At 68.2% G+C, this 45,148-nt stretch carries 43 protein-coding genes (1 of these 43 running past the window's edge); 20 read left to right on the top strand and 23 right to left on the bottom strand.

Annotation, left to right across the window (positions count from 1 at the left end; genetic code table 11):
* Positions 1–42: 42 nt before the first annotated feature.
* The 11 genes from ltrA to HWX55_RS17625 form a co-directional block, all read right to left on the bottom strand.
* Complete coding sequence (ltrA, locus tag HWX55_RS17675; protein ID WP_244140593.1) at positions 43–1,290, bottom strand: group II intron reverse transcriptase/maturase; 1,248 nt, start codon at positions 1,288–1,290, stop codon at positions 43–45.
* Positions 1,291–2,394: 1,104 nt separating this feature from the next.
* On the bottom strand, positions 2,395–3,540 hold the full coding sequence (locus HWX55_RS17670; RefSeq protein ID WP_175976646.1) for a TraB/GumN family protein: 1,146 nt from the start codon (positions 3,538–3,540) through the stop codon (positions 2,395–2,397).
* Entirely contained in the window at positions 3,533–4,546 is a 1,014-nt protein-coding gene (locus HWX55_RS17665) for a peptide ABC transporter ATP-binding protein (protein WP_175976645.1), read from the bottom strand. Before HWX55_RS17665 ends, HWX55_RS17670 begins: the two co-directional genes overlap by 8 nt.
* Positions 4,543–5,541: an ABC transporter ATP-binding protein gene (locus tag HWX55_RS17660; protein ID WP_175976644.1), complete on the bottom strand. Its 999-nt coding sequence runs from the start codon at positions 5,539–5,541 to the stop codon at positions 4,543–4,545. The genes HWX55_RS17665 and HWX55_RS17660 overlap by 4 nt, the downstream gene beginning before the upstream one ends.
* Position 5,542: 1 nt before the next feature.
* The gene (locus tag HWX55_RS17655) at positions 5,543–6,460 is read right to left on the bottom strand and encodes an ABC transporter permease subunit (protein WP_175976643.1); all 918 of its coding nucleotides are present in this window, start codon (positions 6,458–6,460) and stop codon (positions 5,543–5,545) included.
* Positions 6,461–6,464: 4 nt separating this feature from the next.
* Positions 6,465–7,475 carry an ABC transporter permease subunit gene (locus HWX55_RS17650; protein ID WP_175976642.1) on the bottom strand — a complete coding sequence of 337 codons (1,011 nt, stop codon included), beginning with the start codon at positions 7,473–7,475 and terminating at the stop codon, positions 6,465–6,467.
* Between the two features lie 118 nt (positions 7,476–7,593).
* Positions 7,594–9,222: an ABC transporter substrate-binding protein gene (locus HWX55_RS17645; RefSeq protein WP_175976641.1), complete on the bottom strand. Its 1,629-nt coding sequence runs from the start codon at positions 9,220–9,222 to the stop codon at positions 7,594–7,596.
* Between the two features lie 320 nt (positions 9,223–9,542).
* The gene (locus tag HWX55_RS17640) at positions 9,543–10,850 is read right to left on the bottom strand and encodes an MFS transporter (RefSeq protein ID WP_175976640.1); all 1,308 of its coding nucleotides are present in this window, start codon (positions 10,848–10,850) and stop codon (positions 9,543–9,545) included.
* A gap of 190 nt (positions 10,851–11,040) precedes the next feature.
* Positions 11,041–11,352 (bottom strand): high-potential iron-sulfur protein, encoded by a 312-nt coding sequence (locus tag HWX55_RS17635; RefSeq protein WP_021163765.1) that lies wholly within the window; start codon positions 11,350–11,352, stop codon positions 11,041–11,043.
* A gap of 168 nt (positions 11,353–11,520) precedes the next feature.
* Positions 11,521–12,636: an NAD(P)/FAD-dependent oxidoreductase gene (locus tag HWX55_RS17630; RefSeq protein WP_175976639.1), complete on the bottom strand. Its 1,116-nt coding sequence runs from the start codon at positions 12,634–12,636 to the stop codon at positions 11,521–11,523.
* 191 nt (positions 12,637–12,827) lie between these two features.
* Complete coding sequence (locus tag HWX55_RS17625; protein ID WP_069620983.1) at positions 12,828–13,808, bottom strand: AAA family ATPase; 981 nt, start codon at positions 13,806–13,808, stop codon at positions 12,828–12,830.
* A gap of 253 nt (positions 13,809–14,061) precedes the next feature.
* Here HWX55_RS17625 and HWX55_RS17620 point away from each other — a divergent pair, with 253 nt between their 5' ends.
* The 8 genes from HWX55_RS17620 (at position 14,062) to HWX55_RS17585 (ending at position 22,141) form a co-directional block, all read left to right on the top strand.
* Complete coding sequence (locus HWX55_RS17620; protein WP_050014339.1) at positions 14,062–14,790, top strand: nitroreductase; 729 nt, start codon at positions 14,062–14,064, stop codon at positions 14,788–14,790.
* A 146-nt stretch (positions 14,791–14,936) separates the two neighbouring features.
* Complete coding sequence (locus HWX55_RS17615; protein WP_175976638.1) at positions 14,937–15,425, top strand: hypothetical protein; 489 nt, start codon at positions 14,937–14,939, stop codon at positions 15,423–15,425.
* A 5-nt stretch (positions 15,426–15,430) separates the two neighbouring features.
* A complete protein-coding gene (locus HWX55_RS17610; protein WP_175976637.1) occupies positions 15,431–16,246 on the top strand; it encodes an endonuclease/exonuclease/phosphatase family protein in 816 nt (271 codons plus the stop codon).
* Between the two features lie 306 nt (positions 16,247–16,552).
* A complete protein-coding gene (locus HWX55_RS17605; protein ID WP_050014236.1) occupies positions 16,553–17,323 on the top strand; it encodes a ferredoxin--NADP reductase in 771 nt (256 codons plus the stop codon).
* A gap of 415 nt (positions 17,324–17,738) precedes the next feature.
* Positions 17,739–18,554, top strand: a complete 816-nt coding sequence (rqpS, locus tag HWX55_RS17600) for a quorum system sensor histidine kinase RqpS (protein WP_175976636.1) — start codon at positions 17,739–17,741, stop codon at positions 18,552–18,554.
* Positions 18,555–18,561: 7 nt separating this feature from the next.
* Positions 18,562–19,218 carry a response regulator transcription factor RqpR gene (rqpR, locus tag HWX55_RS17595; protein ID WP_175976635.1) on the top strand — a complete coding sequence of 219 codons (657 nt, stop codon included), beginning with the start codon at positions 18,562–18,564 and terminating at the stop codon, positions 19,216–19,218.
* A 236-nt stretch (positions 19,219–19,454) separates the two neighbouring features.
* Positions 19,455–20,861 carry an amino acid permease gene (locus HWX55_RS17590; RefSeq protein ID WP_175976634.1) on the top strand — a complete coding sequence of 469 codons (1,407 nt, stop codon included), beginning with the start codon at positions 19,455–19,457 and terminating at the stop codon, positions 20,859–20,861.
* Between the two features lie 254 nt (positions 20,862–21,115).
* Positions 21,116–22,141, top strand: coding sequence for an XdhC family protein (locus HWX55_RS17585; RefSeq protein ID WP_175976633.1), 1,026 nt, complete (start codon positions 21,116–21,118; stop codon positions 22,139–22,141).
* A 61-nt stretch (positions 22,142–22,202) separates the two neighbouring features.
* Here HWX55_RS17585 and HWX55_RS17580 read toward each other — a convergent pair whose 3' ends face one another.
* The 6 genes from HWX55_RS17580 to fliE form a co-directional block, all read right to left on the bottom strand.
* Positions 22,203–22,937, bottom strand: a complete 735-nt coding sequence (locus tag HWX55_RS17580; RefSeq protein ID WP_175976632.1) for a PepSY-associated TM helix domain-containing protein — start codon at positions 22,935–22,937, stop codon at positions 22,203–22,205.
* A gap of 269 nt (positions 22,938–23,206) precedes the next feature.
* Positions 23,207–23,524, bottom strand: coding sequence for an EscU/YscU/HrcU family type III secretion system export apparatus switch protein (locus HWX55_RS17575; RefSeq protein WP_047899277.1), 318 nt, complete (start codon positions 23,522–23,524; stop codon positions 23,207–23,209).
* Complete coding sequence (locus HWX55_RS17570) at positions 23,521–24,867, bottom strand: flagellar hook-length control protein FliK (RefSeq protein ID WP_175976631.1); 1,347 nt, start codon at positions 24,865–24,867, stop codon at positions 23,521–23,523. The genes HWX55_RS17575 and HWX55_RS17570 overlap by 4 nt, the downstream gene beginning before the upstream one ends.
* Before the next feature lie 133 nt (positions 24,868–25,000).
* Entirely contained in the window at positions 25,001–25,333 is a 333-nt protein-coding gene (locus tag HWX55_RS17565; protein ID WP_050014227.1) for a flagellar protein FliT, read from the bottom strand.
* Positions 25,330–25,764, bottom strand: a complete 435-nt coding sequence (fliS, locus tag HWX55_RS17560) for a flagellar export chaperone FliS (protein ID WP_175976630.1) — start codon at positions 25,762–25,764, stop codon at positions 25,330–25,332. Before fliS ends, HWX55_RS17565 begins: the two co-directional genes overlap by 4 nt.
* Positions 25,765–25,994: 230 nt before the next feature.
* Positions 25,995–26,339 (bottom strand): flagellar hook-basal body complex protein FliE, encoded by a 345-nt coding sequence (fliE, locus tag HWX55_RS17555; RefSeq protein ID WP_050014225.1) that lies wholly within the window; start codon positions 26,337–26,339, stop codon positions 25,995–25,997.
* A gap of 248 nt (positions 26,340–26,587) precedes the next feature.
* Here fliE and fliF point away from each other — a divergent pair, with 248 nt between their 5' ends.
* The 6 genes from fliF to HWX55_RS17525 are packed head-to-tail and all read left to right on the top strand — an operon-like array spanning position 26,588 to position 33,422.
* The gene (gene fliF / locus HWX55_RS17550) at positions 26,588–28,351 is read left to right on the top strand and encodes a flagellar basal-body MS-ring/collar protein FliF (protein ID WP_175976629.1); all 1,764 of its coding nucleotides are present in this window, start codon (positions 26,588–26,590) and stop codon (positions 28,349–28,351) included.
* Positions 28,341–29,336, top strand: coding sequence for a flagellar motor switch protein FliG (gene fliG, locus HWX55_RS17545; protein WP_050014223.1), 996 nt, complete (start codon positions 28,341–28,343; stop codon positions 29,334–29,336). The genes fliF and fliG overlap by 11 nt, the downstream gene beginning before the upstream one ends.
* A complete protein-coding gene (gene fliH, locus HWX55_RS17540; RefSeq protein ID WP_050014222.1) occupies positions 29,329–30,012 on the top strand; it encodes a flagellar assembly protein FliH in 684 nt (227 codons plus the stop codon). Before fliG ends, fliH begins: the two co-directional genes overlap by 8 nt.
* Positions 30,006–31,547 carry a flagellar protein export ATPase FliI gene (fliI, locus tag HWX55_RS17535; RefSeq protein ID WP_175976628.1) on the top strand — a complete coding sequence of 514 codons (1,542 nt, stop codon included), beginning with the start codon at positions 30,006–30,008 and terminating at the stop codon, positions 31,545–31,547. Before fliH ends, fliI begins: the two co-directional genes overlap by 7 nt.
* 5 nt (positions 31,548–31,552) lie before the next feature.
* Positions 31,553–32,011, top strand: coding sequence for a flagellar export protein FliJ (gene fliJ, locus HWX55_RS17530; RefSeq protein WP_050014220.1), 459 nt, complete (start codon positions 31,553–31,555; stop codon positions 32,009–32,011).
* Between the two features lie 31 nt (positions 32,012–32,042).
* Positions 32,043–33,422 (top strand): flagellar hook-length control protein FliK, encoded by a 1,380-nt coding sequence (locus HWX55_RS17525; RefSeq protein ID WP_175976627.1) that lies wholly within the window; start codon positions 32,043–32,045, stop codon positions 33,420–33,422.
* 33 nt (positions 33,423–33,455) lie between these two features.
* On the opposite strand, the gene HWX55_RS17520 is transcribed toward HWX55_RS17525, so the two are convergent.
* Positions 33,456–35,096, bottom strand: coding sequence for a GMC family oxidoreductase N-terminal domain-containing protein (locus tag HWX55_RS17520; protein WP_175976626.1), 1,641 nt, complete (start codon positions 35,094–35,096; stop codon positions 33,456–33,458).
* Between the two features lie 222 nt (positions 35,097–35,318).
* Here HWX55_RS17520 and HWX55_RS17515 point away from each other — a divergent pair, with 222 nt between their 5' ends.
* Together HWX55_RS17515 and HWX55_RS17510 are read left to right on the top strand one after the other, a co-directional pair.
* A complete protein-coding gene (locus HWX55_RS17515; RefSeq protein ID WP_175976625.1) occupies positions 35,319–35,825 on the top strand; it encodes a hypothetical protein in 507 nt (168 codons plus the stop codon).
* A complete protein-coding gene (locus tag HWX55_RS17510; protein ID WP_175976624.1) occupies positions 35,822–37,264 on the top strand; it encodes a coniferyl aldehyde dehydrogenase in 1,443 nt (480 codons plus the stop codon). The genes HWX55_RS17515 and HWX55_RS17510 overlap by 4 nt, the downstream gene beginning before the upstream one ends.
* 76 nt (positions 37,265–37,340) lie before the next feature.
* Here HWX55_RS17510 and HWX55_RS17505 read toward each other — a convergent pair whose 3' ends face one another.
* A complete protein-coding gene (locus tag HWX55_RS17505) occupies positions 37,341–38,363 on the bottom strand; it encodes a serine/threonine protein kinase (RefSeq protein WP_175976623.1) in 1,023 nt (340 codons plus the stop codon).
* Positions 38,364–38,402: 39 nt separating this feature from the next.
* On the bottom strand, positions 38,403–38,615 hold the full coding sequence (locus HWX55_RS17500) for a hypothetical protein (RefSeq protein ID WP_006477514.1): 213 nt from the start codon (positions 38,613–38,615) through the stop codon (positions 38,403–38,405).
* Positions 38,616–39,419: 804 nt separating this feature from the next.
* Here HWX55_RS17500 and HWX55_RS17495 point away from each other — a divergent pair.
* Together HWX55_RS17495 and HWX55_RS17490 are read left to right on the top strand one after the other, a co-directional pair.
* The gene (locus HWX55_RS17495; RefSeq protein WP_175976622.1) at positions 39,420–40,307 is read left to right on the top strand and encodes a DMT family transporter; all 888 of its coding nucleotides are present in this window, start codon (positions 39,420–39,422) and stop codon (positions 40,305–40,307) included.
* A gap of 353 nt (positions 40,308–40,660) precedes the next feature.
* On the top strand, positions 40,661–40,846 hold the full coding sequence (locus HWX55_RS17490) for a hypothetical protein (RefSeq protein WP_006482800.1): 186 nt from the start codon (positions 40,661–40,663) through the stop codon (positions 40,844–40,846).
* Positions 40,847–40,953: 107 nt separating this feature from the next.
* Here the strand turns inward: HWX55_RS17490 and mgrA are convergent, their stop codons facing one another.
* A complete protein-coding gene (gene mgrA / locus HWX55_RS17485) occupies positions 40,954–41,997 on the bottom strand; it encodes an L-glyceraldehyde 3-phosphate reductase (RefSeq protein ID WP_175976621.1) in 1,044 nt (347 codons plus the stop codon).
* A gap of 193 nt (positions 41,998–42,190) precedes the next feature.
* Between mgrA and HWX55_RS17480 the strand changes: the two genes are divergently transcribed.
* Entirely contained in the window at positions 42,191–42,397 is a 207-nt protein-coding gene (locus HWX55_RS17480; protein ID WP_175976620.1) for a DUF3185 family protein, read from the top strand.
* Positions 42,398–42,591: 194 nt separating this feature from the next.
* Here the strand turns inward: HWX55_RS17480 and HWX55_RS17475 are convergent, their stop codons facing one another.
* Positions 42,592–43,365 carry a phytanoyl-CoA dioxygenase family protein gene (locus HWX55_RS17475; protein ID WP_175976619.1) on the bottom strand — a complete coding sequence of 258 codons (774 nt, stop codon included), beginning with the start codon at positions 43,363–43,365 and terminating at the stop codon, positions 42,592–42,594.
* Positions 43,366–43,716: 351 nt separating this feature from the next.
* Here HWX55_RS17475 and HWX55_RS17470 point away from each other — a divergent pair, with 351 nt between their 5' ends.
* Positions 43,717–44,058, top strand: coding sequence for a hypothetical protein (locus HWX55_RS17470; protein ID WP_124593520.1), 342 nt, complete (start codon positions 43,717–43,719; stop codon positions 44,056–44,058).
* Between the two features lie 111 nt (positions 44,059–44,169).
* On the opposite strand, the gene metK is transcribed toward HWX55_RS17470, so the two are convergent.
* Positions 44,170–45,148: the 3' portion of a methionine adenosyltransferase gene (gene metK / locus HWX55_RS17465; protein ID WP_175976618.1), read on the bottom strand. 209 nt of this gene lie beyond the right edge of the window; only the last 979 of its 1,188 coding nucleotides appear in the window; the start codon falls outside the window, past its right edge — the gene reads right to left on this strand; it ends in the stop codon at positions 44,170–44,172.

The raw sequence follows: 45,148 nt of genomic DNA, 5'->3' as shown, positions 1-45,148 counted from the left end.
GCCCTCTCACACCACCGTACGTGCGGGTCCGCATACGGCGGTTCAGTTAATGCTCTGGAGGCGATCCACCGTGCGGCGGATCGAGATCAGTCCCCGTGCATCGAAGTAGGCATTAGGTAACGCCTGCTTCAGATGGTGAGATCCGGCGTTCCACCAAGGCCCTCGGCCGTTCACGCTCGATTTCCATGCCCGCTCCGGATGTAGGCCCAGTGCGATCATGTTGCGTTCTCGGGTTCGGGGACGCTTCCACTGCCGCCAGATCAGGCAGCGCAAGCGCCTTCGCAACCATCCGTCCAGCCCCTCCAGCCGCTTGTGCTGCTGACTGAGCCGGAAGTAGTTTGCCCAGCCCCGTAGTACCGGGTTGAGCTTCTGGATCGTCTGCTCAAGGGACCAGCTTCTCCCCTTCACCGTCAGTTCCCGCACCCGCGTCACCAATCGCTTGATGCTCTCCGGTGCGATCCGGATATGCGCTTGACCCAGTCTCACCGCCACCCGGTATCCCAGGAATTTCCGCGTGCTCGGCCGGGCCACCGCACTCTTGGTTTCGTTCACGCGCAGTTTCAAGACCTTCTCGAGATAGGCCCTGATTCCCGCCATGACGCGCTGTCCTGCTTGTTTGCTGCCCACGTAGATGTTGCAGTCGTCAGCGTATCGGCAGAACGCCAGCCCTCGGCTCTCCAGCCTCCGATCCAGGTCACTTAGCAATATATTCGACAGAAGCGGGGACAGCGGGCCGCCTTGCGGCGTGCCCTCCGTTCTCGCCTGCGTCACGCCGGCCGCCATCATCCCCGCTTCGAGGAAGCGACGAATCAGCTTCAGCGTCACCTTGTCTTGTACATGCCGCGCGACCCGGGCCATCAGCACGTCGTGATTGACCCGATCGAAGAACTTCTCCAGATCGATGTCGACCACCCAATGCCGACCACCCTGGACATAAGCTTGCGCCTGACGCACCGCGTCCAGCGCACTCTTGCCCGGTCGAAATCCGTAACTACTCGCCGAGAACGTCGGCTCCAAGATCGGTTGCAATACTTGGTGCAGCGCTTGCTGAATCAGTCGATCCACCACGGTCGGTACGCCCAGCGTCCTCACCCCGCCTTGCGGCTTCGGTATGTCCACCCGGCGTATCGCTCGCGGTATGTACGTCCCTTCCAGCAGCGCTTGCTTCACACTCGGCCAGTGCATCTTTAGCCAGTCGCCAAGACCTTCCACGCTCAGCCCGTCTACTCCGGCCGAACCCTCGTTTCTCAGCACCCGACGGTATGCCCGCCTCATGTTGTCGCGTTCCACGACGCGCTCCATCAGCGCGTCGCCCTCCGATTTCGTTCGCCCGTATGTCGCCGTACCCGTCTGCGCACCTCGCGCGCAGCCCTGTGGCTTCCGGCCACCCCTCGCGTGCTCGGCCGCTGTCTCCAGCGCTTCTGCTTCCATAACAGGCTTCGAGATCATCCGTCCTACTCTCGGCATTCACTGTTCGGGCCTTCGGTCCCGGTACTCTTCGGCTCTCCGCCTTCGCCTTGACCTACTATGCCCTCTGCTGACTTCTGCTTCCGCATCCCGCCGCCTCTCGACCACGGTAGCTGACCGTACCGCGCCAGCACAGAAACAGATCTCCCCGGGTATTGCGCACCCACCTTCACGCTCATGCCTGTCGGATATACGTAGCAACGTCGGTGCAAGTTTCGGGCTTCGGTGAATTGGGACACCTTACCCAGTCGCTACGCCTCGTATCCGCTTCCTGTTCGTCAGGCCAGCGCTTTGCCCTCCAGCTTCCTTCAGACTCCCAGTCACCCGGGAAACCCTTGCCTTCGGCTAACTCTTCCCCTTGCCGGGCGAGTAGAGGACTTTCACCTCCAAGTAAGTGCGCCCTGCCGGGCGCACCCAAAGAAAAAAGCGCCCTCGTGGCGCTTTTACGTTGATGCAATCGCTGCGGCTTCGCCGTCTGTCGATTCATCCCCCGAAACCGTCTTTCGACGGTGACCGGAAAATATTCCGGATTAAAAAACGTCCGCCGCCGCCCGATCACTGCCTTCCCCGGTCAGACGACGGAACGTCGCTTATGTGCAAGTCGACCTGCATGCCTATGTTGTTCAACGACGATTGGCCCCGCCGTGCATGCAGACTCTCCGCGGCCGGCACGTGCTTCACGTGCCGGCGACGCTCACCCCGCGCTTTATTTCTGCTACCCCGTAGAACTTATCTATTCTTTTCATTTTTTCAACTTGTGGGATGAAGAATAGATATCGGCCGATCGGGATGTCAATCGTTTTAAACGCTATTTTCCGATGATTCGAGGGTTTTCCTTATCGACCAACGCCCCGCGCGCAAGCGCCTCGCGCGCGGCGCGCGACGTCGATCAAACAGGGGAAGATCGGTGCGGACTGCCGGGCGCGATCAGTTCGCGTCGACCCGGTATCCTTGCTGGCGCAACAATTCGAGCACGCCGCGCGAGCCGCCCAGATGCAGCGCGCCGATCGCGACGAACAACGGCCGGTTCGGCGCGGCGATTGCCGTCATCCGTGCAACGAAGCGCCGGTTGCGTTCGTACACGATCTTGTTGTCGAGCGACGCCGACAACGCTTTCGAACGCGCGAGCCGCTCGCTCTTCGCGACGGCCCACGCGGCGATCGCATCGGCGTCGCCAATTCGCCACAGTCGATGCAGCGCCTTGATGTCGTCGGCGTTCTGCGCGGGCGTCTGCACCATGTCCTGCGCGAGCATCTCGCGCTGCTCGGCGAGCGTCAGCCCGGTGAATGCGCGCATCTGTTCGGCGAGCGTCTCGAGCCCGATCACGCGGCCGCCCTTGCGCTTGAGGAACACGTTCTGCAGTTGCGCCTCGGTGCCGTATTCGGTCTGCAGGCCGGCCGACAGCGAATCGTAGGTCTCGACGACGAGCGCCGCGAGCCACGGCCGCATCTTGCGGATCTCGGCGAGCGCGGCCGGGTTGCCGCGCAGGCGCGCCGCGAGCCGCTGCCACAGCGGCTCGGGCAGCAGGCGCTGCAGGCACGGGTAGCGGCACACGCCATACTTCGACACGTCGTCCTGCGATTCGAGCAGATCGTCGGGCGACAGCTCGAGCGCGAGCGTCGGCGACGCGGCGAGCGCCGCGAGGATCTGCGGCCGGAACGGCTGCGCGCTCGGGTAATCGGACGGGTCGCCCGTGTGCAGCGTGCCGAGCACGTAGAGCGTGACCTTGCCGCGGGTCGCGACGTAGAACGGCATGCGCGCCGGCTGCACGCGCACGGTGCCGCGCGACACCGTGCCGTCGGACACGGCCGGCGCATGGAAGCCCGGCAGGCTCATGCCGGGCCGCGGCACCTGCGACGGATGAATCGGCGAAGTGGCCGGCGCACGCCCTTCGGCGCGCGCCGGTTCGACGGGGACCACGACGCTGGCCGCCACGCACGCGCCGGCCAGCGCCGCGCCCGTGACGGTACGCACGCTCCAGCGCCGCGCATCGCGGTACGCACGCATCGCGCGCGCGCCGCCTGCTCCCGCACGGCGCACGCCGGACACGCGCGCCGCCAACGCTTCAGGCATTCTCCTCCCCGACCTCCTCGGCGCGATGGCAGGCCACGCGCCGGCCGTCGACTTCGCGCAATGGCGGCTCCTCGACGCGGCACCGCTCGATCGCGTACGGGCAGCGCTGGTGAAACGAGCAGCCCGACGGCGGATTGAGCGGCGACGGCAACTCGCCCTGCAGCTTGATCTGCACGCGGCGATCTTCCTCGAAGATCGCCGGCGTCGCCGACATCAGCGCCCGCGTGTACGGGTGACGCGGCCGTGCGTAGATCGTCGCCTTGTCGCCGAGCTCGGCGACGCTGCCGAAGTACATCACCATCACGTCGTCCGCGACGTGCTCGACCACCGACAGGTTGTGCGAGATGAACACGTAGCTCGTCTTGAACTGCTCTTGCAGATCCATGAACAGGTTCAGGATCTGCGCCTGGATCGACACGTCGAGCGCGGACACCGGCTCGTCGGCGACGACGATGCGCGGATCGAGGATCATCGCGCGCGCGATCGCGACCCGCTGGCGCTGGCCGCCCGAGAACATGTGCGGATAGCGTTTCGCGTGCTCGGGCCGCAGGCCGACCGTGCGCATGATCTGCGCGATGCGCGCGGCGCGCTCGGCGGCCGTCAGGTTCGCGTTGATCTCGAGCGGCTCCGCGAGCGTCTGCTCGACGGTCTTGCGCGGGTTCAGCGACGCGAACGGGTTCTGGAACACCATCTGCACGCGGCGGCGCAGGTCGGCGACCGTCTCGCGGTTCGCGCCGGCAACGTTCTTGCCGTCGATCACGAGGCTGCCGGCGGTGGGCGTCTCGATCATCGTCAGCTGGCGCGCGAGCGTCGACTTCCCGCAGCCCGACTCGCCGACGACGGCGAGCGTCTTGCCGCGTTTCAGCGAGAACGACACGCCGTTCAGCGCCTTCACCGTGCCCTGCCCGAACATCCCGCGTTTCACCGAATAGTGTTTCGCGAGGCCGTCGGCCACCAGGACGTCCTCGTCCTGCGACGCGTGGCGCGTATCTTGGACTGCATTCATCGTGCGCCTCCCGTCAGGTCGAGGTTGGAAACATTGAGCGGCTTGATGCAGCGTGCGCGCATCGCATCGTTGCCCGACACCAGCGCGTCGAGCGCCGGCCGCGCCTTGCGGCAATCGTCGACGACGTACTTGCAGCGCGGCGCGAACAGGCACCCGGACGGGCGATCATCGCGGCCCGGCACCATGCCCGGCAATGCGGCAAGGCGACGCGCCCCCTGATTGTGCTCGGGAATCGCCGCGAGCAGCGCTTCGGTGTACGGATGATGCGGCGCGCGGAAGATGTCGGGCACGCGGTTGGTCTCGATGATCTCGCCCGCGTACATCACCGCGACGCGATGCGCGACTTCCGACACCACGGCCAGATCGTGCGAGATCAGCACGAGCGCCATCCCGCGTTCCTTCTGCAGCTTCACGAGCAGATCCATGATCTGCGCCTGGATCGTCACGTCGAGCGCGGTGGTCGGCTCGTCGGCGATCAGCAGCTTCGGGTTGCACGCGACGGCCATCGCGATCATCACGCGCTGGTTCATCCCGCCCGACATCTGGTGCGGGAACGACGCAATGCGGTTCTTCGCATCGGGAATGCCGACCTGGTCGAGCAGCTCCAGCGCGCGCCGGTGCAGCACGTCGCCGCGCAGCCCTTCGTGCAGCTTCAGCACTTCCTTGATCTGGTAGCCGACCGTGTAGCTCGGGTTCAGGCTCGTCAGCGCGTCCTGGAACACCATCGCGATGTCCTTGCCGACGATCTTGCGGCGCGCCTTCGGCGATGCCTTCAGCAGATCGACACCGTTGAACGTGACCTCGTCGGCCGTCACCTTGCCGGGCGCGTCGATCAGGCCCATCAGCGCCATCATCGTCACGCTCTTGCCCGAGCCCGATTCGCCGACGACGCCCACCACCTCGCCCGGCGCGACCGACAGGTTGATCCGGTCGACCGCGGGCAGGCCGTTGAAGTTCACCGCGAGATTGCGGATAGTCAGAAGATTCTGGGTCATGTCACGCCATCCGCTTCAGTTTGGGATCGAGCGCGTCGCGCAACCCGTCGCCGAGCAGGTTGATCGCGAGCACCGAAATCAGGATCGACAGGCCGGGCATCGTCACGATCCACCACGCGTTGTCGATGTAGTCGCGTGCGGACGCGAGCATCGCGCCCCACTCGGCGGTCGGCGGTTGCACGCCGAGGCCGAGGAAGCCGAGCGCGGCCGCATCGAGGATCGCCGACGAGAAACCGAGCGTCGCCTGCACGATCAGCGGCGCCGTGCAGTTCGGCAGCACCTGCGAGAACATCAGGCGCAGCGTGCCGGCGCCGGCCACACGCGACGCGGTCACGTATTCCTTCTGCAGCTCGCCGAGTGCCGACGCGCGCGTGAGACGCACGTAGGCCGGCAGCGCGACGATCGCGATCGCGAACATCGTGTTGGTGAGGCCCGGGCCGATGATCGCGACGACCGCGACCGCGAGCAGCAGCGACGGCAGCGCGAGCAGCACGTCCATGATGCGCATCACCGGCGTGTCGGCCCACTTCTGGAAGAACGCGGCGACGAGCCCGAGCACGATGCCGGGAATCAGCGCGAGCACGACCGACACGAAGCCGATCCAGAACGACATCCGCGCGCCGAACATCAGCCGCGAAAGGATGTCGCGGCCCGCTTCGTCGGTGCCGAGGATGAATTGCCAGTTGCCGCCGGCGAGCCACGCGGGCGGAATCTTCACGTAGTCGCGGTATTGCTCGACCGGGCTGTGCGGCGCGATCAGCGGCGCGAGCAAGGCGACGACGATCAGCACGATCACGACGATGCCCGCGCCGACGGCGCCGCGGTTGCGCGAGAAGTTGGCCCAGAACTCGCGCAGCGCGAGCGCACGGCCGCCGGCCGGCGCGGATTCGGTCGGCAGGGTATTTTGCAGATTGCTCATGGAATTACCTCGTGTGGCGGATGCGCGGATTCAGCACGCCGTACAACAGGTCGACGACCAGGTTCACGACGATCACGAGCGTCGCGATCAGCAGGATGCCGCCCTGGACGACCGGATAGTCGCGGCGGCCGATCGCATCGATCAGCCACTTGCCGACGCCGGGCCACGAAAAGAGCGTCTCGGTCAGCACGGCGCCAGCAAGCAGCGTGCCGATCTGCAGGCCGATCACGGTGACGACCGGAATCAGCGCATTGCGCAGCGCATGCACGACGACCACGCGCACGGGCGACAGCCCCTTCGCGCGGGCGGTGCGGATGTAGTCCTCGCGCAGCACTTCGAGCATCGACGAGCGCGTCATCCGCGCGATCACCGCGAGCGGAATCGTGCCGAGCACGATCGCGGGCAGGATCAGGTGGCTCACCGCCGACTTGAACGCGCCTTCGTCCGGCGCGAGCAGCGCGTCGATCAGCATGAAGCCGGTCGGGTGCGGGAAATCGTATTCGACCGCGATGCGCCCCGACACGGGCGTCCAGCCAAGATACGACGAGAACACCATGATGAGGATCAGCCCCCACCAGAAGATCGGCATCGAATAGCCGGTGAGCGCGGTGCCCATCACGCCGTGGTCGACGACCGAGCCGCGCCGCAGCGCGGCGATCACGCCGGCCGGCAGCCCGACCGCGAGCGCGAACACGAGCGCACACAGCGACAACTCGACGGTCGCCGGGAAGCGCGCGAAGAACTCGCCCGCGACGCTCGTGTTGGTGATGATCGACATGCCGAGGTCGCCATGCAGCGCCCGGCCGATGTAGTGGATGTACTGCAGGGGCAGCGGCTGGTCGAGCCCGAGGCGTTTCATCGCCTCTGCGTGCATCGCGGGATCGACGCCGCGCTCGCCCATCATCACTTCGATGGGGTCGCCCGGTATCAGGTGAATCAGCGCAAACGCCAGGATGGTGATGCCGATGAAAGTCGGGATCACCATCCCCACGCGGCGCAACACGAATCTGAACATGATGCGTCTCGTATTTTCTTGTGGGAAATGTGCGACCGGCGACGAGGGGCTTTTGGCCCCTCGCCGCCGGATGATTTCAAGCCGGTTTTCTCAATGACGACAGCTTACGCCAGCCCGGTTACTTCACGCTGACACCGTCGAAACGCGCATAGCCGAGCGGTTCGATGCGCATGTCGACCACGTTCTTGCGCACCGGCTGGTAGACGGTCGAGTTCGCGATCGGCGAGAACGGCAGCTGTTGCGCGAAGATCTGCTGCGCCTGCGTGTAGAGCTTCGTGCGCGCGTCCTGGCCCGTCGTCGTGCGGCCCTTCTGCACCAGTTCGTCGAACGGCTTGTAGCACCAGTGCGAGAAGTTGTTGCCCTTGATCGCCTCGCAGCCGAGCAGCGTGCCGAGCCAGTTGTCGGGGTCGCCGTTGTCGCCCGTCCAGCCGATCAGCATCGTGTCCTGCTCGCCCGAGTGCGCGCGCTTGATGTACTCGCCCCATTCATACGTGACGATCTTCGCCTTCACGCCGATCTTCGCCCAGTCGGCCTGGATCATCTCGGCCATCAGGCGGGCGTTCGGGTTGTACGCGCGCTGCACCGGCATCGCCCACAGCGTGATCTCGAAACCGTTCGGGAAGCCTGCCTTCGCGAGCAGCGCCTTCGCCTTCGCGGTGTCGTAGGCCGGCATCTTCAGGTTCTTGTCGTACGACCATTGGGTCGGCGGCATCGGCGCGGTCGCGGCCTGGCCGGCGCCCTGGTAGACGGACTCGAGGATCGCCTTCTTGTTGATCGCCATGTCGAGCGCCTGACGCACCTCGAGCTTGTCGACCGGCTTGTGCTCGACGTTGTACGCGAGGTAGCCGAGGTTGAAGCCGGCCTGCGACGGCATGTCGACGTTCGAATCGGCCTTCAGCGTCGCGATGTCGGCCGGGCGCGGATAGCTCATCACCTGGCATTCGTTGCGCTTGAGCTTCTGCACGCGCACGCCCGGATCCGGCGTGATCGAGAAGATCAGCTTCGACAGCTTCACTTCGCCCTTCTTCCAGTAATCAGGATTGCCGTCGAAGCGGATCGTCGCATCCTTCGTATAGCTGCGGAAGATGAACGGGCCCGTGCCGACCGGCTTTTGGTTGATGTCGGCGGCCTTGCCGGCCTTCATCAGCTGGTCGCCGTATTCGGCCGACAGGATCGACGCGAATTCCATCGCCATGTTCTGGATGAACGGCGCGTTCGGCTCGGCCAGCGTGAACTTCACGGTGTACGGATCGACCTTCTCGATCTTCGTGATCAGCTTGTCGAGGCCCATGTCGGTGAAGTACGGGAACGACACCGGGTACGCCTTGCGGAACGCATTGTTCGGGTCGAGCATGCGCTGGAACGAGAACAGCACGTCGTCCGCGTTGAATTCACGCGTCGGCTTGAAGAAGTCGGTCGTGTGGAACTTCACGCCGTGACGCAGGTGGAACGTGTACACCTTGCCGTCGGACGACACGTCCCACTTCTCGGCGAGGCCGGGCTCGACCTTCGTGCCGCCGCGCTCGAATTCGACGAGGCGGTTGTAGACGGTGAACGTGGCGGCGGTGAAATCGACGCCGGTCGTAAATTGCGCGGAATCGAAACCCGCCGGGCTGCCTTCTGAGCAGTAGACGAGCGTTTTGTTCGGGATCTGTGCGAATGCAGAGCCCGCGACGCCGAGCGATGCCGCTGCCACGCCTGCCATGGCGGTAACACGCAGGGTGTGCAACAGACGGTTGTATTCCATGTTTCCTCCAGGTCTCCAGATCGGAACCGGTCCCGCCAGGGTCCGGCGTACGCGGATATTACTTGAGCTAACGATGCGGCAACAAGCTGGAGAAAAAACTCTTCTAGATGCCCGCCGGGTTTTTGCCGATTTTTAGTGGGGGTAAAAAATGCAACAACGCGCGCGAGCGACAATTTCGTTCATTTCGCGGCTTGTTTCGTTCGACGACTAAACAATTCGGGTGCGAACACGAAGGGGCGACGCACCGTTTCCCCGCGTTCTGCAGCACATCATTGCGTTTTATGAAACGATGCGATGACCGTCGTCAAATCGTCCTGTCGTCACGCGGGCGCATCGAGGTCGGCGTTGCGCGCGGGCACGAACGCGACCGCGACGATCGACAGCGCGATGCCCGCCATCACGTAGTAGGTCGGCGCGAGCGGCGTGCCGGTCACCTTGATCAGCCACGTGACGATGAACTGGCCGAAGCCGCCGAACAGCATCACCGCGACGTTGTACGCGATCGACAGCCCGGTCGAGCGCACGTTGGCCGGGAACAGCTCGGCGATCATCGCGCCGAACGGCCCGTAGTAGCCCGCGAGCGTCACCGACAGCACGGCCTGCACCGCGATCAGCCGCCCAATGCTCGGCGCCGCGTCGAGCCACGCGAACAGCGGATACATCAGCGCGAGCGTCAGCGCCAGCGACCACAGCGACAGCCCCTTGCGGCCGATGCGGTCCGACCACGCGCCGGCGATCGGCGACAGCACCATCAGCAGCAGGTTGCCGGCGATCACCGCGTAGAACGATTCCGCATAGGGCAGCTTCAGCTGTTTCACCGCGAAAGTCGGCAGATAGCTGATCAGCACGTAGATCGTCACGGTGAGCGCGATCACCGAGCCGAGCCCGCACAGCACCTCGCGCGGGTGGCGCGTGAACACTTCGCCGAGCGTCGCGCGGCGCGCGCTCTGCTGCGCATGCAGGAATGCTTCGGAATCCGCGAGATGACGGCGGATGTAGAAACCGATCGGGCCGATCACGAGCCCGAGGACGAACGGCACGCGCCAGCCCCAGCTGCGCAGCGCGTCGTGCGACAGCCCGCGCGTGACGGCCGCGCCGACGAGCGCGCCGATCAGCAGCGCGCCCGCCTGGCTCGCCATCTGCCAACTGCCGTAGAAACCGCGTTTCGAGAACGGCGCCGCTTCGATCAGCAGCGCCGTCGCGCTGCCGAATTCGCCGCCCGCGGAAAAGCCCTGCAGCAGGCGGCCGAGCACGATCAGCAGCGGGCCGCCGATGCCGATCGCCGCATAGGGCGGCGCGATCGCGAGCAGGAAGATGCCGGCCGTCATCAGCAGGATCACCAGCGACAGCGCGGCCTTGCGGCCCGCACGGTCCGCGTACAGCCCGAACACGATGCCGCCGATCGGGCGCATGAAGAATGCGACGCCGAACGTCGCGGTGGTGAGCAGCAGCGACGAGTATTCGCTCGAGGTGGGGAAGAACAGCTCGGCGATCACGACCGTCATGAAGCCGAACACCGTGAAGTCGTACCACTCGAGCGCATTGCCGATCACGGCGGCCACGACGGCGCGCCGGTTCAGCGCACGCTCGGGCCGGGTCAATTTCGTTGAATTCGCAATCGTCGCCATGCGTGCCTCGTCCTCATGAATTCGCCGTGTCGGGCGGTTCGGCGCGCGGGATGCCGCGGCGCGCTGGTGTGCAGCGAGTGTAGAAAGCGACGGAACCGTTTTCAAGCAATAAAAAACGCCCGCCATCGAACGACAGCGAGCGTGTTGCGGTTTTCGCCGCATTGCGGCATCGCTCGATGCCGCACGGGCCTCAACCCATCTTCGAGAACGCGCTGCACCAGCCTTTCGCCGACACCTGCTTGCCGGGGAACGCGCCGCACGGGCCCGACGCCGAGCCCTTCTTGCCCTGATACAGCATGCAGGCCGCGCAATCCTGGCCCGCCGCGTATTTCGGGTACTTCGTCTTGTCGACCTTCGTGGCATCGGCCTTGTAGCCGAGCGCCACCGCGGTCGGATCGGTTTCCGACAGCATCGGCGCATCGGCCAGCGCTTCGCGCGACAGCGCCAGCGCGGACACGGCGCCGATGCTCGTAATCAGGAAACTCCGACGGGATGTTTTCATGGGGGACTCGCTCCAACGTTATCGGTTTGAAAGCCGTTCTGGCGACGGCGTCCAACAGAATAACCGCCAAGCGAATAAATGTGCGCGCCGAAATGCCGGAGATAAGGGATTTCACACGGGCTTCACACGGGCTTCCCGCAGCCGGCCCGCGCGGAGGCGGACCGTGCGTCACGCGCGCGACACCGACACCATGTCGCCGACGCGCTGCGCGAGCGCGAGCGACGCGGTGAGCCCCGGCGACTCGATGCCGAACAGGTTTACGAGCCCGCGCACGCCGTGTTGAGCGGCGCCCTGCACGATGAAGTCGGCCGGCGGCTCGCCGGGCCCGGCGACCTTCGGCCGGATGCCCGCGTACGCCGGCTGCAGCGCATCGTCGGGCAGGCCGGGCCAGAATGCGCGGATCGACGCGTAGAACGCACCCGCGCGCGCCGGATCGACTTCGTAGCGCAGCGCATCGCACCACTCGACGTCCGGGCCGAAGCGCGCCTGCCCGCCGAGATCGAACGTCAGGTGCACGCCGAGCCCCGCGCGATCGGGCATCGGGTAGATCAGGTGCGAGAACGGCGCACGGCCCGACAGGCTGAAATAATTGCCGCGCGCGAGATAGAGCGGCGGCACCCAGCGCGGATCGAGGCCGCGCGTGCGGTGCGCGAGCACCTGCGCGCCGAGCCCCGCGCTGTTGATCACGCAGGACGCGTCGATCTCGGTCGGCGCGGCGCCGCCGGTGCGCACGATGAAGCGCCCGCCGCGCAGCACGTCGATCGACTCGACCGGAGATTGCAGCGCGCACACGGCGCCGTCGCGCTCCGCATCGCCGAGCAGCGCGAGCATCAGCTGGTGGCTGTCGACGATGCCGGTCGACGGCGAGAACAGCGCCTCCACGCATTCGAGCGCGGGCTCGAGCGTCTGCGCCTCGGCGCGCGTGAGCGGCAGCAGGTCGAGCACGCCGTTTTCGGCCGCGCGCGCGCCGATCGCCTTCAACTGCTTCACCTGCGCGGCGCTCGTCGCGACGATCAGCTTGCCCGTGCGCCGGTGCGGCACGTGATGCGTGTCGCAGAATTCGTACAGCAGGTCGCGCCCGTGCACGCACGACGTCGCCTTCAGCGACCCGCGCGGATAGTAGAGCCCCGCGTGAATCACCTCGCTGTTGCGCGAACTCGTGCCCGTGCCGATCGCGTCGGCCGCCTCGAGCACGATCGTTTCACGCCCGCGCGCGGCCAGCTCGCGCGCAATCGCCAGACCGACGACACCCGCGCCGATCACGACACAATCCGTCTGCTCCATGGCTTTTCGCGCTGCTCGCGCGTCGAAGGGAGAGAAGAGAATTGTACGTCCCGGTTCGCCCGCTTGCCGAACACGTGCGCATCGCGTCGCGACGATACGGATGGTGGTGTGGACAACGATGTGGCCGGGCGCACAACGCACACCCCGCGCACACCCCGCGCGCCCACCGCAGCCGGGCGCGCGGGGCGGCGTCAGAAGCCGATCGGCCGGCGCTTCGCCGCGCCTTCGTCCGCGCGGATGTCGGCCGGCCCGATCGCGTCGCGGCCGTCGAGCCGCGCGGCGCCGAACGCGTGCAGCAGCGCGCGGCGCATCGTGCGCGGCGGCGTCGCGGCCAGCACGTCGAGCGCATCGTCGCCGAGCGTCTCCGGGAAGCGCCGCCCCCACGCATGCGACGTGCGGATCTCGTCGTAGATCGTCTGCGCGATCCGGCGCGCGCCGGCCGCATCGGGCGCCGCGATCTCGTACACGTTCATCCGGTTGAGCAGCGGCTCCGGAATCGCCTGCGCGTCGTTCGCGGTCGCGATCCAGATCACGTTGCCCGCGTTGATCGGCACTTCCGCGAATTCGTCGACGAACGCGCGCGCGGTGTCGTGCTCGAGCAACGCATACAGCGCGCCGAGCGGATCGTATTGCGCATCGCTGCCGGCCTTGTCGATCTCGTCGACCGCGATCACCGGGTTCGCGTAGCTGCCGTTCACGAGCGCGTCGAACACCTTGCCCGGCTTCGCGTTCTTCCATTGCGACGACGCACCCGACAGAATCCAGCCGGCCGTCAGCGAACTCATCGGCACGTAGTGGTACGCGGTGCCGAGCAACTGCGCGAGCGCCTTCGCGAAATGCGTCTTGCCGATCCCGGGCGGCCCGAGCAGCAGGATCGGCATCAGTTCGAGCCGATCCTCCGTTTCGAGGCACAGTGCGATCTGCTTGCGCACGTCGTCGAGCGGCTCGCCGAAATTCGGCAGCGCTTCGCCGAGCGCGTCGAACGACGGCATCCGGTTCGGCTTCACGCAGAAGCGCAGATTCCCCGTCTTGAGCATCCGCTCGTAGGTCGAGCGCAGCGCGTCGCTCGCGCTCTCGTTCAGGTCGCTCAGCGCCGTCTCGACCTGCTCGAGGTCGTACACCGTGCTGAAGGACGCCACCGCCAGTTCCTGTTTCACCATCGCCGTCGTCATACCCACCTCGCTGCACTTGCCGTCACACACTCATCAGACCCTTACGATTTTCAGTGTAACGATCCCGCATCGCCGTGCAAGCAAGCAGCCGGGGGAGTCTGCTGCTAACAGCGCGCGCCCGCTGCACGGCCGCGCGCCGCGGCGTATGATCGAACGTTCACGACCCTCGCGCCGGGCCCGCCGCTCGCGCCCGCGCGCCGCTCGCACACTGCCCCGCACTTCGCCTGACGCCGCGCCGCCCGAAGGTATGCCGATGCCCGTCCCCGCTGCTTCCCCGCGCGTCGATGCCGACGCGATCCGTTCCGTCGATGCCGTCGACGCCGCGCTCAAGTCGCGCCGCGCGGTCCGCGCGTTCCTGCCGACGCCGGTGCCGCGCGACACGATCGAGGCGATCCTCGAAGCCGCGAGCCGCGCGCCGTCGGGCACCAACATCCAGCCGTGGCGCGTGTACGTCGCGACGGGCGCCACGCGCGACGCGCTCGCCGCCGCGCTCACCGCCGCCTACGACGACCCCGCGCGCGACGAGAAATACGTCGCCGAATACGACTACTACCCGCGCGAATGGGTGTCGCCGTATATCGACCGGCGCCGCAAGGTCGGCTGGGACCTGTACGGCCTGTTGAACATCCGCCGCGACGAGAAGGCGCGCATGCATGCGCAGCACGCGCGCAATTTCCGTTTCTTCGATGCGCCGGTCGCGCTGTTCTTCACACTGGACCGGGTCATGACGCACGGCGCATGGCTGGACTGCGGGATGTTCCTGCAAGGCGTGATGACGGCCGCGCGCGCCCGCGGCCTCGATACGTGCCCGCAGGCGGCGTTCGTGCCGTTTCACCGGATCGTCGCCGAACACCTCGACATTCCCGCGAACGAGCAGTTCGTCTGCGGGATGTCGCTCGGCCATGCGGACCCCGATGCGATCGAGAACCGGCTCGTCACCGAGCGCGCGAGCGTCGCCGAGTTCACGCGCTTTTTCGCTTGAAAACGCATGACGCGGCCCTACCTGTCGAGCAGGACCGCATCGTGCTGCGAACCTGGCGCGGCACGTCCGGTCACATCGCGACCGAAATCGATCGGGCGTAAGATGTGCGTCCGTTCCCCGCTATCCCGCGTTTCCGGAGACGTTTCATGCTGAAACACGGCCTGGCCGTCCTGCTTGCGAGCGTCGTGCTCGCCGCCCATGCGCAGAGCCCCGCGCCGGCCGTCGTCGCATGGGAAATCCAGGTGGTGCGCGACGGTCAGACGATCGACTCGTTCCAGCAAAACACCACCGTGGGCCAGTCCCGCACCGATACCCATCGCTATCCGTCGTCCGTGCCGGTCGGCTGCGGCAATGCCGCGCGCGTCGTGCCGACCGAGCGCGCGCGCTCGGTGACGGTTGCACCGCTCGCCGTCGACGTCAGCGCGAATACCGTGTCGCTCGGGCTCGACGTCCAGGAAACGCTCGACGACGAAAACGCGACGCGTAGCGATCCGTGCGTGCCGGCGTCGCCGCGGCAAATCGTCGCGAGCCACCCCGGCCTGGCGGTCGGCGGCGACGCCTGGACCGACTGGACGCTCGTCGAGCAGCATCCGCATCTCGTGTACCGCGTACGCGCGCACGTCGCGAAGGACTGAACGTCATGTCCGCCGACGCCCTCTCCTTGCCGTTCGCCGAGCCCCACGCCGCGCCCGACGAAATCACCGCCGTCAGCTGGAACCTGCACAAAGGGCGCTCGCCGCTCGGCTTCACCGCGTGGAACGCGATGCGCGACTGGATGCAGTCGACCCACGCCGACGTGTATTTCCTGCAGGAAGCGATGGCGCGCCGCATGCCGCGCCCGATGCTCGCACCGGGCTTCGGCGCGCCGATGGACGACACGGTCGACGACGTGTGGCATTGCCAGGCCACCGAGATCGCGCAGGCGCTCGACTGGCAGATCGCGCTCGGGCCGAACGTGTTCAAGCCGTCGTGGCGGCACGGCAACGCGATCCTGTCGCCGCATCCGCTCGACCTCGGCGGCCGCTGGGACATCTCCGCGCACCGCTTCGAGCGGCGCGGGCTGCTGGTCGCGCGCGCGACGCTCGCGGGCGCGCGGCCGGTGACGCTGCTGTGCGCGCACCTCGCGCTCACGCGCGCCGCGCGACTGCGCCAGATGCACTGGATCGCGCACTGGATCGAGCGCAACGCGAGCGACGGCCCGCTGATGCTCGCCGGCGACTTCAACGACTGGCGCAACGATTCGGTCGCGCTGTTCGGCGAGATCGGGCTGTCCGAGGTCGCGACGCTGCTCGGCGAATCGGGCCGCACGTTCCCCGCGTTCTCGCCGGCGCTCGCGCTCGACAAGATGTTCGTGCGCGGCCTGACGCCGCTCGAATGGCGCGCGCCGTCCGGCGAGGCCGCGTGGCTGTCGGACCACCTGCCGTACATTGCGCGCCTGCGCCTCGATCCGCAGTAACGCGCGCGGCCGGCCGCGCCCCGGTCACGGCGCCGCCGGCGCGCGCCGCATGCGCCGCGAATCACGCGGCCGACCGCCGAAAGCAGGTTGAAAGGATATGTTGCGCCAAATCCGCGCAGCCGCGGGGGTCAAGCCCGCGATCCGCGTCGACAGGGTAAAATAACCAGTTCCTCAAACGTCTGTCATCGAGAAGGCGCGTGTCCGACGCGCCAGCCGGCCGATCCGCGATCGGGCCGTCGCACTCGGTTTTTGCCCATTTTTTGGGCCCGTTACACGCGTTCGCCACGCGCGTCCGTTTTCAAAGCCATGAGCAAATACGACACCGCCACCGTCCAATCCGTCCATCACTGGACCGACACGCTTTTCAGCTTCACCTGCACCCGTGAGGCGAGCCTGCGCTTCAACAACGGCGAATTCACGATGGTCGGCCTCGAAGTCGACGGCAAGCCGCTCGCGCGCGCCTACTCGATCGTCAGCCCGAACTACGAAGAGCATCTCGAATTCTTCAGCATCAAGGTGCAGGACGGCCCGCTGACGTCGCGCCTGCAACACCTGAAGGTGGGCGACACGGTGCTGATCGGCAAGAAGCCGACGGGCACGCTGGTCGCCGACAACCTGCTGCCGGGCAAGACGCTGTGGATGCTGTCGACGGGCACGGGCCTCGCGCCGTTCATGTCGATCATCCGCGATCCGGACATCTACGACCGCTTCGACAAGGTGATCCTGACCCACACGTGCCGCCTGAAGGGCGAGCTCGCGTACATGGACTACATCAAGCACGACCTGCCGGGCCACGAGTACCTGGGCGACATCATCAAGGAAAAGCTCGTCTACTACCCGACGGTCACGCGCGAAGCGTTCGACAACGAGGGCCGGATCACCGACCTGATCGCGACGGGCAAGCTGTTCACGGATCTCGGCGTGCCGGCGTTCTCGCCGGAAAACGACCGCGTGATGCTGTGCGGCAGCACCGCGATGCTGAAGGACACGACCGAGCTGCTGAAGCAGGCCGGCCTCGTCGAAGGCAAGAACAGCGCACCGGGTCACTACGTGATCGAGCGCGCGTTCGTGGACTGATCGATCCCCTTATTTGCGCGTCATCAAGAACCGGAGCGAAAGCTCCGGTTTTTTTTCGTCCGCACTTGGCGAATTCGTAACAAACTGGGACCATTCCATCTCAAATAGTTACATTTGGATACGTCATCCCCGGGTGCTCGGGTGTCAGTGTTTTTCCTACAACACCTTCATTCCGATTATTCACATTTACCCTTAAATGTCCGCCTGACATGACCTTTTCAGAAATTTTGAGATATTATTCGGCGCGCGTGGTTGCCGTTTGGATGAGCTTGAAAGGGTCGGATGCAAGTGTTACAAGACGTAACTTTTGTTACTTCGGCATGGGGCGATTCTCCGGCGGCGACCGTCATCGAAACGGCAGCCAGCCCACGCAGCCAGCCGGTGTCTGAACCGCTTTCTGACAGCAGGGAGAGTCATGGATACGTCGCTTAACGCGCCCTCGGGCGCCCACGCCCCGTTCCCGTCGCGGCAGCGCATGCCTGGCCGCGCTGCTACTCCGTCGACGGCCGACGCCGCGTCGAAACGCGACGCGTCCGCCGCACGGATCGCAGCACTTTCCGCCCAGCTTCTCGCCGCCGACGAAGCGGCCCGCCGCCATCTGGCCGGCGAGCTGCACGACGGGCTCGGCGCCGAATTGACCGCCGCCCGCTTCGCGCTCGCAAACGTTCAAACGTGGCTGCCGGCCGATGCGCCGGAAGGCTGCTTGCGCGCGCTGGCGCTGGCGCAGCAGGCGCTCGACGCCGCGACCGACGCGAATCGCCGGCTCATCGACGAGCGCGACACGCCGGCGCTGGACGCCGGCATGGTCGGCGCGCTGGCGTCGTGGATCGACACCCATGCGGCCCGCACGGGCCTGCGCACGAGCTTCGTGTGCGCGGCCGACGCCCGCCTGACGCAGCTCGCCGGCGCGAGCGCGCTCGCGGTGTTCCGCGTCGCGCAGGAAGCGTTGTCGAACGTCGCGAAACACGCCCGCGCGACGTCGGTCGACGTCCGGATCGCCACCGACGGCACGCACCTGTCGCTCAGTGTCGCCGACGATGGGACCGGTTTCGCCCGGCACCGCCGCAGCGGCTACGGCCTGGCCGGCATGCGCGCCCGCTGCGAGGCGTTCGGCGGCAGCTTCGAGACGGCCACGCCGGCCACCGGCCGCGGCACGCGCGTCACCGCACGCTTCGCGTGGGATTCGCTGCTCGCGGTGCCGGTCGCGGCACGCCGCACGTCGCTTTCGTGAGGTCGCGATGAGCCTGAACATCCTGCTCGTGGACGATCACGCGATCGTCCGGCAAGGGATCCGCCAGTTGCTGATCGACCGCGGCATCGCGCGCGACGTGACCGAGGCCGAGAACGGCGGCGACGCGATGGCCGCCGTCGACAAGCAGGAATTCGACGTGATCCTGCTCGACATCTCGCTGCCCGACACGAACGGCATCGAGGTGCTCAAGCGCCTCAAGCGCAAGCTCACGCGTGCGCCGGTGCTGATGTTCTCGATGTACCGCGAGGACCAGTACGCGGTACGCGCGCTGAAGGCCGGCGCGGCCGGCTACCTGTCGAAGACGGTCAACGCCGCGCAGATGATCGGCGCGATCCAGCAGGTCGCGGCCGGCCGCAAGTACGTGAGCCCCGCGATGGCCGAGGCGCTCGCCGAATACGTGTCGTTCGAGAACGAACCGCTGCCGCACGAGAAGCTGTCCGATCGCGAATACCAGACGCTCTGCATGCTCGCGTCCGGCAAGCGGCTCACCGATATCGCGAACACGCTGTCGCTGTCGGTGAAGACGGTCAGCGTGTACCGGTCGCGGCTGCTCGAGAAGATGCGGTTGTCGAACAACGCGGAACTCACGTTCTACGTGATGAGCAACCGGCTCGTCGACATGGCGCCCACGGCCGGCGCCTGATCGCCCGGCCAGCCCCGAATTCGTCCGATCCGGCGACGCGGCGAACGCCGCGCCGCGCTCGATCGCGCCCGCTTCGCCTCCGTTTCACCCCGTGTCGCGCGCAAACGCTTGTTTTTTCGGACGATTCCGCGACGCGCCGCTGCACCGCAACGGGGCTTGCACGCCAAATCGGCTAAAATTATCGGTTTTCACTCAGTCGGCGCGCCGTGCCTGCGCGTGCTGGCGATTCATCTGCAATGTCTCTCTTCCGCAAGAAAAACGTCGATCGCATGATCGCCGGCGCGCAAGCCGCCGGGCTCAAGAAGGCGCTCGGCGCGATCGACCTCACGTTCCTCGGCATCGGCGCGATCATCGGCACCGGTATTTTCGTGCTGACCGGCACCGGCGCCGTTCAGGCCGGCCCCGCGCTGATGCTGTCGTTCGTGATCGCCGCGATCGCGTGCGGCCTGGCCGCGTTGTCGTACGCGGAGTTCGCGTCGTCGATCCCCGTCGCCGGGTCGATCTACACGTATTCGTACGCGACGCTCGGCGAACTCGTCGCGTGGATCATCGGCTGGGACCTGATGCTCGAGTACGGCCTCGCGTCGTCGGCCGTGTCGGTCGGCTGGTCGGGCTACCTGCAGTCGCTGCTGCAGGGCTTCGGACTGTCGCTGCCGGCCGTGCTGACGGCCGCGCCCGGCGCAGTGCCCGGCGTCGCCACGTGGTTCAACCTGCCCGCGTTCCTCGTGATGATCGTGATCACGACGCTGCTGTCGATCGGCATCCGCGAATCGACCCGCATCAACAACATCATGGTGTTCATCAAGGTGTCGGTCGTGCTGCTCGTGATCGCGGTCGGCCTGTTCCACGTGACGCCCGCGAACTGGAAGCCGTTCATGCCGCACGGCTGGAACGGCGTGTTCGGCGCGGCCGCCGTGATGTTCTTCGCGTTCATCGGCTTCGACGCGGTGTCGTCGGCGGCCGAGGAAGTGAAGAACCCGAAGCGCGATCTGCCGATCGGCATCATCGCGTCGCTCGCGGTGTGCGCGGTGCTGTACGTGACGGTCGCCGCGGTCGCGACCGGCATCGTGCCGTCGGCCCAGTACGCGAACATCTCGCACCCGATCTCGTACGCGCTGCAGGTCGCCGGCGAGAAGTGGGTCGCGGGCTTCATCGATCTCGGCGCGGTGCTCGGCATGCTGACCGTGATCCTCGTGATGAGCTACGGCCAGACGCGCGTGATCTTCGCGATGTCGCGCGACGGGCTGCTGCCGGCCGCGCTGTCGCGCGTGCATCCGCGTTTTGCGACGCCGTTCCTGACCACCTGGCTCGTCGGCCTGTTCTTCGGGCTGATTGCCGCGCTCGTGCCGCTCAACGTGCTCGCCGAGCTGATCAACATCGGCACGCTCGCGGCGTTCTCGATGGTGTCGATCGCCGTGCTCGTGCTGCGCCGCACGCACCCGGAGCTGCCGCGCGCGTTCCGCTGCCCGGGCGTGCCGGTGGTGCCGATCCTCGCGGTCGCGGCGTGCCTGTTCCTGATGCTGAACCTGCAGCCCGTCACGTGGGCCGCGTTCGGCATCTGGCTCGTGATCGGCCTCGTGATCTACTTCCTGTACTCGCGGCACCATTCGAAGCTCGCGCACGGCCACCCGGACGCGCACTGAGCGCCGTCATCGCGCGCCTTCCGCGGTGCGCCATGACGAACCCCACGCGGGGCCCGTCGCGGCCTCGCACACCTTCTTTCTCCGAATCCTCCGCCAGCGCGCGATCACTGTCCGATCGTCGCGATCTCTTGCCCGATCGTCCGGATTTGCCGGCACGGCCCGCGCGCCGCCTGCACACGCGCGCCGAGCGGTTCATAATCGCGCCATCGAACGACGGCGCCGCGCGGCGGCCCGTCCGGCAACAGGAAAACACGATGGAAAGCGTCGATCTCGATGTACTGAAATCCAGCGCGCGCTGGCTCGAAGAAGGGCGCCGCGTGCTGCTCGTGACGGTCGTGAAGACATGGGGCTCGTCGCCGCGCCCCGAAGGCGCGATGCTCGCAGTGCGCGAGGACGGCCTGGTGGTCGGCTCCGTGTCCGGCGGATGCATCGAGGACGACCTGATCGCCCGCGTGCATGCGAGCGGCATCGCGGCCGATGCGCGCCCCGAAGCGCTCAAGTACGGCGTGACGGCCGAGGAAGCGCACCGCTTCGGGCTGCCGTGCGGCGGCACGATCCAGCTGGTGCTCGAACCGCTCACGCGCGACAGCGGGATCGCGGCGCTGTGCGCGGAAGTCGAGGCCGGCCGCCTTGTCACGCGCACGATGACGCTCGCGACCGGCCGCGCGTCGCTGTCGCCCGCGCAGGCGACCGACGGGCTCGCGTTCGACGGCGAACGGCTCGTGACGATCCACGGGCCGCGCTACCGGATGCTCGTGATCGGCGCCGGCCAGTTGTCGCGCTATCTGTGCCAGATCGCGGTCGGGCTCGACTATCAGGTGACGGTATGCGATCCGCGCGACGAATACACGGATGCGTGGGACGTGCCGGGCACGCGCGTCGTGCATACGATGCCCGACGATACGGTGCTCGACATGAAGCTCGATGCGCGTTCGGCCGTGATCGCACTCACGCACGACCCGAAGCTCGACGATCTCGCGCTGATGGAGGCGCTGAAGACGCCCGCGTTCTACGTGGGCGCGCTCGGCTCGCGGCGCAACAACGCGGCGCGGCGCGAGCGGCTGCGCGAATTCGATCTGAGCGAAGGGGAACTGGCCCGGCTGCACGGGCCGGCCGGCATCTACATCGGCAGCCGGACGCCGCCGGAAATCGCGATCTCGATCCTCGCGGAAATCACCGCCGCGAAGAACAACGTGTCGCTGCCGACGATCCTGCAGGTCGAAGGCGCGAAGGCCGCGCGCGAAATCGCGGCGAACAGCGGCGCGGCCTGCGGGCTCTGACCCGCGGCGGCGGGCGGCCGCGCGTGCGCCGGGCGCTGGCCCCGGCCGGCGCGACCGTCGGTCAGGTCAGGCCGGCGGCCAGCGCGGCGGCGACCGAACCGACCACCAGCACGACGCCGACCGTGCGGCGCTTGTTCAGCTCGGTCCACAGCAGCACGCCCGTCAACGACAGCAGGATCAGCGAGCCCGCGATCGTATCCATCAGCAGCACCCAGCCGAGATTCATCCCGACGCCGCGATGCAGGTTGTTCAGCGTCGTCAGGAACGTGTTGCCCGTGCGCTTCACCGACACGTAGCCGTTGCCCACCCAGTATTCGCCCTGCAGGTTCTGGTGCGGCCCGAACACGCCGAATTGCCAGTGCTCGGGCTGCATCACGCGCTTGTCGCCCCACGCGACGGCCTGCGCGGGCTCCTTGCGCATGCGGCCCGGCTTGCCGTCGAAATGCAGCTCCTGCTGGAGCCACTTCATCATCGCGGCGGGCGTCTTCGGCACCGGATCCGGCAGCGCGATCTGCATCTCCTCGACCTGCGGCTCGCCGGTCGAGATCTTCAGCGGCGGCGCGCGGTGGTTCAGCACCACGCCCGTCACGCCGAACAGCAGCCCGAGCACCGCACCCCACAGGCCGACCCAGCCGTGCACCTTGCGCAGCCACTTGATGAAGGTCGCGCGGCGCGAGCGCCGGCGGCGTGCGGCCAGCTCGTCGTCGTTCAGCGGGCGGCCCGCCGGGTGCAGCACGGTGACGCCGGTGCGCGGCAGGCCCGTCTTGGGCGGGTCGATCGTTTCGGGCGCGTTCACGCGAAGGTATCCATTCGTTCAAAACGACGGGCGGCGCGCAGGGAATGCGCGCCGCCCGGGCAACATGAAAATGAGAATGGATATCATTACATAAATCGGAAGGCGGCTCAATCGGGTGCGCGTCCGGAGCGGCAGGTCCAATGCGCGCGCGAATGCGCAAGAAGGCATGCGTCGCGACACGATGGCGATCGATAGACGCAAAATGTCGGCGGGACCATCCCGCTGACCACGGACTGCCATCCGCAAGAAGCCGCCCGACGGCAGGCCGTTCAGCGCAACGGCGGCAACGGAAAACGCGGCGCGGCGCCATCCGGCGCAGGCTCGGTGCGATCGAGCGCGTACAGCCACGCGAGCAGGTCGGCGACCGCCTGATAGAGCTGCGGCGGAATCCGGTCGTCGAGATCGACCTGCATCAGCAGCGACACCATCTCCGGCGCCGTGTGCACGTACAGCCCCGCATCGTGCGCGCGCGCGACGATCATCTCGGCGAGCACACCATAACCCTTCGCGACCACGCGCGGCGCCGCATCGCCGCCTTTCGGGTCGTAGACGAGCGCGGCCGCACGCTTGCGGGACGTCATGCTCATCGCAGCGCCTCGTCATCGTCGCCCGGCACCCACGCATCGGGGCCGCCGGCCGCACCGCGCGCATACGCGGCGGCGGCGGCCTGGGCGGCGAACAGGTCGAAGCCGTCCGGCCCGTCGTCGACCGCGCGGATCGACAGCCCGCCCACCTTGAGCCCCGAGCCTTCGAGCCGCTGCCGCAGCGCGGCTTCGTGGCGCGTGAGACGGTCGGCGCCCGTCTGGTTCGCGCGCAGCCGGGCGACGAGCTGCGCGCCGTTCAGCACCAGTTCGGCATCGACCGTGCCGAGCGACGGCAGCGTCAACGTGAGGCGCGTGCGCCACGCGATGCCGTCGCCCGTGTCGTCGCCGCCGCCGCGCGGCGCGCGGTGGCCCGGCTCGTCGGGTTCGATCGTCCAGTCGAGCCGCGCGCCGGGCCACGCCTCGCCGGTCCAGCGAAACTGGTCGGTCGCGAGCGCATCGAGCTGCTGCCGAACGAGCGGCACGGCGGCCGGATGCACGGTCGCGAGCGGCTGCGCCTGCGGATCGGACGATGCGGCGGCCAGCTCGGCGCGCGCGGGCGTCCAGCGCGTATCGGCGTGCGCAGCCAGCGGATCGGCGGTATCGGGCGGCAACGACGTGCCCGGCCGGAATGCTGCCGGTACGGCCTGCGCGGGGTCGCGCGCCGATGCGCCGCCCTGGGCCGGCGGTGGCGCGCTGGCCCGCGCGGCGGCCGGCAGCGGCGGGCGCTGCGCGAGCAGTTCGTCGAGCACGTCGGTCGATTCGTGCGGGACGACTGTCGGGTCGGCCGGCGCGAGCGCGGTCGCGAGGCGTGCCTGCGGCTCGCGCATCAGCGCCGCGAGCGGACGCTGGCCGGCCAGCCACTGCGCGAGATGGGATTCGTAGAAGAGGCCGCTTTCGCTCACGGCCTGCGCCAACGCCGCACGCAACGCCGCGACCGGCGGCGGCGCGGCCGCTTCGCGCGTCGCCGCGGCGGACGACGCTTGAGCGGAAGCCGGCGTGGAAGCCCCGGTGGGTGCGGACGCAGCCGGCGCGGGCACCGGCGTATCGGTGAGCAGCACGGCCGGATCGGCGAGCAGCGGCAGCCGGCCGACGATCGCCGGCGTCGCATCGCCGCCCGAGCGCGAGATCGCGTCGAGCACGCGTCCGACATCGGACAGCGCGGTCTGCGTGGAAGCCGGCGGCGCGGCGGGCGGGCTGCCGGCCGGCGGCGAGGACGACGCGCCGGCGCCCGGCGTGCCGACCTGCGCGGTCGCGCCGCCGCCGGCGGACGCCGCGACGGTGCCGGTCAGCAGGCTGTCGAGGCGGCTCGCCAGCAGCGCGGCCGCAACGGAGTCGATACCGGTCATGATCGGGGCCTGCTCAGCTCAGCCAACGGGTTGCGAATCCGCGCGCGGCACGCCGGTGCCGCCCACGGGAACAGCGCGCGCCGCGTGCGGCGCCGGGTCCGGGCGCCTCGCGCCGGTCGCCCGGCGCCCGGCCCTACCCGCGCGCGCGATAAAGATCGGTCAATACCTGGGTCGAGCGCCGCGCCTCGAACAGCGCGGACAGCCGCGCGACGTCCGGGCTCGCGAGATCGCGGATCGCGGCGTCGTCGGCCAGGATGCGGCGGATCAGGTCCAGCTTGCGGCCGAGATCCGATTCGTCGAGCACGACGGCCGGATCGGCCTGCTTCAACCCGTCGACGAGTTGCATGAATTCGGCCTGCAACTCCGGCAACGCGTTCCAGTCGGCGCCGCGCGCGGCGCACAGCATCCGCCCCGACACGGCGGCGAGCGCCTCGTAACGCGCGAAGTATTCGGCCTTGTGATTCATCGTGATGCTTCCGCTACCTGTTGCGCGGCCATCCGCGCGACTTCCGGGGCGATGCCCGTCCATGCTTCCTCGAGCGTCGCGAGCAAGCCGTCGACCTCGACCAGTATCGCGTCGCTCGCCTGCGCGTTCGCTTCCAGCAGGCGCCGGCCGATATAGGTGTACAGCGCATTGAGCCGTTCGGCGATCTCGCCGCCCGCGTCGCGGTTCAGCGACGCCTGCAGGCCGCTCTCGACGATCCGGATCGCCTTGCCGATCGCTTCGCCGCGGCCGCCGACGTTGTCCTGCTGCAAATGCATGCGCGCCAGCGCGATCGCCTGCCGCGCGCCCTGGTACAGCATCGCGATCAGCCGGTGCGGGGAAGCGCCCATCACCCCGGTCTCGACGCCGACACGCGCGTACGCACTGGCTCCAGCGTGTCCTGGGGAAAACATGCGCTTCTCCTTGTTATTTGCGTTGGCTGGTCGGGAGCCGCCGCCGTGCGTCGCACGGTGCGGCCTTCACCGCAGTTATCGGAAGGGATTTGAAAAGCTTTAGGTGCGCGGGGGCCGCCGATGCCGGCTTGCCGGCCCCGTTCCGCAAGCCTGGGGCCGTTCCTGGATGCCCGTCGCCGGTTAGCCGTCCCCGAATGCCCGCCCGCGGATGCCCATCGCCTGATGGCCCGTCACACCGCCATCTGCATGATGTCGTTGTAAGCGCTCACTAGCTTGTTGCGGACCTGGAGCCCGAACTGGAAGCCGATGTTGGCTTTCTGCATGTCGACCATCACGTCGTTCAGCGAGATGTTCGGCGCGCCGACCTCGAACGCCTTCGCCTCGCCGAGCGCGTGCTGCTGGTCGCCGCTGATCTTGTCGAGCGACGCCTTCATCGCGCTCGCGAACGTGCCGGCCGTCGCCGCGCCCGAGCCGGCCAGCGCCGCCGTCGGGCTCGCGACGCCGCCGGACGCCTGCGCGGCCATCGACTGCATCTGTTGCAACACCGAACCGATTCCGCTGACGTTCGCAGTCATGCTGCCCCCAAACCTAGAGAAGAGACCCGGACGCACCGGGCGACCCGCCGGCGCCGCACCACGCGCACCATGCCGGATCGCGAGAAAGGATAGCAGCGCGGCCCGCGTCAAAGCCGCGAAAGTACGGGGGAAACCCCGCTCTTTTCGGTCGATCGGAGTGCGCCGCGGGTCACGATAATCGCATCGTGTCATTGTCCGCCCGCTCGTCCGAGCGAGCTCAGTCGTCCCGCTCCGGAGAAACTCGACGCATGGATTCGCAGGCCAACTCGCTGATCAACCCAGACGCCCGCGCGGGCCTCAGCCCGGCGCCAGGCGCCGCCGCGGCCGCCGCGTTGCCGGGCGCGGGCGGCGCAGGCGCGGACTTCGGGCTGGGCGGCTTCGCCGAACGCATTCCCGGCATCTCGCGGATGAAGGGCAACCCGAAGCTGCCGTTCCTGATCGCCGTCGCGTTCGCGATCGCCGCGATCACCGCGCTCGTGCTGTGGAGCCGCGCGCCCGACTACCGCGTGCTGTACAGCAACCTGTCGGACCGCGACGGCGGCGCGATCATCGCCGCGCTCCAGCAGGCCAACGTTCCCTACAAGTTCGCCGACGCCGGCGGCGCGATCCTCGTGCCGTCGGGCCAGGTGCACGAAACGCGCCTGAAGCTCGCCGCGATGGGGCTGCCGAAGGGCGGCTCGGTCGGCTTCGAGCTGATGGACAACCAGAAATTCGGCATCAGCCAGTTCGCCGAGCAGATCAACTACCAGCGCGCGCTCGAAGGCGAACTGCAGCGCACCATCGAATCGATCAACGCCGTGCGCGGCGCGCGCGTGCATCTCGCGATCCCGAAGCCGTCGGTGTTCGTGCGCGACAAGGAAGCGCCGAGCGCGTCGGTGTTCGTCGACCTCTACCCGGGCCGCGTGCTCGACGAGGGCCAGGTGCAGGCGATCACGCGGATGGTGTCGTCCGGCGTGCCCGACATGCCGGCCAAGAACGTGACGATCGTCGACCAGGACGGCAACCTGCTGACCCAGACCGCGTCGGCGTCCGGCCTCGACGCGAGCCAGCTCAAGTACGTGCAGCAGGTCGAGCACAACACGCAGAAGCGCATCGACGCGATCCTCGCGCCGATCTTCGGCGCCGGCAACGCGCGCTCGCAGGTCAGCGCCGATCTCGATTTCTCGAAGATCGAGCAGACGTCGGAAAGCTACGGCCCGAACGGCAATCCGCAGCAATCCGCGATCCGCAGCCAGCAGACCAGCAGCGCGACCGAACTCGCGCAGGGCGGCGCGTCGGGCGTGCCGGGCGCGCTGTCGAACACGCCGCCGCAGCCGGCCTCCGCGCCGATCGTCGCGGGCAACGGCCAGAACGGGCCGCAGACCACGCCGGTCAGCGACCGCAAGGACCAGACGACCAACTACGAGCTCGACAAGACGATCCGCCATACCGAACAGCCGATGGGCAGCGTGAAGCGGCTGTCGGTCGCGGTCGTCGTCAACTACCAGCCGGTCGCCGACGCGAAGGGCCACGTGACGATGCAGCCGCTGCCGCCCGCGAAGCTCGCGCAGGTCGAACAGCTCGTGAAGGATGCGATGGGCTACGACGCGAAGCGCGGCGACTCGGTCAACGTCGTGAACAGCGCGTTCTCGACCGTGAGCGACCCGTACGCCGACCTGCCGTGGTGGCGCCAGCCCGACGTGATCGCGATGGCGAAGGAAGCCGCGAAGTGGCTCGGCATCGCGGCGGCCGCGGCGGCGCTCTACTTCATGTTCGTGCGCCCGGCGATGCGCCGCGCGTTCCCGCCGCCCGAGCCGGCCGCGCCGGCGCTCGCGGCGCCGGAAGACACGGTCGCGCTCGACGGCCTGCCCGCGCTGGAGAAGCCAGCCGACGAAGCCGATCCGCTGCTGCTCGGCTTCGAAAACGAGAAGAACCGCTACGAACGCAACCTCGACTACGCGCGCACGATCGCCCGCCAGGATCCGAAGATCGTCGCCACCGTCGTGAAGAACTGGGTGTCCGATGAACGCTGAAGGCTTGACCAAGAGCGCGCTGCTGCTGATGTCGATCGGCGAGGAAGAGGCCGCGCAGGTATTCAAGTTCCTCGCGCCGCGCGAGGTCCAGAAGATCGGCGTGGCGATGGCCGCGCTGAAGAACGTCACGCGCGAGCAGGTCGAGGACGTGCTGCAGGAGTTCGTGAAGGAAGCCGAGCAGCACACCGCGCTGTCGCTCGATTCGAACGAGTACATCCGCTCGGTGCTGACGAAGGCGCTCGGCGAGGACAAGGCCGGCGTGCTGATCGACCGCATCCTGCAGGGCAGCGACACGAGCGGCATCGAGGGCCTCAAATGGATGGATTCGGCCGCGGTAGCCGAACTGATCAAGAACGAGCATCCGCAGATCATCGCGACGATCCTCGTGCACCTCGACCGCGACCAGGCGTCCGAAATCGCATCGTGCTTCACCGAACGGCTGCGTAACGACGTGCTGCTGCGGATCGCGACGCTCGACGGCATCCAGCCGGCCGCGCTGCGCGAGCTCGACGACGTGCTGACGGGCCTGCTGTCCGGCAGCGACAACCTGAAGCGCAGCCCGATGGGCGGCATCCGCACCGCGGCCGAGATCCTGAACTTCATGACCAGCGTGCACGAGGAAGGCGTACTCGAAAGCGTGCGCCAGTACGACGCCGATCTCGCGCAGAAGATCATCGACCAGATGTTCGTGTTCGAGAACCTGCTCGACCTCGAGGATCGCGCGATCCAGATGATCCTGAAGGAAGTCGAGTCGGAAACGCTGATCATCGCGCTGAAGGGCGCGCCGCCCGCGCTGCGCCAGAAGTTCCTCGCGAACATGTCGCAGCGCGCGGCCGAACTGCTCGCCGAGGATCTCGACGCGCGCGGCCCGGTACGCGTGTCCGACGTCGAGACGCAGCAGCGCCGCATCCTGCAGATCGTGCGCAACCTGGCCGAGAGCGGCGCGATCGCGATCGGCGGCAAGGCGGAAGACGCGTATGTCTGATTCGGCGAGCGATCGCGTGGGCACCCTCACCGCGTACCAGCGGTGGGAGATGGCGTCGTTCGACCCGCCGCCGCCTCCGCCGCCGCCCGACGACGCGGCGGCCGCCGCTGCCGCGCTCGCCGAGGAATTGCAGCGCGTGCGCGACGCCGCGCACGCCGAAGGCCATGCGGCCGGCCACGTCGAAGGCCAGGCGCGCGGCTACCAGGCCGGTTTCGAGCAGGGCCGCGAACAGGGCTTCGAGGCCGGCCAGGCCGACGCACGCGAACAGGCCGCGCAGCTCGCGGCGCTCGCCGCGTCGTTCCGCGAAGCCGTGGCGACCGTCGAACACGATCTCGCGTCCGACCTCGCGCAGCTCGCGCTCGACATCGCGCAGCAGGTCGTGCGCCAGCACGTGAAACACGACCCGGCCGCGCTGGTCGCCGCCGTGCGCGACGTGCTCGCGGCCGAACCCGCGCTGTCCGGCGCGCCGCATCTCGCGGTCAATCCGGCCGACCTGCCCGTCGTCGAAGCGTATCTACAGGACGATCTCGACACGCTCGGCTGGAACGTGCGCACCGACGCGTCGATCGAGCGCGGCGGCTGCCGCGCGCACGCCGCGACCGGCGAGGTCGACGCGACGCTGCCCACGCGCTGGCAGCGCGTCGCCGCCGCGATCGGCAAGGTGAGCACGTGGTGACGCGCTCGCCCGACGCGCTCGCGCACGACGGCATGACGCCGCTCGAACGCGAGCTCGCGCTCGCGTCGTTCGGGCCAGCGGCCGCGCACGATGCCGCGGATGGCGCCAAGCCGCATGCAGCAACCTCGGCCGCCGCCGCCCCGCGCGCGCCGCACAACCCGCATCTCGCCCACTGGCGCACTCACCTGAACGGGCTCGCCGCGCGCAGCCACCACGCGCTGCCGCTGCGCCCGTGCGGGCGCCTCACGCGCGCGGCCGGCCTCGTGCTCGAGGCGATCGGGCTGCGCCTGTCGGTCGGCGCAGAATGCACGATCGAACTGCCGCCCGGCAGCACGCTGCCGCACGCCGAAGCGGAAGTCGTCGGCTTCGCCGGCGACCGCCTGTTCCTGATGCCGACCACCGACGTCGCCGGCGTCTTGCCCGGCGCACGCGTGTGGCCGCGCGAAAGCGCGCCCGTCACCGATCCGCTCGCGGGCGCGAAGCGGCTGCCGGTCGGCTGGGAAATGCTCGGGCGCGTCGTCGACGCGTCGGGCCGCCCGCTCGACGGCCTCGGCCCGCTCGCGTCGAAAGTCGATGCGCCGCTGTCGGCGCCGTCGATCAACCCGCTCGATCGCGAACCGATCCACCACGTGCTCGACGTCGGCGTGCGCGCAATCAACGCGCTGCTCACCGTCGGCCGCGGCCAGCGGATGGGCCTGTTCGCGGGCTCCGGCGTCGGCAAGTCGGTGCTGCTCGGCACGATGGCGCGCTACACGAGCGCGGAAGTGATCGTGATCGGGCTGATCGGCGAACGCGGCCGCGAAGTGAAGGAATTCATCGAACAGATCCTCGGCGAGGACGGGCTCGCGCGCTCGGTCGTCGTCGCGGCGCCGGCCGACGTGTCGCCACTGCTGCGGATGCAGGGCGCCGCGTACGCGACGTCGCTCGCCGAGTATTTCCGCGACCAGGGCAAGCACGTGCTGCTGCTGATGGATTCGCTGACGCGCTACGCGATGGCGCAGCGCGAGATCGCGCTGGCGATCGGCGAGCCGCCCGCGACCAAGGGGTATCCGCCGTCGGTGTTCGCGAAGCTGCCCGCACTCGTCGAGCGCACCGGCAACGGGCCCGAAGGCGGTGGCTCGATCACCGCGTTCTACACGGTGCTGACCGAAGGCGACGACCAGCAGGACCCGATCGCCGATTCGGCGCGCGCGATCCTCGACGGCCACATCGTGCTGTCGCGTGCGCTCGCCGAGGCCGGCCACTATCCCGCGATCGACATCGAGGCGTCGATCAGCCGCGCGATGACCGCGCTGATCGACGAAACGCATCTCGACCACGTGCGGCAGTTCAAGCAGATGCTGTCGCGCTACCAGCGCAACCGCGACCTGATCGCGGTCGGCGCGTACGCCCCCGGCCGCGACGCGCAACTCGACCGCGCGATCGCGCTCTACCCGCGCATCGAGGCGTTCCTGCAGCAAGGCTTTCGCGAATGCGCGCCGTTCGCATCGAGCCTTACTGCGCTCGATGCGCTGTTCGACGCTTACGGAGGCTGATCCCGATGGCCCACGGCTTTCCCCTTCAGTTGCTGCTCGACCGTGCGCAGGACGACCTCGACTCGGCCGCGAAGCAGCTTGGCACCGCGCAGCGCGACCGCACCGCGGCGGCCGAACAGCTCGACGCGCTGCTGCGCTATCGCGACGAATATCACGCGCGCTTCGCGCAATCCGCGCAGAGCGGGATGCCGGCCGGCAACTGGCGCAATTTCCAGGCGTTCATCGACACGCTCGATGCCGCGATCGCGCAGCAGCGCAGCGTGCTCGCCGCGGCCGACGTCCGCATCGACGAGGCGCGCCCGAACTGGCAGCAGAAGAAACGTACCGTCGGCTCGTATGAAATCCTGCAAGCGCGCGGCGTCGCGCAGGAAGCACAGCGCGACGCCCGGCGCGAACAGCGCGACGCCGACGAACACGCCGCGAAGATCCTGCGCATGCGGGCCGACGCGGCCCGTTCGTCGTAACCGACCACCGCATTCGAACGAGAGAACCGTCATGCCTCCCCTGCCCCTGCTCGGCGCGCTGCTCGACACCGCCGGCGCCGCACTCAAGGCCGCCCGCGGCCCGGGTTCGTCCACCGCCAACGATGCGTCGGCCGCCACGAGCGCCGCGCCGTTCGCGCAGACGCTCAAGCAAAGCGTCGCCACGCGCGGCGATACGGCCAACGCCGGCACGCCGGACGCTTCGACCCAACAGGCTGCGTCGAAGCCGGCCGCCGGCGCGAAACCGTCCGGCACGGATGACGACAAGGCGACCGACGACACGACCGCGAACGCCGCCGTCAACCCCGACGCCGCCGCGCTCGCGGCCGCCGCGGCCGTGCAGGCGCAATTGCAGGCGCGCCCGGATACCGCGACGCCGGCCGACGCGGCGACCGCCGCGGCCGTTGCCGCCGCGGCCACGACGCAAAAGACGGCCGTGTCCGGCCAGCCGGACGCCACGGCGACGCTCGCCGATCATGCAGCCCAGGACGCGGCCGCCCAACCGACCGACCCGGCATCGAGCCGCGACGCGCTGCAAGCGGCGCTCGCCAAGCTGACGGGCGGCGCGGGCGCGATCGCGATGCCGGCGACCGGCGCGACCGGCGCGACCGCCGCCGCCACGCCGACGGCGCCGGCCGCAACCGCATCGAACGCCGCCGCACCGCTGACGCCGAAAGTGCCGACCTTCGACCGCACGCTCGCCGACGCGAAAGGCGCGCTCGCCACGCAACCGACGCCGACCCAGATCACCGCGCAGACGCTGCAGGCCGACGCGAACGCGCAGTCCGGCGCGCAGCACGCGCTCGCGGCGGCCAGCAACGCGACGGACCCGGCCGCCAGCGCGACGCTCGCGGCCGGCGCAACGGCTGCCGCGGCCGCGCAGGCGAACCTGCAACTGTCGCCGGCAGCCGGCGCGATCGCCGCCGCCAACGCGCACGTGCTCGCGCCGCACGTCGGCACGGCCGACTGGACGGATGCGCTGAGCCAGAAGGTGGTGTTCCTGTCGAACGCGCACCAGCAGAGCGCCGAGCTGACGCTCAACCCGCCCGATCTCGGGCCGCTGCAGGTCGTGCTGCGCGTCGCGGACAACCATGCGCACGCACTGTTCGTATCGCAGCACGCGCAGGTGCGCGACGCGGTCGAAGCCGCGCTGCCGAAGCTGCGCGAAGCGATGGAAGCGGGCGGGCTCGGGCTCGGCAGCGCGACCGTCAGCGACGGCGGCTTCGCTTCGCAGCAACAGCAGCAAAACCCGCAGCAGACCTTCGCCGGCGGCCAGTCGCCGCGACGCGGGAACGGCGGACCGTCAGCCGTCGATGCACCCGTCGACGCCGCGCAATCCGCACCGGTCGCCGCGCGCGCGAGCCGCGCCGGCCTCGTCGATACGTTTGCCTGAGCATGGGCCGCTGCTGCCGTGCGCGCGCCGCGTTCAGCGGCCGTGCACCGCGGCAGCCGCCTCGCCGCGCGGGACGCCGCCCTTGCGCGGGGCGACGATGAAGTCCGCCGCGCGTTCGCCGATCATCACCGACGGCGCATTCGTGTTCCCGCCGACCAGCGTCGGCATCACCGACGCATCCACCACCCGCAGCCCGTCGACGCCGCGCACGCGCAGTTGCGGATCGACGACCGCGCGCACATCCGAGCCCATCCGGCAGGTGCCGACCGGGTGATAGATCGTGTCCGCATGCGCGACGATCGTCGCGCGCAGCTCCGCTTCGCTCTGGTCCGGCCGCGTGTACAGCTCGCGGCCGCCCTGCGACGCGAGCGGCGCCTGCGACAGGATGCGGCGCATCGCGTGCGTGCCGCGCACCAGCAGGTCGAGGTCGCGTGAATCGCTGAAGAAGCGCGGATCGATCAACGGCGCGTCGCGCGCATCGCCGCTCGCGAGCGCGACCGTGCCGCGGCTGAACGGCCGCAGCGCGCACACGTGCAGCGAATAGCCGAAACCCCAGTGCATCTTGCGGTTGTGATCGTCGACGAGCGCCGTGCAGAAATGCAGTTGCAGGTCGGGCCGCGCGAGCGACGGATCGCTCTTGATGAAGCCGCCGGCCTCCGCGACGTTGCTCGTCATCATCCCCGTGCGGCTCGAGAAATAGCGCACGAGCGCGGGCGTCATCTTCGCGATCCCGCGCACGCACACGCCGACCAGCTCCGACGAATTCACGCGCGTGTTGATAATGAAGTCGATGTGGTCGATCAGATTCGCGCCGACGTCCGGCGCATCCTGCACGACCGCGATCCCGTGCCGACGCAACTGATCGGCCGGGCCGATCCCCGAACACATCAGCAGTTGCGGCGAATTGAACGCGCCGGCCGACAGGATCACTTCCGCGCGCGCGCCGAGCGTCTCGACCCGCCCGTTGCGCGACACGACGACGCCGACCGCGCGCTTGCCGTCGAAGCCGACGCGCAGCACCGTCGCATCGGGGACCACGTGCAGGTTCGGCCGGTTGCGGCCGTAAATGTACGCACGCGCCACGCTGCAGCGCGAGCCGTCGCGATGCGTGACCTGATAGAAGCCGACGCCTTCCTGCGTCGCCCCGTTGAAGTCGTCGTTCAGCGGATAGCCGGCCGCGTGCGCGGCCTGGATGAATCGTTCGGAGAACGGATTGCGAAAGCGCAGATCCGATACCGACAGCGGCCCGTCCGCGCCGTGCCATGCGTCCGCGCCGCGTTCGTTGCCTTCCGCGCGGCGGAAATACGGCAGCACGTCCTGCCAACCCCAGCCCGTCGCGCCGAGCTGCGCCCACTCGTCGTAGTCGGTCGGGTGGCCGCGCGTGTAGATCATCGCGTTGATCGCGCTCGAGCCGCCCATCCCCCGCCCGCGCGGCTGATAACCGCGCCGCCCGCCGAGGCCCGGCTGCGGCACCGTCTCGTAGCCGTAGTTGGTGCCGAGCTTGAACGGCACCAGCGCCGCGATGCCGACCGGCATGTTGACGAGCAGGTTGCGCTCCGTATGCGAGCCGGCCTCGATCAGCGCGATCGTCGCATCGGGGCAGGCATCGGCGAGACGGCCGGCGAGGCTCGAGCCGCCCGAGCCGCCACCGACGATGATGTAGTCGTATTGCATGTCACGTCTCCGTCGTGTCATGGAAGGCGCCCGGCACCGCCGCGCGACCGCGTCTCCTCTTGTGTTCGGGCATTGTAGGAATGGCCGTCCCGTGCGCGGCGCGCCGATTCAAGAGCGATTCCTCTAAACGCCCGCGTGAACTAAATTTAAGATGTATCGAGTCGCGTCGCGCGATGCACCGGCCACGAGAAGCCGATTCGTCGCGAAACGGGAGGAACGACGATGCAGCGCCAACGCCTGCCGGCCGCGTGCCGACCGGGTGATCCGGCGGTCACGCGCGCGGTCCGCATTTCATTTCAAACGGCGGCCCGCGCGACGATGCACGGCGCCATGCGCGCAGTCGGTCGAAATCGAACGGCACGTGTCGTCGCCGACCGTTTGGACAGTGTGTCGCCGCCGCCGCACGATGCGCGGCGAGCCACCGCCGCGGATCTGTCGCGCTGCGCCGCCGCGGTACACCGGCAGACGATCGCGAGACGGCATCGCGTACCCGCGCGTCACCGTATCGGCTCGTGCGCGCATGCCGTGCGGCACGACGTTCGGACGCGGACACCGTCGCGCGGATACGACGCTTGCCGCGTGCTGAAACCGGTTTTCGAGCACCCGTCGCATCCGGCCCCGCGCCGGGCGACACGCATCACCCGATCCGCGTCGCCGCGCTCGCCGAGCGTGCGCGTGCGGCGTGACGGCCGGCCGATCAGCCAGGCCCAACTGGAGGAGACGACATGAAGAACGACCTGCCCGAACTGGCCCCGCAAGCACTGCCGTCGGTCGATGCGCTGACGTCGCTGCTGCACGACCAGCGCGCGGCGTACCTGCGCGCACCGTACCCGGCATGGGACACGCGCGCGCAGCACCTGCGCGCGCTGCGCACGATGCTGATCGATCACGCGGATGCGCTCGCCGACGCAATCAGCGCCGATTTCGGCCATCGCGCGAAGCAGGAAGTGCTGCTGTCTGAAATCTGGATGGCGAAGGAAGAGATCGACGATGCGCTGAAGCACGGCAAGCGCTGGATGAAGCCGGTCCGCAAGCCGATGAACAAGTGGCTGCGCCCGGCGCGCGCGAAGGTGATTCCGCAACCGCTCGGCGTGGTCGGCATCGTCGTGCCGTGGAACTACCCGGTGCTGCTCGCGGCGGGCCCGCTGATCGGCGCACTCGCCGCCGGCAACCGCGCGATCATCAAGATGTCCGAACTGACGCCGCGCACGTCGGCGCTGTTCGAGCAGCTGATCGGCAAGACCTTCACGCGCGACCATGTCGCGGTGGTGAACGGCGACGCGGAAGTCGGCGCCGCGTTCAGCGCACTCCCGTTCGACCATCTGCTGTTCACCGGCTCGACGCAGGTTGGCCGCCACGTGATGCGCGCGGCCGCCGACAACCTGACGCCCGTCACGCTGGAGCTCGGCGGCAAGTCGCCGGCGATCGTCGGCCCGAATGCGCGCTTCGACGCGGCCGTCGACGCGATCGTCGCCGGCAAGACGCTGAACGCCGGCCAGACCTGCATCGCGCCCGACTACGTGCTGCTGCCGCGCGGCATGGAAGGCGCGTTCATCGAACGCGCGCGAACCCGCTTCGCGAAGCTGTATCCGGACCTGTCGACCAACGGCGACTACACGACGATCGTGTCGCCGCGTCACTACGCGCGCCTGCAGCAACTGGCGAGCGATGCGCAGGCCGCCGGCGCGCAGCTGCATCCGCTGTCCGACGCGCCGTCCGATCCCGCGTCGCGCCGCTTCGTGCCGTGCGCGGTCACGCAGGTGCCGGCCGCGTCGCCACTGATGCAGGAGGAAATCTTCGGGCCGCTGCTGCCGCTCGTGCCGTACGAACGGCTCGACGAAGCGATCGCGTACGTCAATGCGCGCCCGCGTCCGCTCGCGCTATACCTGTTCGACGAGGATGGCGGCACGATCGACCGCGTGATGCGCGAAACGGTCTCGGGCGGCGTGTCGATCAACGAAACGCTGATGCACATCGCGTGCGGCAGCTTGCCGTTCGGCGGCGTCGGCGCGAGCGGCATGGGCGCGTATCACGGCTACGACGGCTTCGTGACGTTCTCGAAGATGAAGCCGGTGCTCACGCAGGCGCGGCTGAACGCGCGCAACCTGCTCGCACCGCCGTACGGCAAGCGCTTCGCCGCGCTGATCAAGCTGATGCTGAAGTTCTGAGGGGGCGGGCCGCGTCGCGCCGCGGCCCCGGCGAAGCTGCCGCGCGGTATGGATGCCGCGCAGGCAGCCGCCCACGTCACACGGGCCAGAGCGGCCCTTCCTGCATCGCGCCGATCTGCTCGCGCAGTTCGAGCACGCGCGCTTCCCAGTAACGATGCGTGTTGAACCACGGGAAAGCGGCCGGAAACGCGGGATCGTCCCAGCGCCGCGCGAGCCACGCCGCATAGTGGATCAGCCTGAGCGTGCGCAGTGCTTCGACCAGATGCAGCTCGCGCGGCTCGAATTCGCAGAAATCCTCGTAGCCGGCGAGCAGGTCGGCCAGCGCGCGCGATGCGCCTTCGCGATCGCCCGGCAGCAGCAGCCACAGATCCTGCACGGCCGGCGCCATCCGGCTGTCGTCGAAGTCGACGAAATGCGGGCCGGCATCGGTCCACAGTACGTTGCTCGGATGACAGTCGCCATGCGTGCGCAGCACGCGAATCTCTCCGGCGCGCTCGAACGCGGCCTCGACGCCTTCGAGTGCGAGCTTGACCGCGGTCTCGTACGCCGGTCTTACGTCATCCGGAATGAAATCGTGCGCGAGCAGGTAGTCGCGCGGCTCGTAGCCGAACGTGGCGATGTCGAGCACGGGACGCGCGACATACGGCTGCGTCGCGCCGACCGCATGAATGCGGCCGATGAAGCGGCCGAGCCATTCGAGCGTGTCGCTGCGGTCGAGATCGGGTGCGCGGCCGCCGCGCCGCTCGAAGATCGAGAAGCGGAAGCCGTCGAACGCGTGCAGCGTGCGGCCGTCGAAGGTACGCGCGGGCACCGCCGGAATCTCGCGCGCGGCGAGTTCGGCGACGAACGCATGCTCTTCGAGGATCGCGTCGTCGGACCAGCGCGCCGGGCGATAGAACTTCGCGACGACCGGCGGGCCGTCTTCGATGCCGACCTGGTAGACGCGGTTTTCGTAGCTGTTGAGGGCGAGCAGGCGCCCGTCGGTGCGCAGGCCGGCCGGCATCAGCACGCTGTCGAGCGCGTCGAGCACGCACTCGGGCGTGAGGCCGGCGAACGGCGGGCTGGCGGGGGAAGCGGGAGCGGAAGTGGCGTCTGTCATGCCCCGCATTGTGCCGCCAGCCGGACCGAAAGACGAGCCTTAGTGAAGCGCCGCGCCGGCCGGCAGAACGGATTCGCCGGTGTCGATCAGGTCCTCGAGAAAGAAGGGCTCGGTGTTGAGTTCTTTCGACTCACCCGGCACGCCCGCGTACCAGGTCACCATGGCCATGTCGCCCAGGATGCGCTGGACGATGCCGCGCGCGCCCTTCGGCACCGCGATATGGGTAGTGCAGACGATCGACCCGATATGCATGATGGTTCCCCACTCTTGAATCTTGAAACCCGGCCCGCTGGCGAGCCGGCAAATGCACGATCCGCGCCGCTCTCGGCGGAGCGTTGCGCGTGATCCCATTGTTCACGGTTTATCGAAGCGCGAAAAGAAGAAGAAGCAGGCGAAGTGCCGCGAATTCGTCGAATGTCTCCAATCAACCACTGCGTCGGGCACGTACTTGCCCGTCCGGTTACCCCCATCATACCCTGTCGAATGTGACTGCCCACCGAAACCGCCCGGCGCCGCCGCGCGCACATGTCGACGCAACGCGCGTGCCGCTTCGCCTCGCCGCTGCGCAATCATCGGAACACTTCGCGCGGCCGACCGGAATCGCGTCGCGCGCATCGCATGCCGATCGCTATCCACCGTTCGTCGAACGCTTGCGCGCGCACCGGCATCGGTCTGCATCGACGCGACATGTCGCTCGCGATATGCAGCCGCCGACAGCAGTTGCGTTCGATGGCTGCCTTGCGGTACCTTAAGCCTTCATTCGCGTTCAACCGCACTCCGACACGATGTATCCGCTCACGTCCGCCCTCGCAAAATCCCGGCCGCAGTTCGACTCGCGGCCGCGGGCGTGCGCGCATCCGTCGGTCCTTCCTCCTCCTGTCGCACCGCCGCTCGTCTGCGCCGCGCCGCCCCCTTCGGCGGCACGCGCCGGCTGACTCGCCGGCATCCGTTTTCGTCTTCCATTCGCCCCGTTGGCCACAGGTACGTGCGTCATGACGCACGACGTGTTGCCGCGCGCGAATGGAACGTTTCGATCCGTTCGACAGGTGGATTCACATGGTTTCGTTCAAACGCGCGCTCGCCGCGCATGGCGCGACGTCGCTCTTCGTACTGCTGTGGAGCAGCGGCGCGATCTTCGCCGAACTCGGTCTGCGTCACGCGTCCGCGTTCGCCTTTCTCACTGCCCGTTTCGCGCTCGCGTCGCTCGTGCTGCTCGCGCTGGCCTGCATGCGCAAACGCTGGCTGCCGCCGCGCGGCGAGCGGCGCATGGCCGCGCTGACCGGCTTGCTGATGATGGGCGGCTATTCGATCTTCTATCTGCTCGCGCTCGAACGCGGCATCGCGCCCGGCGTGCTCGCGACGATCCTCGGCGTGCAGCCGATCCTCACGCTCGCGATCGTCGAGCGTCGCTGGCAACCGGTGCGCGTCGCGGGGCTCGCGCTGTCGCTCGCCGGACTCGCGCTCGTCGTCGGCCGCGGCGTGAGCGGCGGAACGGGCGGCCTGTCGGCTGCCGGCATCGCGTGCGCGCTCACGGCGCTCGTCGCGCTGACCGTCGGCTCGCTGCTGCAAAAGCGCGTCCGCGCGGCGCCCGCCGACGTGCTGCCGCTGCAGAATGCGATCGGCCTCGCGCTGTGCGTCGCGATCGTGCCGTTCCGGCCCGCGTCGTTCGATATGAGCTGGGCGTTCGTCGTGCCGCTGCTGTGGCTCGGCATCGTGATTTCGGTGATCGCGCAACTGCTGTTCTACCGGTTGATGCAGCGCGGCGATCTCGTCAACGTGACGAGCCTGTTCTATCTCGTGCCCGTCGTCACCACGCTGATGGACGCCGTGTGGCTCGGCAACCGTCCCGAGCCGCTCGCGCTCGCCGGCATGGGCGCGATCATCGCCGGGCTCGCGCTCGTGTTCCGCGCGCCGGCCGCACGCCCGCAATCCGATCGCGCGTGAGCGGGCGGGCCGCCGCGCTCGCGGGTGCGGCGGCCCGCATCGGACACATACGACGATTCCGCGAAAATCGAAAGGAACGGGAAAGATACGCGCAAGGCGTTCGTCTTGTTTGCACGAAAAACGCGGGATTCCCGAGGCTTTCCGCTGATTTTTAATGGTTCGGATAGCGAAAAACGCCGCCGGTTGCCTATACTCGAATTGACCGGCCTGCGTACGACGGGCCGGACCAATTAGAAACACCCGGCATGGGGCCGGGGTGAGCGCACGCGTGCCGTTTCAGGCCGATATCCCGCAGGGATGGAGCCACCAGGCAAGCACTGAAGCGCCCACTTCGGCCGACACTGGAGACACGCATGACGACCTATTTCACGATCGGCGACTTCATCCTGTTGATTCCGATGGCGCTGGCCGGAGCGCTATTTCTCGGCGCGGTGCCGTGCGCCACTCAATTCCGTCACAACCTGCTACGCGTACTCGGCGTCATTCTCGGCGTCGGCGTCGCGGTGTTGCTCGTTGAAGGCCTGCCTGCGCTGATCTAGCGCCCCACCCGCGCGTGACGTGCGTCGCTGCGCCGCAGCGACGCGTCGGATTGCCTGCGCGTGGGCGATACGGCACGCGATGTTTCGCATCCCGTATCGACTTCCGGTCAGATCGCCTGATCGGTGGACGGCTTTTCCCACAGATTGATGCCGCCTTCCGTCGCGTAGCGATCGATCTCCGCGAGTTCCTCAGCGGAGAATTCGAGGTTCTTCAACGCACCGACGTTCTCGCGCACCTGCTCCGCCCGGCTCGCGCCGATCAGCGCGGACGTCACGCGGCCGTTACGCAGCACCCACGCCAGCGCCATCTGCGCGAGGCTCTGGCCGCGCCGTTCGGCGATCGCATTGAGCTTGCGCACATGCTCGAGGTTGTCCGCGCTCAGGTGGTCCTGCTTCAGCGAGCCGCCGCCCGGCTTGTTCACGCGCGCGTCGGCCGGCACGCCGTTCAGGTACTTCGACGTGAGCAAACCCTGCGCGAGCGGCGTGAACGCGATGCTGCCCGCGCCGACGTCGTCGAGCGTGCCGAGCAGCTCCTCTTCGATCCAGCGGTTCAGCAGGTTGTACGACGGCTGGTGAATCAGCAGCGGCACCTTGTATTGCGCGAGCAGCGCGGCCATCTCGCGCGTCTTCGCGGCCGAGTATGACGAGATGCCGATGTACAGCGCCTTGCCCTGCTGCACCGCCGACGCTAGCGCGCCGGCCGTTTCCTCGAGCGGCGTATGCGCGTCGAAACGGTGCGAGTAGAAGATGTCGACGTAGTCGAGCCCCATCCGCTGCAGGCTCTGGTCGAGGCTCGCCAGCACGTACTTGCGCGATCCGCCGCCGCTGCCGTACGGCCCCGGCCACATGTCCCAGCCGGCCTTCGTCGAGATCAGCAGCTCGTCGCGATACGGCCGGAAATCCTCCTTCAGCAACCGGCCGAAGTTGGTTTCGGCGCTGCCGTACGGCGGCCCGTAGTTGTTCGCGAGGTCGAAGTGGTTGATGCCGAGATCGAACGCGGTGCGCAGGATCTCGCGCTGCGTCGAGATCGGCGTCGAATCGCCGAAGTTGTGCCACAGGCCGAGCGACAGGGCGGGCAGTTGGAGCCCGGATTTGCCGCAGGTGCGGTATTGCATGCCGGCATAACGTTCGGAAGCTGCTTCGTAGGCCATGAGTCTGTTCCGTCAGGACATCGGGGGAAGGGACGCGCGCCGGCCGCGCCAATCGCGCGACGGCGGCGAAGGAGTCATACGACGACTATGGTAGCGAAAGCGGCCGGATCACGCACGGCCGCACCGCGATGGACGCGACCGCGGGGCTCGCCTACACTGCGGCGTCTCGAATCACCGTTTCAGCGAGGTTGGTATGTCCCGGGTCATCTCGGTTGCACTGCTCGTCGGCGGCATCGTGCTGCTGTATTTCGGCGGCCAGTCGTTCCATTCGATCAACGACAACGTGTCGCGCTTCTTCACCGGCTCGCCGGCGACGAAGACGATTCTGCTGATCGTCGGCGGCGCCGTCGCGTCGTTCGTCGGCCTGATCGGCCTCGCGATGCCGGGCGGCAAGCGCTGATCGCGCCGCATGCACGGCTCGCGATTGCATCGAGAGCGGCTCGGTCGACTGTCCGGCCTACGGCGACCGGCTCATCGTGTCGACATCACGCACGCGAGCCGCGCCAAACGAAACGGGCGGCCAGGCCGCCCGTCGTTTCATTCGCCCGCGATGCGCTGCATCGCCCGAGTATCGCGGCGTCGCCGAATCCGCGCCTAGAACTGCACTTCCGGCTTCGACGCCGAGCGCGTGCCGGCCAGCGGCCGGTTGCTCGCGCCGTGATACGTGTACACGAGCGAGAACTTCACCTGGTCGGAACGGTTCTGCCCGGCCGAATGCAGCGTGTTGCTGTGGAAGAACACGACGTCGCCCGTCTGCAGCGACGGGCACGTGGCCGCGTCGATCATCCTGCGGTTTTCCGGCAGATCGCTGCGGAAGAATTTCGCGTCGTCGAACGCTTCCGGCCCGAATTCGGCCGTATGCGAACCCGGCACCAGCCACAGCGCGCCGTTCTCGTTGGTTTCCGGCCCGAGCGCAAGCCACACCGAGACCATGTCCGGGCGCTCGAACGCCCAGTAGCGGAAGTCGCGATGCCAGCCGGTCAGGCTGCCGTACGCCGGGTGCTTCGTCATCATGCAGTTGTGATGCGCGCGCGACAGCACCGGCTCTTCACCGAAATACTCGCGCATCCACGCGCCGATTTCGGGCGCGATCGCGCGCGCGGCGAACGCCGGATCGCGCGAATACGCATCGAGCAGCCGTCGCACCGTATGCCCGCCCGGCGCATGCTTCGACTCGGGCGCGCCCGGATAGCGCAGGTCGGCCTCGAACTCGATCGGCTCGGCGGCCTCCCGCAACTGGCGCTCCGCGATCTGCCTGAGCGCCGCGCACTGCGCTTCGCCGACGAGGCCGCGCGCGACGACGAAGCCGCGCTCGCGCAATTCCGCGACTTGCGCGCGGATCGATTCCGACTGCAATGGAGACGACATGGGATGCCAGACGTTTATTGTGTGAATGTGACGATTGTAAATCGGCGCCGGATACCGCGAACAGCGCCATTGTCGTGCGCAGGGGCATGCCAATCGCGGATTTGATCCAGCGCAAGGGAACTGTGCGACGCGGCGCCTGCCTCAGCGACAGGCGGTATGCGGCACACGCCTTGCGGCACAAGGGTTTATCGCGACTTTTGCGCGTCACGAATCCCCTGTAGCCTGACGCGGCCTGTCAATTCTGCGGGCGCGGCGCGCAACGGGTTTCGATAAGATCCGTTGCGTCGTCCGAGGCCGTTCATACCAGTGCGCTCTGCAGGGCGCCACCCATACAAGCGAAGCATCGTTCACATGCCATTCCGTCTGACTTCCCGTTTCAACCGCGCTGCCAAGCGCGTCGTGTCGCCCGCTCCTGTCCGCTCGCTGCGCCATCATCGCGCACGCACGCAGGCGCTGGCCGAACGTACCCACCCGCACAGCCGCCTGGACGGCATCCGTGCGTGGTTCCACGCGTTTTTCTCGATGATGAGCGCGCAGGCGTTCGCTCGCCGCGCCGGCCTGCGCTCGCTGCTGCAGAAGCCGTCGTCGCTGCGCGCGCTCGCGCTGCGCCGCAAGCTCGGCCCGCAGCGCCGCATCAACCGCCCGCGCCGCCTCGCGGCCAGCAACGGCTGGTTCGGGTTCGGCGCGCGTTGAGCGGGCGCCCGGCGGGCACGGCCCGCGCCGATCGCCGCCGTTACGCCGGCGATCGAAACGCGTAAAAAAACCCCGGCCTGGCCGGGGTTTTTCATTTCAGGCGGACGACGCTTACGCGACGCGTGCCGTCGGCTCCACGCCGGCCGCTTCGGCCAGCACGAGCGCCTTGTCGGTCGCTTCCCACGAGAATTCCGGCTCTTCGCGGCCGAAGTGGCCGTAAGCTGCGGTCTTCTCGTAGATCGGGCGCAGCAGGTCGAGCATCTTGATGATGCCCTTCGGACGCAGGTCGAAATGCTCGCGCACGAGCTTCGTGATCACCGCATCCGACACGCGGCCCGTGCCGAACGTGTTGACCATCACCGAGGTCGGCTCGGCCACGCCGATCGCGTACGACACCTGGATCAGCGCGCGCGACGCGAGGCCGGCCGCGACGATGTTCTTCGCGACGTAGCGGCCCGCATACGCAGCCGAACGGTCGACCTTCGACGGATCCTTGCCCGAGAACGCGCCGCCGCCGTGCGGTGCGGCACCGCCGTACGTATCGACGATGATCTTGCGGCCGGTCAGGCCGCAATCGCCCTGCGGGCCGCCGATCACGAACCGGCCGGTCGGGTTCACGAGGAACTTGATGTCGCCCTTGATCAGCTCGGCCGGCAGCGTCGGCTTGATGATTTCCTCGATCACCGCTTCGCGCAGCGCGGGCAGCTCGATGTCCGGCGCATGCTGCGTCGACAGCACGACGGTGTCGATCGAATCGGGCTTGCCGTCGACGTAGCGGACGGTGACCTGCGACTTCGCGTCCGGACGCAGCCATTGCAGGCGACCGTCGCGGCGCAGGCTGGCCTGGCGCTCGACGAGCCGGTGCGACAGGTAGATCGGCAGCGGCATCAGTTCCGGCGTTTCGTCGCACGCATAGCCGAACATCAGGCCCTGGTCGCCCGCGCCCTGATCGAGGTTGTCGTCGTGTGCGCGATCGACGCCCTGCGCGATGTCCGGCGACTGCTTGTCGTACGCGACGAGCACCGCGCAACCCTTGTAGTCGATGCCGTAGTCGGTGTTGTCGTAGCCGATGCGCTTGATCGTATCGCGC

This window comes from Burkholderia sp. BCC1047 (assembly GCF_902833155.1).
Classification (GTDB): Bacteria; Pseudomonadota; Gammaproteobacteria; order Burkholderiales; family Burkholderiaceae; genus Burkholderia; species Burkholderia sola.
This window is presented reverse-complemented; position numbering and strand designations above follow the sequence as displayed.

What these genes read in the sequence shown, in the direction of transcription:
- HWX55_RS17670 (WP_175976646.1), bottom strand. Translation starts at nt 3,540, where the DNA reads ATGCCTGAAGCGTTGGCGGCGCGCGTGTCCGGCGTGCGCCGTGCGGGA.
- HWX55_RS17665 (WP_175976645.1), bottom strand. Translation starts at nt 4,546, where the DNA reads ATGAATGCAGTCCAAGATACGCGCCACGCGTCGCAGGACGAGGACGTC.
- HWX55_RS17660 (WP_175976644.1), bottom strand. Translation starts at nt 5,541, where the DNA reads ATGACCCAGAATCTTCTGACTATCCGCAATCTCGCGGTGAACTTCAAC.
- HWX55_RS17655 (WP_175976643.1), bottom strand. Translation starts at nt 6,460, where the DNA reads ATGAGCAATCTGCAAAATACCCTGCCGACCGAATCCGCGCCGGCCGGC.
- HWX55_RS17650 (WP_175976642.1), bottom strand. Translation starts at nt 7,475, where the DNA reads ATGTTCAGATTCGTGTTGCGCCGCGTGGGGATGGTGATCCCGACTTTC.
- HWX55_RS17645 (WP_175976641.1), bottom strand. Translation starts at nt 9,222, where the DNA reads ATGGAATACAACCGTCTGTTGCACACCCTGCGTGTTACCGCCATGGCA.
- HWX55_RS17640 (WP_175976640.1), bottom strand. Translation starts at nt 10,850, where the DNA reads ATGGCGACGATTGCGAATTCAACGAAATTGACCCGGCCCGAGCGTGCG.
- HWX55_RS17635 (WP_021163765.1), bottom strand. Translation starts at nt 11,352, where the DNA reads ATGAAAACATCCCGTCGGAGTTTCCTGATTACGAGCATCGGCGCCGTG.
- HWX55_RS17630 (WP_175976639.1), bottom strand. Translation starts at nt 12,636, where the DNA reads ATGGAGCAGACGGATTGTGTCGTGATCGGCGCGGGTGTCGTCGGTCTG.
- HWX55_RS17625 (WP_069620983.1), bottom strand. Translation starts at nt 13,808, where the DNA reads ATGACGACGGCGATGGTGAAACAGGAACTGGCGGTGGCGTCCTTCAGC.
- HWX55_RS17620 (WP_050014339.1), top strand. Translation starts at nt 14,062, where the DNA reads ATGCCCGTCCCCGCTGCTTCCCCGCGCGTCGATGCCGACGCGATCCGT.
- HWX55_RS17615 (WP_175976638.1), top strand. Translation starts at nt 14,937, where the DNA reads ATGCTGAAACACGGCCTGGCCGTCCTGCTTGCGAGCGTCGTGCTCGCC.
- HWX55_RS17610 (WP_175976637.1), top strand. Translation starts at nt 15,431, where the DNA reads ATGTCCGCCGACGCCCTCTCCTTGCCGTTCGCCGAGCCCCACGCCGCG.
- HWX55_RS17605 (WP_050014236.1), top strand. Translation starts at nt 16,553, where the DNA reads ATGAGCAAATACGACACCGCCACCGTCCAATCCGTCCATCACTGGACC.
- rqpS (WP_175976636.1), top strand. Translation starts at nt 17,739, where the DNA reads ATGGATACGTCGCTTAACGCGCCCTCGGGCGCCCACGCCCCGTTCCCG.
- rqpR (WP_175976635.1), top strand. Translation starts at nt 18,562, where the DNA reads ATGAGCCTGAACATCCTGCTCGTGGACGATCACGCGATCGTCCGGCAA.
- HWX55_RS17590 (WP_175976634.1), top strand. Translation starts at nt 19,455, where the DNA reads ATGTCTCTCTTCCGCAAGAAAAACGTCGATCGCATGATCGCCGGCGCG.
- HWX55_RS17585 (WP_175976633.1), top strand. Translation starts at nt 21,116, where the DNA reads ATGGAAAGCGTCGATCTCGATGTACTGAAATCCAGCGCGCGCTGGCTC.
- HWX55_RS17575 (WP_047899277.1), bottom strand. Translation starts at nt 23,524, where the DNA reads ATGAGCATGACGTCCCGCAAGCGTGCGGCCGCGCTCGTCTACGACCCG.
- HWX55_RS17570 (WP_175976631.1), bottom strand. Translation starts at nt 24,867, where the DNA reads ATGACCGGTATCGACTCCGTTGCGGCCGCGCTGCTGGCGAGCCGCCTC.
- HWX55_RS17565 (WP_050014227.1), bottom strand. Translation starts at nt 25,333, where the DNA reads ATGAATCACAAGGCCGAATACTTCGCGCGTTACGAGGCGCTCGCCGCC.
- fliS (WP_175976630.1), bottom strand. Translation starts at nt 25,764, where the DNA reads ATGTTTTCCCCAGGACACGCTGGAGCCAGTGCGTACGCGCGTGTCGGC.
- fliE (WP_050014225.1), bottom strand. Translation starts at nt 26,339, where the DNA reads ATGACTGCGAACGTCAGCGGAATCGGTTCGGTGTTGCAACAGATGCAG.
- fliF (WP_175976629.1), top strand. Translation starts at nt 26,588, where the DNA reads ATGGATTCGCAGGCCAACTCGCTGATCAACCCAGACGCCCGCGCGGGC.
- fliG (WP_050014223.1), top strand. Translation starts at nt 28,341, where the DNA reads ATGAACGCTGAAGGCTTGACCAAGAGCGCGCTGCTGCTGATGTCGATC.
- fliH (WP_050014222.1), top strand. Translation starts at nt 29,329, where the DNA reads ATGTCTGATTCGGCGAGCGATCGCGTGGGCACCCTCACCGCGTACCAG.
- fliJ (WP_050014220.1), top strand. Translation starts at nt 31,553, where the DNA reads ATGGCCCACGGCTTTCCCCTTCAGTTGCTGCTCGACCGTGCGCAGGAC.
- HWX55_RS17525 (WP_175976627.1), top strand. Translation starts at nt 32,043, where the DNA reads ATGCCTCCCCTGCCCCTGCTCGGCGCGCTGCTCGACACCGCCGGCGCC.
- HWX55_RS17520 (WP_175976626.1), bottom strand. Translation starts at nt 35,096, where the DNA reads ATGCAATACGACTACATCATCGTCGGTGGCGGCTCGGGCGGCTCGAGC.
- HWX55_RS17515 (WP_175976625.1), top strand. Translation starts at nt 35,319, where the DNA reads ATGCAGCGCCAACGCCTGCCGGCCGCGTGCCGACCGGGTGATCCGGCG.
- HWX55_RS17510 (WP_175976624.1), top strand. Translation starts at nt 35,822, where the DNA reads ATGAAGAACGACCTGCCCGAACTGGCCCCGCAAGCACTGCCGTCGGTC.
- HWX55_RS17505 (WP_175976623.1), bottom strand. Translation starts at nt 38,363, where the DNA reads ATGACAGACGCCACTTCCGCTCCCGCTTCCCCCGCCAGCCCGCCGTTC.
- HWX55_RS17500 (WP_006477514.1), bottom strand. Translation starts at nt 38,615, where the DNA reads ATGCATATCGGGTCGATCGTCTGCACTACCCATATCGCGGTGCCGAAG.
- HWX55_RS17495 (WP_175976622.1), top strand. Translation starts at nt 39,420, where the DNA reads ATGGTTTCGTTCAAACGCGCGCTCGCCGCGCATGGCGCGACGTCGCTC.
- HWX55_RS17490 (WP_006482800.1), top strand. Translation starts at nt 40,661, where the DNA reads ATGACGACCTATTTCACGATCGGCGACTTCATCCTGTTGATTCCGATG.
- mgrA (WP_175976621.1), bottom strand. Translation starts at nt 41,997, where the DNA reads ATGGCCTACGAAGCAGCTTCCGAACGTTATGCCGGCATGCAATACCGC.
- HWX55_RS17480 (WP_175976620.1), top strand. Translation starts at nt 42,191, where the DNA reads ATGTCCCGGGTCATCTCGGTTGCACTGCTCGTCGGCGGCATCGTGCTG.
- HWX55_RS17475 (WP_175976619.1), bottom strand. Translation starts at nt 43,365, where the DNA reads ATGTCGTCTCCATTGCAGTCGGAATCGATCCGCGCGCAAGTCGCGGAA.
- HWX55_RS17470 (WP_124593520.1), top strand. Translation starts at nt 43,717, where the DNA reads ATGCCATTCCGTCTGACTTCCCGTTTCAACCGCGCTGCCAAGCGCGTC.